Annotated in this window: 43 protein-coding genes; 35 read left to right on the top strand and 8 right to left on the bottom strand. The window is 57.6% G+C overall.

Annotated features, from left to right (window positions below; genetic code table 11):
- Nucleotides 1-132 (bottom strand): cation transporter (locus tag E6C55_RS34935; RefSeq protein ID WP_230986914.1); only part of this gene is annotated, 132 nt, incomplete at its 3' end.
- On the opposite strand from E6C55_RS34935, the gene E6C55_RS34940 reads away from it, so the two are divergent.
- The 9 genes from E6C55_RS34940 to E6C55_RS29285 are packed head-to-tail and all read left to right on the top strand — an operon-like array spanning nucleotide 131 to nucleotide 12,492.
- Complete coding sequence (locus E6C55_RS34940) at nucleotides 131-400, top strand: hypothetical protein (protein ID WP_168735935.1); 270 nt, start codon at nucleotides 131-133, stop codon at nucleotides 398-400. The two genes, E6C55_RS34935 and E6C55_RS34940, sit on opposite strands and share 2 nt — an antisense overlap.
- A gap of 23 nt (nucleotides 401-423) precedes the next feature.
- The gene (locus E6C55_RS29250; RefSeq protein ID WP_211093670.1) at nucleotides 424-1,053 is read left to right on the top strand and encodes a CIS tube protein; all 630 of its coding nucleotides are present in this window, start codon (nucleotides 424-426) and stop codon (nucleotides 1,051-1,053) included.
- Between the two features lie 17 nt (nucleotides 1,054-1,070).
- Complete coding sequence (locus E6C55_RS29255) at nucleotides 1,071-2,174, top strand: phage late control D family protein (protein WP_136373380.1); 1,104 nt, start codon at nucleotides 1,071-1,073, stop codon at nucleotides 2,172-2,174.
- Between the two features lie 2 nt (nucleotides 2,175-2,176).
- Nucleotides 2,177-2,902 carry a phage baseplate assembly protein V gene (locus E6C55_RS29260; protein ID WP_168735939.1) on the top strand — a complete coding sequence of 242 codons (726 nt, stop codon included), beginning with the start codon at nucleotides 2,177-2,179 and terminating at the stop codon, nucleotides 2,900-2,902.
- Nucleotides 2,903-2,922: 20 nt separating this feature from the next.
- Complete coding sequence (locus tag E6C55_RS29265) at nucleotides 2,923-3,324, top strand: GPW/gp25 family protein (protein ID WP_136373381.1); 402 nt, start codon at nucleotides 2,923-2,925, stop codon at nucleotides 3,322-3,324.
- 54 nt (nucleotides 3,325-3,378) lie between these two features.
- Nucleotides 3,379-6,507 (top strand): baseplate J/gp47 family protein, encoded by a 3,129-nt coding sequence (locus E6C55_RS29270; RefSeq protein ID WP_136373382.1) that lies wholly within the window; start codon nucleotides 3,379-3,381, stop codon nucleotides 6,505-6,507.
- A 13-nt stretch (nucleotides 6,508-6,520) separates the two neighbouring features.
- Nucleotides 6,521-8,698, top strand: coding sequence for a putative baseplate assembly protein (locus E6C55_RS29275; RefSeq protein WP_136373383.1), 2,178 nt, complete (start codon nucleotides 6,521-6,523; stop codon nucleotides 8,696-8,698).
- 16 nt (nucleotides 8,699-8,714) lie between these two features.
- Entirely contained in the window at nucleotides 8,715-10,769 is a 2,055-nt protein-coding gene (locus tag E6C55_RS29280; RefSeq protein ID WP_136373384.1) for a phage tail protein, read from the top strand.
- A 22-nt stretch (nucleotides 10,770-10,791) separates the two neighbouring features.
- Complete coding sequence (locus E6C55_RS29285; RefSeq protein WP_136373385.1) at nucleotides 10,792-12,492, top strand: hypothetical protein; 1,701 nt, start codon at nucleotides 10,792-10,794, stop codon at nucleotides 12,490-12,492.
- 400 nt (nucleotides 12,493-12,892) lie between these two features.
- Here the strand turns inward: E6C55_RS29285 and E6C55_RS29290 are convergent, their stop codons facing one another.
- The 3 genes from E6C55_RS29290 to E6C55_RS29300 form a co-directional block, all read right to left on the bottom strand.
- Nucleotides 12,893-13,777: a transposase gene (locus E6C55_RS29290; protein WP_136373386.1), complete on the bottom strand. Its 885-nt coding sequence runs from the start codon at nucleotides 13,775-13,777 to the stop codon at nucleotides 12,893-12,895.
- A gap of 289 nt (nucleotides 13,778-14,066) precedes the next feature.
- Complete coding sequence (locus E6C55_RS29295; RefSeq protein WP_136373387.1) at nucleotides 14,067-15,836, bottom strand: toxin-antitoxin system YwqK family antitoxin; 1,770 nt, start codon at nucleotides 15,834-15,836, stop codon at nucleotides 14,067-14,069.
- Between the two features lie 14 nt (nucleotides 15,837-15,850).
- Complete coding sequence (locus E6C55_RS29300) at nucleotides 15,851-16,237, bottom strand: DUF4280 domain-containing protein (protein ID WP_136373388.1); 387 nt, start codon at nucleotides 16,235-16,237, stop codon at nucleotides 15,851-15,853.
- 152 nt (nucleotides 16,238-16,389) lie between these two features.
- On the opposite strand from E6C55_RS29300, the gene E6C55_RS29305 reads away from it, so the two are divergent.
- The 3 genes from E6C55_RS29305 to E6C55_RS29315 are packed head-to-tail and all read left to right on the top strand — an operon-like array spanning nucleotide 16,390 to nucleotide 20,882.
- On the top strand, nucleotides 16,390-17,571 hold the full coding sequence (locus tag E6C55_RS29305) for a copper amine oxidase N-terminal domain-containing protein (protein ID WP_136373389.1): 1,182 nt from the start codon (nucleotides 16,390-16,392) through the stop codon (nucleotides 17,569-17,571).
- The gene (locus E6C55_RS29310; RefSeq protein WP_136373390.1) at nucleotides 17,568-20,324 is read left to right on the top strand and encodes an adenylate/guanylate cyclase domain-containing protein; all 2,757 of its coding nucleotides are present in this window, start codon (nucleotides 17,568-17,570) and stop codon (nucleotides 20,322-20,324) included. Before E6C55_RS29305 ends, E6C55_RS29310 begins: the two co-directional genes overlap by 4 nt.
- 18 nt (nucleotides 20,325-20,342) lie before the next feature.
- Nucleotides 20,343-20,882: a GNAT family N-acetyltransferase gene (locus E6C55_RS29315; protein ID WP_168735936.1), complete on the top strand. Its 540-nt coding sequence runs from the start codon at nucleotides 20,343-20,345 to the stop codon at nucleotides 20,880-20,882.
- Between the two features lie 542 nt (nucleotides 20,883-21,424).
- Here E6C55_RS29315 and E6C55_RS29320 read toward each other — a convergent pair.
- Both E6C55_RS29320 and E6C55_RS29325 read right to left on the bottom strand, forming a co-directional pair.
- Complete coding sequence (locus tag E6C55_RS29320; protein WP_136373392.1) at nucleotides 21,425-22,105, bottom strand: LrgB family protein; 681 nt, start codon at nucleotides 22,103-22,105, stop codon at nucleotides 21,425-21,427.
- Entirely contained in the window at nucleotides 22,102-22,485 is a 384-nt protein-coding gene (locus tag E6C55_RS29325) for a CidA/LrgA family protein (RefSeq protein WP_136373393.1), read from the bottom strand. The genes E6C55_RS29320 and E6C55_RS29325 overlap by 4 nt, the downstream gene beginning before the upstream one ends.
- A 116-nt stretch (nucleotides 22,486-22,601) precedes the next feature.
- Between E6C55_RS29325 and E6C55_RS29330 the strand changes: the two genes are divergently transcribed.
- The 15 genes from E6C55_RS29330 to E6C55_RS29400 all read left to right on the top strand — a co-directional run bounded on the left by E6C55_RS29330 (nucleotide 22,602) and on the right by E6C55_RS29400 (nucleotide 41,413).
- Nucleotides 22,602-23,495, top strand: a complete 894-nt coding sequence (locus E6C55_RS29330) for a LysR family transcriptional regulator (protein WP_136373394.1) — start codon at nucleotides 22,602-22,604, stop codon at nucleotides 23,493-23,495.
- Nucleotides 23,496-23,629: 134 nt separating this feature from the next.
- Nucleotides 23,630-25,585 carry a dihydroorotate dehydrogenase gene (locus E6C55_RS29335; RefSeq protein WP_136373395.1) on the top strand — a complete coding sequence of 652 codons (1,956 nt, stop codon included), beginning with the start codon at nucleotides 23,630-23,632 and terminating at the stop codon, nucleotides 25,583-25,585.
- A 304-nt stretch (nucleotides 25,586-25,889) separates the two neighbouring features.
- Entirely contained in the window at nucleotides 25,890-26,363 is a 474-nt protein-coding gene (locus tag E6C55_RS29340) for a DUF1572 family protein (protein WP_136373396.1), read from the top strand.
- 449 nt (nucleotides 26,364-26,812) lie between these two features.
- A complete protein-coding gene (locus E6C55_RS29345) occupies nucleotides 26,813-27,817 on the top strand; it encodes a LacI family DNA-binding transcriptional regulator (RefSeq protein ID WP_136373397.1) in 1,005 nt (334 codons plus the stop codon).
- Nucleotides 27,818-27,838: 21 nt separating this feature from the next.
- Nucleotides 27,839-30,073 (top strand): helix-turn-helix domain-containing protein, encoded by a 2,235-nt coding sequence (locus E6C55_RS29350; RefSeq protein WP_136373398.1) that lies wholly within the window; start codon nucleotides 27,839-27,841, stop codon nucleotides 30,071-30,073.
- 153 nt (nucleotides 30,074-30,226) lie between these two features.
- Nucleotides 30,227-31,123 carry an ABC transporter permease gene (locus tag E6C55_RS29355; protein ID WP_230986912.1) on the top strand — a complete coding sequence of 299 codons (897 nt, stop codon included), beginning with the start codon at nucleotides 30,227-30,229 and terminating at the stop codon, nucleotides 31,121-31,123.
- Between the two features lie 17 nt (nucleotides 31,124-31,140).
- Complete coding sequence (locus E6C55_RS29360; RefSeq protein WP_136373399.1) at nucleotides 31,141-32,019, top strand: carbohydrate ABC transporter permease; 879 nt, start codon at nucleotides 31,141-31,143, stop codon at nucleotides 32,017-32,019.
- Nucleotides 32,020-32,051: 32 nt separating this feature from the next.
- Nucleotides 32,052-33,677: an extracellular solute-binding protein gene (locus E6C55_RS29365; RefSeq protein WP_136373400.1), complete on the top strand. Its 1,626-nt coding sequence runs from the start codon at nucleotides 32,052-32,054 to the stop codon at nucleotides 33,675-33,677.
- 254 nt (nucleotides 33,678-33,931) lie between these two features.
- On the top strand, nucleotides 33,932-35,020 hold the full coding sequence (locus E6C55_RS29370) for a sialidase family protein (RefSeq protein ID WP_168735937.1): 1,089 nt from the start codon (nucleotides 33,932-33,934) through the stop codon (nucleotides 35,018-35,020).
- Nucleotides 35,008-35,961, top strand: a complete 954-nt coding sequence (locus E6C55_RS29375) for a dihydrodipicolinate synthase family protein (protein WP_168735938.1) — start codon at nucleotides 35,008-35,010, stop codon at nucleotides 35,959-35,961. The genes E6C55_RS29370 and E6C55_RS29375 overlap by 13 nt, the downstream gene beginning before the upstream one ends.
- A complete protein-coding gene (locus E6C55_RS29380) occupies nucleotides 35,954-37,303 on the top strand; it encodes a GNAT family N-acetyltransferase (protein WP_136373402.1) in 1,350 nt (449 codons plus the stop codon). Before E6C55_RS29375 ends, E6C55_RS29380 begins: the two co-directional genes overlap by 8 nt.
- 48 nt (nucleotides 37,304-37,351) lie before the next feature.
- A complete protein-coding gene (locus E6C55_RS29385) occupies nucleotides 37,352-38,377 on the top strand; it encodes a Gfo/Idh/MocA family protein (protein ID WP_136373403.1) in 1,026 nt (341 codons plus the stop codon).
- Entirely contained in the window at nucleotides 38,367-39,368 is a 1,002-nt protein-coding gene (locus E6C55_RS29390; protein ID WP_136373404.1) for a Gfo/Idh/MocA family protein, read from the top strand. The genes E6C55_RS29385 and E6C55_RS29390 overlap by 11 nt, the downstream gene beginning before the upstream one ends.
- A gap of 49 nt (nucleotides 39,369-39,417) precedes the next feature.
- On the top strand, nucleotides 39,418-40,269 hold the full coding sequence (locus tag E6C55_RS29395) for a glucosamine-6-phosphate deaminase (protein WP_136373405.1): 852 nt from the start codon (nucleotides 39,418-39,420) through the stop codon (nucleotides 40,267-40,269).
- Nucleotides 40,253-41,413 (top strand): N-acetylglucosamine-6-phosphate deacetylase, encoded by a 1,161-nt coding sequence (locus tag E6C55_RS29400; protein ID WP_136373406.1) that lies wholly within the window; start codon nucleotides 40,253-40,255, stop codon nucleotides 41,411-41,413. The genes E6C55_RS29395 and E6C55_RS29400 overlap by 17 nt, the downstream gene beginning before the upstream one ends.
- Before the next feature lie 128 nt (nucleotides 41,414-41,541).
- Here E6C55_RS29400 and E6C55_RS35500 read toward each other — a convergent pair whose 3' ends face one another.
- A complete protein-coding gene (locus tag E6C55_RS35500; protein WP_407923774.1) occupies nucleotides 41,542-41,802 on the bottom strand; it encodes a transposase in 261 nt (86 codons plus the stop codon).
- Between the two features lie 568 nt (nucleotides 41,803-42,370).
- Between E6C55_RS35500 and E6C55_RS29410 the strand changes: the two genes are divergently transcribed.
- The 8 genes from E6C55_RS29410 to E6C55_RS29445 all read left to right on the top strand — a co-directional run bounded on the left by E6C55_RS29410 (nucleotide 42,371) and on the right by E6C55_RS29445 (nucleotide 56,719).
- Nucleotides 42,371-46,321 (top strand): RCC1 domain-containing protein, encoded by a 3,951-nt coding sequence (locus E6C55_RS29410; protein WP_136373407.1) that lies wholly within the window; start codon nucleotides 42,371-42,373, stop codon nucleotides 46,319-46,321.
- A gap of 32 nt (nucleotides 46,322-46,353) precedes the next feature.
- Nucleotides 46,354-46,992, top strand: coding sequence for a hypothetical protein (locus E6C55_RS29415; RefSeq protein ID WP_136373408.1), 639 nt, complete (start codon nucleotides 46,354-46,356; stop codon nucleotides 46,990-46,992).
- Entirely contained in the window at nucleotides 46,989-51,995 is a 5,007-nt protein-coding gene (locus tag E6C55_RS29420; protein ID WP_136373409.1) for an RHS repeat domain-containing protein, read from the top strand. The genes E6C55_RS29415 and E6C55_RS29420 overlap by 4 nt, the downstream gene beginning before the upstream one ends.
- 627 nt (nucleotides 51,996-52,622) lie before the next feature.
- Nucleotides 52,623-53,144, top strand: coding sequence for a helix-turn-helix domain-containing protein (locus tag E6C55_RS29425; RefSeq protein WP_230986913.1), 522 nt, complete (start codon nucleotides 52,623-52,625; stop codon nucleotides 53,142-53,144).
- A gap of 34 nt (nucleotides 53,145-53,178) precedes the next feature.
- The gene (locus tag E6C55_RS29430) at nucleotides 53,179-53,901 is read left to right on the top strand and encodes a transposase (protein WP_211093671.1); all 723 of its coding nucleotides are present in this window, start codon (nucleotides 53,179-53,181) and stop codon (nucleotides 53,899-53,901) included.
- Between the two features lie 33 nt (nucleotides 53,902-53,934).
- Complete coding sequence (gene ltrA / locus E6C55_RS29435) at nucleotides 53,935-55,257, top strand: group II intron reverse transcriptase/maturase (protein ID WP_136373410.1); 1,323 nt, start codon at nucleotides 53,935-53,937, stop codon at nucleotides 55,255-55,257.
- Nucleotides 55,258-55,473: 216 nt separating this feature from the next.
- A complete protein-coding gene (locus E6C55_RS29440) occupies nucleotides 55,474-56,016 on the top strand; it encodes a helix-turn-helix domain-containing protein (protein ID WP_136373411.1) in 543 nt (180 codons plus the stop codon).
- A gap of 100 nt (nucleotides 56,017-56,116) precedes the next feature.
- Entirely contained in the window at nucleotides 56,117-56,719 is a 603-nt protein-coding gene (locus tag E6C55_RS29445; RefSeq protein ID WP_330999671.1) for a transposase, read from the top strand.
- A 64-nt stretch (nucleotides 56,720-56,783) separates the two neighbouring features.
- Here E6C55_RS29445 and E6C55_RS34320 read toward each other — a convergent pair.
- Nucleotides 56,784-56,984: hypothetical protein (locus tag E6C55_RS34320; RefSeq protein ID WP_211093673.1), on the bottom strand; the 201-nt coding region annotated here is incomplete at its 5' end.

A 56,984-nucleotide genomic window follows, 5' to 3' on the forward strand; every position in this document is an offset into this window, starting at 1 on the left:
GGCGATGCCATTGGTGTAGGCCACCAGCGTCTTGACCCGGCCGAAGCCATAGGTCAGGCGGCTGTTGGCCGGCCGCTCGCCGAGGTGAAAGGCATACCAGGCCAGCCCAAGCGCCAGGCTGTCGGTCAGCATGTGGCCGGCATCGGCAAGCAGCGCCAGCGAGCCGGTCAGCCAGCCGCTGCCGCGGCTGGACGTGCCCGCCCGGGCGGCGGAGAAGCCCGTCCGCGAGGAGCAGGCGATTCGCTCTCTGGAGGTCGCCGTGAAGACGATCGAGCAGGAGCTTACCCAAGCGAAGGAAGAGTGGGCGAAGCCGAAGGTGGACGTCGACCGGCTCGCCGACCGGATGGTTAAGGAATTCGCGAAGCGAATGAAGCAGGACAGACAACGAAGAGGCATCTGACTAAGCGAAGGAGGCGAAGCGGAGTGGCGCTTAAGAAGGCGATGATTCTTGTCCATCGCGGTCCGGTTACCGATCGCGTGGACGTTCTGTTTAACCCGAGCGAGTATTCGCTCGATTCCGCGAATCAATACTCGTGGAAAACAATTCCCGGCTTGTCCATGCCGATTCCCCACTTCGTAAGCGGGGAGGCATCGACGCTGACGATGGACCTGTTCTTCGATTCCTACGAAGCCCAGACCGACGTGCGCAAGCACACGATGAAGATCGTCGGGTTGCTCGATGTCGACAAGGACCTGCACGCGCCGCCGCTCTGCAAGTTCGTGTGGGGCTCGCTGCAATTCAAAGGCATCGTCGAGAAGGTTGTGCAGAAGTACACGATGTTCCTCGACTCGGGCCTTCCGGTCCGCGCGACGCTGACGGTCACCTTCCGCGAGGTGCAGAGCGTGAAGGAGCAGTACAAGAACATTCCCCGCCAATCGGCCGACCGCACGAAGCAGCGGACGATCAAGCAGGGGGACCAACTGTGGCAGATCGCGGCGGAGGAATACGAGGATCCGGGCCTGTGGCGGGAGATCGCGAGGGCGAACGGCATCTCGAACCCGAAGAAGCTCGAACCCGGCTCCGTTATCAAAATCCCGCGTCTATACGGGTGAAGATGGGGTGAACGCCGATGTCCAACGTTAAGCTCGGCACCGAGCAATATACGTTCGAGGATCTAGAGAATAAATATCGCGAATTCATCGCTCCGGCGTTCAAGATAGCCGTCGACGGCTCCGACCTGGGGCGCGAAGGAATGGCCATTACGGATTTATCCGTCGAGACGACGGTCGCGGACAAGTCGGACGTCGTCCGGTTCACGATCAACAACGCGTACGACCCGATCAAACGCGACTTCGAATGGTTTAACAAGAACGTGAAGCTCGGCAGCACGCTCGAGGTTCAGCTTGGCTACACGGATCAGCTCACCCCGGTGTTCTTCGGCTACGTGACGGCGATCGACGCGAGGTTCCCGCGGGAAGGCACTCCCCAACTGTTGGTGACGGCGATGGACCTCAGCTTCAAGATGATGAGAGGAAGAGGAGTCCGCAACTACGTCGACATCAAGATCTCGGACATTGTGAAGCAGATCGGCATGGAGTACGGAGCCGTCAGCTTCGTGATCGACGAGACCAAGGCCACGTGCCCGAGCTTCCTCAAGAAGCCGGACAACGACTACCAATTCCTGAACGAACTCGCACGGACGCTCAGCTACGACTTTTTTGTCGTCGGGAAGACGCTTTATTTTCGCCAGAAGAATAAGAACAAGACGCCGCTGATGACGCTCTCCTGGGGCAAGACGCTGATGGCGTTCAACGTCGAGATGAACCTGGCCGAACAGGTGTCCAAGGTCGTTGTCCGCAGTTGGGACCCGAAGGAGGCGAAGGTGACGGTCGGGCAAGCGACGACGATCACCAAGCTGGGCTCGAACTCGACGACGGGCGCGGATTTGCTCCAGAAGATGGGCAGCGGGTTCGAGGAGACGCTCTTCGTGAACGCGATCGACCAGCAGGACGCGAAGACCAAAGCGGAAGCGGCTCTCTCCGAGCGGGCGATGAAGCTTGTGTCGGGCGAAGGGGAATGCATCGGGCTGCCGGAGATCCGCGCGGGCCGCTACATCACTCTCGACGGGCTCGGCAGCCGGCTCAACCAGCCGTACTACATCGTCAGCGCGACGCATACGATCGACGGCGACGGCTACATCACTCAATTCCAGGTCGAAGGAAACGCGGTGTGAAGATGGACGACATGTACAGCTCTCTTAATCAGATGAACGACATGATGCTCGGGCTCGTGAACGGCGTCTACATCGGCATCGTGGCGGACAACAAGGACCCGGAGAATTACGGCAGGGTCAAGCTGACGATCCCCGTGTTCGACGAGCAGAAAACAACGGGTTGGGCGCGGGTGGCGACGCTGATGGCGGGCAAGGAGCGGGGGTCTCTGTTCGTTCCGGAGGTCGGCGATGAGGTCGTGGTCGCCTTCCAGATGGGCGATCTGCGCAATCCGATCGTGATCGGCAGCCTCTGGAGCAGCAAGAGCAAGCCGCCGGCCGGCAAGGACGAGAAGAACAACATCCGCAAGCTTCACTCCCGCGGGGGCCACGAGTTGAGCTTCGACGACACCGACGGCGACGGCAAGCTCACGGTCAAGACGAAGAAGGGGCACACGCTGGAGTTGCTCGACAAGTCCGACACGCTCACGATCAAGGAAGCGAACGGCCAGAATTCGATTGTTATCAAGGGCGGCTCCGCGAACGAGATTACGGTCAAGAGCGGCGAGACGAAGATCACGATCAACAACAAGGGCGACGTGGAGATCAGCAGCATGAAGAGCGTGAAGCTGAAGTCGACCCAGGTGACGCTGGAAGCGTCGGCGACGATGGACATCAAGGCGGGCGCCGCGCTGAACCTGAAGACCGACGGAATGCTGACGCTCAAGGGCTCCATGGTCAAAATCAACTGAGACGACGAGGAGGAAAGCAAGTGTCGAAGGAGTTTCTGGGGCGGGGATGGAAGTTCCCGATCGAGGTCGACGAGGCGACCGGCCGGATCAGGATGAGCGAGCACGAGGAAGACATCGCGGAAGCGATCCGAATCATTATCTGGACCGCCAAGGGAGAACGGCTCATGCGCCCGGACTTCGGCTGCGGAATCGACCGCTACTTGTTCGAGAGCAACGACGACACGACGCTGCGCCTGATCGAAGCCGAGGTGGAGGAAGCGGTCCGCATGTGGGAGCCTCGCGTGCACGAGATTGAGGTGCAGGCGGAGCGGGACTCCGGCGACGAGTCGAAGCTGCTTCTGCACGTGAAGTACGAAGTGCGGACGACCAACAATCTGTACAATCAGGTGTATCCGTTCTACTTATATGAAGGTTCCAACTAAGCCGAAGCGTTATTGCAAGTCGAAGAATCAAATCCAACCATCGGAGCGAGTCGTATGACCAAGTTAAGCTCGGGAAGGGGGCCGCTGGCCAGCCCCCCGACGATCGACGAACGCAAGAAGGAGCAACTGATCGAGCAGATCGCGAGGCTTGCTCCCCATTATACGCCGGAGTGGAGATTCAGGCCCGACGACCCGGACCCGGGATCGGCGCTGGCGCTCATGTTCGCGCACCTGCTCTCGGGCAATATCGAGCGGCTGAACCAGGTTCCGGCGAAGAGCTTCCTGGCCTTCTTGAACCGGTTCCACGTCGAGCTGGCGCAGGCGAAGCCCGCCTTCGCCCAGCTTGCCTTCCAACTGGCGGAAGGAACGCCGGAGCCGGTGTTCATCGAGCGCGGCGTTCAGGTGGCCGCCTCCGTTCCCGGCGAGCCGCGGCCGATTCTGTTCGAGACGGCGAGCGCGGCGCTGCTGACGCCGGCGCGGCTGACGGACGTGCTGTCGGTCAGCCCGCGCCTGGACCGGATCGTCCGTCTCGCAGCGGACGGGGAGATGAGCCTTCTGCCCGGTGCCGGCCGCGGAACGGCGGTATTCGGAACGGAAGGGGACAACCTTCAGGAGCACGCGATGTACCTGAAGCACGACTACCTGTTCCTGCTCCGCCACCCCGCTCTGCTGGAGCTGACCGTGCATCACGGGCAGAACGAGCAAGCCGCTCTGGAGTCGGTGCAGCTATTGACCGACCCGGCCAAGGTTCGCTGGGAATATTACAGCGGCGGCGAATGGGTCGAATTCCAACGCTCGTACGGGGCGGGAACGACGATCCGGCTGCTCAAGCTGGCGACGCAGCCGGTCGATTCCTTCGTCCACGACGAAGTCGCGGGGCGCTGGATTCGCTGCCGCGCCGTCTCGATGGAGGAGCGCAGCGGAGCGGCCGCCTTGGGCAAGGTGCAGCTCGACCGCCTGCTGCTCAAGAGCGAATACGCATCTCCGCGGGACGACGACGGCATCCGGCCCGACCGGCTCTACTTCAACGACGTTCAGCTCAGCGACGAGGAAGGGTGCATGCCGTTCGGGGACTTCTTCGCCTTGTTCGGACTGTTCTATGTGTCGAGCGAGGAAGTGCTGTCCAAGCGGGGCGCAACGGTTACGTTGAAGTTCGGCGCCGAGATTCGCCAGCATACGCTTATTCCGGAGCAGCCCCCGAATATCAACTGGAAGCTGATCATGAAGCGGCACGAGATCGAGAAGGCGGAGCAATTCGATCCGGTTACGGTCGCGACGATCCAATGGGAATATTGGAACGGCGCCGCCTGGGTCATGCTGCCGATCGGCGCGGAAGCCCAGAAGCTGTTCAGCGTTCCGTGGGAGGGCGAGGAGGAGCGGGAGATCTCGTTCGTCTGCCCGGAGGACATGGCTCCGATCTCCGTGAACGCGGAGGAGAACTATTGGATTCGGGGGCGGATCGTCCAGATTCTGAACGCCTACTCGCCGAAGGCGATCTATTATTCGCCGGTCGTCTCCAATCTGAGGATGAGGTTCGGGTACGAGCGGCCGGAACGTCCTCCTCAGAAGCTGATGCTTCAGAACAACATGGAATGGAAGGAACGGACGAAGGAGGCGCAGACGGGCCTCGGTGTGTTCCGGCCGTTCCTCGCGATGGAAGGACGCTACCCCGCGCTGTGGCTCGGCTTCGATCAGCCGCCGGAACGCGGCCCGATCCATCTGTACTTGCAGATGGTCGAGCGGCGGATCGCGGAGAGCGATGTCCCGTTCATCGAGTGGGAGTACCTGAAGGGCGGCGGGGCCGGCGCAAGCTGGGCGCCGCTGCCGGCGGCGGACGAGACGAACGGCTTCACGCGAAGCGGCGACGTGCAGTTCGTCGGGCCTCGGGATTACGCGGCCTCGGAGTTCTTCGGCATGCGGCGGTATTGGATTCGGGCGGTGAACCGCGACGGCCGCTACGACAAGCCGTCCGAAGCGGCGAACGTGCCGCGGCTGCTGAATGCGGCGCTGAACACGATTGTCGCCGTCCAGCAGGAGACGGTCCAGGACGAGCTGCCGCAGCGGATCGAGATTTACGACTCCGCAGAGGAGCAAGTGAGCGAACGTTACGTGCTGGCGGAGAAGCCGGTGCTGTCCGAAGAGGTGTGGGTCGACGAGACCGGAGAGATCTCGAAGGAAGAGCTGGAGGAATTGGAGCTGCTGGAGGACCGGATCGAGACGATTCGCGACTCGGAGAAGGAGCTGCTTCGCGTCTGGGTTCGCTATTATCCGGTCGAGCAATTCCTGCGCTCCGGACCGAAGGATCGCCATTATCGGATCGACCGCGCGACCGGAACGATTACGTTCGGCAACGGCAAGGAAGGGAAGAAGCCGCAGTTGCTCGGGGATGATACCGTGCGCGTCACGTACGCGGCCGGCGGGGGCAAGCGCGGCAACGTGCCGGCCGGAACGATAAGCACGATGCAGGACGCGATCGCCTACGTCGCGGGAGTGACGAATCCGTTCCCGGCATCGGGAGGCTGCGACCTGGGAACGGTTGAAGAAGCGACGATCCGGGGGCCGAAGCTGTTCGGCCATCGCAACCGGGCGGTGACGGCCGAGGACTTCGAATGGCTGACCCGCGAGGCGCATCCGAACGTCGCCAAGGTGAAGTGCCTGCCGAACGTGAACGCGAAGCTCGAGAAGGAGCCCGGCGCCGTCTCGATTGTCGTCTATCCGAAGTCCGGCATCGGCAGCGGCTCGCACTTCCAGGAGCTGAAGCGGGTCGTCGAGGCCAGCCTGCTGGACAAGGCGGCGTCCGGCGTCGCGTTCCCGGGCAATGTGCAGATTATCGCGCCGGCTTTGCTCGAGATCGGGGTGTACGCGACGGTCTGGGTCAAGAGCATGGACGATGTCGTGCCGGTCGAGCGGGAGATCGTGCGCAAGCTGAACGGCTTCCTCGATCCGATCTCCGGCAACGCGGACGGACAGGGCTGGGAGATCGGCCGCATGATCCATCACTCGATGTTCTACGCGCTGTTGAAGTCCATCGGCCCGGTCGTGCACATTCCGCAGCTTGCGCTTGAGGTGTACAAGACGGAGAACGGCGAGCGGACGGAATGGAACGCGGACAGAATCGTCGACGTGCCCCACGGCATCTTCGTGCCGGGCGACCATCGCATTACGGTAGAAGTGAAGAAGTAGAGGAGGAAGCCGCATGCTGCCATTGCCGAATCTGGACGATCGCACCTTCGAGGAGCTTATTCGCGAAGCGCGCGACCTTCTTCCCGGCATTCTGGAGTCCTGGACGGATCAGAACGAGCACGATCCCGGGATGACGCTGCTGGAGCTGCTCGCCTGGCATCTGGAGATGCAGCAGTTCCAGCTCGATCGGCTGACGGGAAGCCACGAACGCAAATTTCTGAAGCTGCTGGGGGAAGCGCCGAGAGACCGCTCGCCGGCGACGACCTCCGTCAGCTTCTCCAAGGCGCCCGCGCAGCTATTGCTCCCTTACGGCACGCTGCTTCGCGTCGGCGACCTTCCGTTCGAGACGGTTCGGCCCCTGACGATTCTGCCGGACACGGAGAGGCGGATCTTCATCCATACGGATGAAGGGATATCCGAGGTGACGGACGACTTCGAATCGGGAAGCGCTCCGTTCCATCCGTTCGGTCTCGAGTGCCGGGTCGGCTCGAGCTTGATCATTGAATTCCGGGAGTCGCTGCCGGAAGAGAAGCCGCTGTCGCTCTGGTTCCAACTGCACGATCAAGAGCCGGACCTGCGCATTCCCGCCCGCTACAAGCTGTTCACCCCTTCCGGCAAGGTGGAATGGCGGTATTGGCGAGAAGGCGGTCCGACGAACGAAGCGGACACTTCGACGAATGAAGCGGGAGCGGCGAACGGAAGCTGGGAGCTTATCGATCTCGAGCGGGACGAATCGTACGGCTTCCACCAGAGCGGACCGATTCTGTTCCAGATTCCGCGCGGCGCAGGCAACGTGCATCGCATTCGCGCGACGCTCGCGGACGGGGAATACAGCGATCCCCCCTACATAAGAAGATTGATGTGGAACGAGGTATTCGCGAAGCAGGGACGGACGATGGCGCTGTCGGAGCTGTTCGACGGGGCGCCGGACGGCAGCCGGACCGTTCGGCTGGGCCACGCCTTGTTCGGCACGGGGCTTGTCTCCGTGCAGCTTAAGACCGGAGGCGGAGCCTGGTTCGATGCGGACGAGGGTTCGTACGCGGTCGAGCGCTTGGAGGGCGAGACCGTCGTCCGATTCGCGGACGAGGCGGCTTGGCCGGCCGGCGAGCGGAGCGTTCGGATTATTGCCGTCGATCCGGAATTCGCGGACCGGATTGAGCTGGGAAGAGGCACCGGGCTGTCGGGCCAGACGTTCCCGCTGCCGATTGTGCCGCTGCTGCCGGACGAGTTCGGGCTTCAGGTCGGATGGCGTCTGGAGAGCGACGGCGAGATGGTGTGGCAGGATTGGGAGAGGGTGCTGGACTTCGACGAATCGTATTCCGGGAGCCTCCATTATGTGATCGACGAGGAAGAAGGCGTCGTCCGCTTCTCGGACGGAGTGCACGGGGCGGTTCCGCCCGCCTCTGCGGTGCCGAATATTCGCATCACGGGCTATCGGATCGGCGTCGGGGAGGAAGGCAATGTCAAAGCCGTCGCGCACAACGAGATCGACCTGATCTATCCGCTCCAGGTGACGAACCTGTTCCCCGCTTACGGCGGGGCGGAGCCGGAGACGCTGAAGGAAGCGATGCAGCGGGCAAAGCTGTCGGTGCTCGAGCCGAGCTGCGGCGTCACGGCCGAGGATCTGGAGCGGCGAGTCATGGAGATTCCGGGTCTGCGGATCGCGAGGGTGAAGGCCATTCCCGGCTACAAGCCCACATTGGAAAATTACCCGGCCCAGCGCTCCTACAGCGACACTTCGATCGTTATCGTTCCTTACAGCAGGCGTTCGTGGCCGCGTCCGGCCGCAGGCATGATGGCGACCGTGCATCGGCATCTGGAGCCCTATCGGCTGCTCACGACGAAGCTTCACGTCATTCCTCCGGAATACGTGAGGGTGACGGTTCGGGCGGTGATCGTCGTCGAGCCCCGGTACGAGGGCAGGGAGAACGAGGTGAAGGCGAAGCTGTCCGAATGGCTGCAGCCGTACGGTCAGGATTCGCTGAACGGCTGGGAATTCGGCAAGCCGATCTATAAGAGCGACGTGTACGACGTGATCCACCGGGTGCCCGGCATTCGCTATATCCAAGACGTATGGCTGATGGCGGACGGACGGGGCGTCCATCGCGAGGAAGGCGGGGACGTCCGCATTCCGCCGAACGGGCTTGTCGTCTCCGGCGATCACGAGATCGAGTTCGTGACGTCATTCTGAGGGAGGGGCGTTAGCGTTGATTGAACCGAAGTTTTTCTCCTTCCGGCAGCCTCCCGATTGGAGGCGCGGCGCGAGCAGCCAGCTCGCGATCGTCAAGGAAGGCGTCACGATCGAGAACGAGTTCGTCTATCGCCCCGATCGGCGGCATCCGCTCCTGTTCCCGGAGCTGGTCGCGCCGATCGGAGGGGCGGCGACGGACGGAGTCGGCCGCTGGTTCCTGCTGGGGGGCGATGGCGTTATCTGGCGGACCGACCTCGCCAGCAGGCATATCGAGCGGATCATCGGCACGGAGCGGACTCGCTCCGGGCGGCAGGCGCTGTTCGCGGCAACCCGGGATTCGGTCATCGTCCTGCTGCCCGAGACCGAGTCGACGCTGCAGTCGTTCTCGTTCGAGAACTCCCAGATTCGCTGGTCGGTGTCGAGCTGGAACGGCGAACCGTTCTACGGGGCGCTGATCGCGTCGGACGGAGCGGGAGGGTTCCTCGTGCTGGCGAACCTGAGCGGCAGAGGAGAAGTTCGGCTGCTCAGGTTCGACAGCTCGGGGGAGGCCGTTGGCTCGATGCCGATCCCGCTCGGGGACGGCCTGGACTTGTCGGCCGAGGAGCCCGCACGTTTCCAGCTCTCGATCGGCAGCGCCGGAATCGGCTGGTTGCTGGACAAGGGAGCGAACGAGCTGTATCGCCTCGACTTCGCGGCGAATTCGGCATCTGCGGTTGTCATTCCCGAGGATGCGGGCAGACTCGCCGCCGTCTGCGGGAGCGGGGACGAGCAGGTCTGGGCTCATCTCGGCCCCGATCGGCCGCCCGGCTCGCCTTCGCTGCTGCGCATAGGCGCAGGAGGCAAGGTAGTCGAGCGAGGCTACGCGGGCAATGAAGGCGGCGACCTGCTGTGGGCCGGCCAAGGCTGCCTCTATCTGCTGAATTCGGAGCGGCGAACGATTCAAGAGATTCGTCCCGTCTCGGAGACGGCGGTGTGGGGGCCGCTCGGCCGCAGGCTCGGCGTCTGGCTCAGCGACTCGCTGGACAGCGGCGCCGAGGAGACGGAGTGGCACAAGATCGTAATGAGCAGCCGGCAGAAGAGCGACACGCAGATCATCGTCCGCTGCTTCGCATCCGACAGCAAGGAAGTCATCATCGGGCAGGGGAAGGTGGACCTCGACCGCTATATCGCGGATTCGGCCGTCTCTATGGAAGACAAGCTGCGCACGCTTGCGGGGCTGTGGGCGAAGCCGCTGGCCGACCCGGAGGATGCGCTGCTGTTCAAGCTGAAGGGCCGCTACCTGTGGGTTTATCTCGAACTCATCGGTTCCGAGAGCCACGCTCCCGTCGTCCATAGTATGGAAGTCTATTTTCCGCGAATGTCTTATCTGGAGCATCTGCCTCCCATCTATCAGCGCCACGAGCCGAGCCGAGACTTCCTCTCCAGGTATCTCAGCATCTTCCAGACGATTATGGACGAGACGGATCGGCGGATCGGGCAGGTAACCCGGGTGTTCGACGCCGGAGGGGCGGACGGCCGCTCGCTGAGATGGCTGCTCGGCTGGCTCGGCATCGAGGGAGAGGATTACTGGACGGAGGAGCAGCTGCGGCAATTGCTGAAGCATGCCAACGTTCTGTACAATCTGCGCGGGACGAGAACGGCGATGGAACTGCTGATCTCGATCTATACGGGAGAGAAGCCGATCATTCTGGAGTACGAGCAGGTTCAGCCGCTGAAGGAGAACCCGGAGCTTGGGGAGGTGGCGGAGCGGCTGTACGCGGCCGACCCGCACGTGTTCAATGTGCTCGTCAAGTCCGAGCACGCCGACACGGAGACGAAGCGGGTATCGCTGCTGCATCTGATCGACGCGTTCAAGCCGGCGTTCGCCTCCTGCAAGCTGGTCGTGCTTCAGCCTTGGGTGTACATGGACTTGCACTCCTATCTCGGCATGAACACTGTCTTGTCCGAACCGACGCTCTTGACCTTGGACGGCCGATCCTCCATGCCGCATCATACCATTACGATCGACCTGGGCCAAGACAATCGAATGGACCAACACACGAGACTCGGATTGGATTCTCGTCTGGAATAATGAGTGGAGAGGGGATCTTCGGATGAACAAATCAAGGTATATCCCGTTCGAGCGCAACCGTTACTTCTACGGCAAGCTGCTGACGGTGCGGGACTTCATGACGGAGCAGACGTATTACTCGGACAAGCGCAGGCTGATCAATCGCTTGCTGCACGGAAGCGGGGTCGTCGCGGGGCTGCAAGTCGTCGCCGTGGACGACAAGTCGGTCTCGATCGAGACCGGCGCCGCACTGGATACGCTCGGCCGCGAGATCGTCGTTCCGTCTCCGGTGACGATCAAGCTGTCGCAGCTCGACGGCTTCACGAACAACGAGTACGCCAAGAACGTCTATCTGTGCATCGCCTACGACGAGAAAGGCAAGGAGCCGGTCCATACGGTCGCGGGAGCGGGAACGGCCGGACGGGAAGGCGACGTCAGCGAGCACAACCGCATTCTTGAGAGCTACCGCCTCTTCATTAGCGAACAGTCCCCATCGCCGGGCCTTCAGGAATACGATCATCTGATCGAGGACACGTCGGTCTGGTACGGCGATTCGCAGGTGCGAATTCTGCAGACGGCGCCGCGTTACCTCGAGCCCGGCCAAGTGTTCGACCTCCGGCTGACGGTTGAGAAGACGCTGCAGACGGCTCACGTCGAGTTCGAATATGTGCCCGACTGGACCGGCTTCGAGCTGGCCGATCCGCTGGCGGACGGCAAGATCCGGTTCGTCGAGCCGACCGACGGCGGCCAGACGGTGTACAAGCAGACGGTCCGCGTTCGCGCCGCCGAGCTCGAGCCCGGCGAAGTCCGGTCAATCCGCTCGATCGGGGCGAAGGCCGGAACCGCGCGCCTCGTCGTCGGCGACAAGCTCATCAACGAGCTGTCGCGCGTTCAGCATTCGGTCGAGGTCAGCGAGGAGCCTGCGGAGCGAAGAATTCTGCGCTCGTTCTACTCGCGCTCGCTCGATCGAGCGCTCGAGTCCACATCGGATTCGGCCGTCTGCCTGGCCAAGATCAACCTGCTGCAGATGGGCGCGACGTACGTCATCGACAGCATCGAGCCGATGCCGCTGCAGGATTACGTCATCAACGCGACGATGCTGTACAAGATTCTGTCCTCCCAGGGCAGCATCACCCGGGGAGAATCGGCAGCGGGCTCCGTTGGCTCGGAGCCGGGAGCCGCTCCTTCCGCGCCGCCGGAGTCGTTCCCGGACTTGAAGGACGAGTTCCGTCTGTTCGAGGGCGAGAATGAGGACCAGCCGAAGGAAGAGCAGGCAGCTTCCGGCATTGTGGAGATCTCGATCCTTCCTCCGCCGAAGAAGAAGTGGTACCACCGGCGCGTGAGGACGTTCTACTCCGACGAGATCCCCCACGGCCTGGGGGGCGGAGCGGCGTTCATCTCGGCGGGCGTATCGGACGAGAAGGAAGAGAGCGAAGTGATCGTCCCCGAGATGTGGAGCCGCAGCGACGCGGTCTACGTCGGCAACCAGTCGATCTTCAAGAAGAGCGAGTACGCTTCGGAGCTTCCCCAGGTGGAGATCGGGTATATTTTCTACCCGAAGAAGGGGACCTTCCGCATCGGCGTCAAGGTGAAGGGCAAGACCGAGCGCACCCGCCTGCGCCTCCGCTGGTGGGCCGTCAAGGCGGCCGCGGACGCCGCCGCGGATTCGGCCGGCGATGGGGCCGGCGCCCCGCTCGGCGAGCACAACCGCGGCCAGCACGAAGCGGCGGCCGGCCGCTCGTAAGGCGGGGCGAGCCGGGGCAGCGCATTGCGGCAGATAGAGGCACGGGGACTCCCGTGTCTCTTTTTACGTTGCAAGGCTGAAGCGCAATGGAGGGGGAAAAGTCGGCTCCTCTCCCAGCGTCATATCCTCTCTGTCGACATTATATCTCTTCTCCCATTCGTTCAGGATAGGGATGAGCCGAAGCGGGGACACAACGAATCCGATAGGAAAAGGTCGCGCCGCAAACGGCAACTCGAATGGCTATGAAGAAGAGGCACGCTTTGCCGGGCGCTGCGAAGGAGGGCTGCCTACGCAGTGCACAAGGGGAGGGAGTACAGGGAGTAACGAGCACGGCAAAGAGACACCGACGGCGTTAGGAAGCGGCGATGGGGTTGGGGCGGCTTCTGCGCTGCGTGCAAGGTTAACAGGCCGACCTGAGGCCGGCTGGAGAGCGCTGCACGTGTCGGAAAGCCTGGCAAGCTTGCACCATCAATTGCACACAGTCGCCTCCGTTCTGCCGGGCGTTCCACCGGAAGGAAGCCTCGGCCAGATACTTAGGCAGCGAGCTTGCTCTGATGCCGCGATAGGTTGTGCGAATCCGCTTGAACTCCGCACGAATAATCGGGGCCAGGTTCCGGCAATGGCGAATTGTCAAATACCAGGACCGCTGTACGTCGGCGGCCTGGCTGACGGGATCGGGAGCGAAGTGACGGCGCTTGAACACCTGGCGAGCTTCCGCATTGATGGTGCTGCCATTCATCTGTTCGCGGTCGAGCATCATCCAAGTCATGCGCACGGGACGATCGGCGTCATCGATCTCCATGGCCATAGCTACCGGATGCTCCTGCTCGTTAAGCTCGCCGATGGAAGGCAGGGAAGGGCAGAAGATCGCCAAGCCGGCTTCCACGCGCCCGCTCAGCCGCTCCGCTCCGTCAAGCTCAAGCAGAAGGCTCTCGCGAATCTTGTTCATCATGGCATAAGCCGTTTTGTAGGTGACGCCGATCTGCTTCGCGAGCTGCGCGGCGTTGATGCCGGAGGACGGATCGCTCATGCGCTCGATGGCGAACAGCCACTTAGAAAGCGCGGTCCGCGTTCCTTCCATGCAAGTGCCGGAAGTAACAGAAGCCTGGTGACGGCAGCGCACGCATTCAAACAGAGGCCGACGGCGAGTGGCGATCGTATACGCCTCCGGATGGCCGCAGAGCGGGCAGCGATACCCGTCAGGCCATCGGCAGCGGTAGAAATACTCTGCGCAAGCGTCTTCGCCGCCTTGCTTCGCCAGAAACTCCGCATAGCTCTCGAGCATAGTCGCACCTCCACGAAACAGAACGTTTGTTCTCTTTTATTGTAGCATTTTCTGGAATTAATGCAAGAGGTTCCGTAAAAAAAGTGTTGCCGCGCGAAGGCTGGAGTCCGGGAAGAGAAGTTCCTGATCGAAGGGGAGATGAGGCATAATGCGCAGAAAGGGGGATGACGCTCATGGGGATTCCACAATATGGTAGATTCATGGCGGCCGAGTACGGGACAGAGGCATAAAAATCGCCAAGCGACAACGGGAATGATCCCGTGCCGCTTGGCGGTTAGAGGCGCTAGCATCACGACGCCGAGAGAACAATCGTGCCGCCGGTTGGCGTGCCTTGCTTCTTGTCGATGTCGAAGCGATAGGTGCTGCCGTTCATGGTAAGCGTCGTGGACGAGGGCAGCTCGATCAGCACGACCGAGGCCGGGTCGGCTTCCGCTTCGGACTTGGCCAAGGCGGTCATCTCCTGGTACAGCCGCGCCAGCACAGGGCCGTTGCCGATCCGGACCTCTTGCACGGAGGCTTCGCCCGAGGAGCCGGAGTCGTCCATCGCGACGAGGAACGTCAGCTTCAGATCCTGGTAGCGGATCTGCAGGGAAGGACTGGCCGCCCCGCCGACAGCCGCGGTCGTGCCCGTCGTGCTCATGGCGGCGGCGGTCACGGTTGAGGAGTCAGATACGCCGCCGTCGCTTGTTCCCGCGCTGTCGGCCGCCTCGCCCGTATTCGCGCCGCTCGCATCCGCGGCGCTTGCATCCGTCCCGCCGGCAAGCGCCGCGTCGGAATCGTCGGACGATGCGTTCAGCACGTCGACGACGGTGGCTTCGCCCAGCAGCTCGGTCAGCCGCACTGCGGACAGCCCGAGGAAAGCGGAAGGGTCCAAGGCACCGCTGCGGAACGCTCCCTTGTACTGAATGGTGCCGTCTTCCCGGTACCAGGTGCCGATTCCGTTCAGCTTCCCTTCCACGAACGGGCCTTCATATTCGACCATACCCGCGGCGCTGAACAGCTTGCCCTGCCCATGGTACTTGCCGGCGGCGAACGAGCCTTGGTAGACGGATAGACCGGTCTCGTCGAAGAGCTGTCCGTCCCCTTGATAGCTGCCGTTCAGGAAGCCGCCGACGTACAGCGGCGTTCCCGCAGCGGAGTAGAGAGTGCCGGTGCCGCTGTACGCTCCGGCGAGGAAGCCGCCTTCGTACTTGACGCTGCCGCTCTCGAAGTATTCCGCTCCGGCCCCGGACGGCTTGCCGCTGACGAATTCGCCGTTGTAGCGCACGGTGCCGTCGGCATACAGCGTCTTGCCCGTTCCGTTGTACTTCCCGGCGAGGAAGCCGCCCTGGTAGACGATGGCGCCGCCTTCGCCGTATTCCGTGCCTTCGCCGTTGTAGACGCCGTTCGCATACCCGCCGGCATAGAGCAGAGCTCCCGCCTCGGAGTAGCCGCTGCCCGTTCCGTTCGGGCTTCCCGCCTTGAATTCGCCTTCGTACTGAACGTTCCCGCCTGGATAATAGAGCCGTCCCTGGCCTTCGTAGACGTTGTCGGCGAACGCTCCGGTGTAGAGCAGACGGCCTTCCTCGTCGTATCGGCTGCCTTGAACAATCAACCCCGCCGCATAGGTTCCTTGCTCCTTGATCGTGCCATTGGCCCAATAGAGCGTGCCTTCGCCTTCGTACACTCCGTTCGCCAGAGCGCCTTCGTACACGAGCGAGCCGCTCTCGTCCTTCAGCTTCGCTGCTCCGCTGTAGGCACTGGCTTGCCCGTCCGCTGCAACGGTAATGGACGGAGTGCGGTGGAACATCTTGTTGACGAACTTGGGAGGCCGAATAAAGAGGAAGAAGTAAAGCACAAGAAGGATAAGAATGACGATCACGATGAGCTTCTTGGAGACGTAGGTGTTGCCGAAGCGCACGTAGCTCGCCTTCGTGATCTCCTTCTGGCCGAGAATCGACTTGAAGAGTCCCTTCAGGAACTTGGCCAGAAGCTTCGGCCACTTCTTGAGCCTCCGAAGCGGCATCATGATCTTCTTGATGATAGGAGTTACATAAGGCTTAATGAGTTTCTCGATCAAGGGGTTCGACTCCTTCAGGGAACTTGAACGGTCACTTGACCGGGATTGACAATCTGTATGGTGCCACCCCAATTGCACATGCACTTGGATGAGTTGTTAAGCGCAGGAAACGTTCCGACCATCACGGTAGGAGACCCGGGAGCCCACGGAGCTGCGGTGACGGGAACGCAAGGCATCGGCGTCAGCACTCCGAGAGCGGCGGCCGTCGCAGAGGCGACCATTGGATTCGCCATCGACTGGCACATGCCGAACGGAAGAATGTTCACCAGCGGTTTGTTGTCCATAATGTTCGCGTAAGGCATCGCCTGAATGACCCGATTGGCCGGCAGCACCATCAGGACGCTCGGCGCCATCCCGAAGCTGCATTGTAGGCTCGCGCCTCCGCATACGAATTGGCCCATAGCATCTCCTTCTATGTAACATTTTTTAACTTTATTCTACTATTTCTATCAACATCCATCAATAAATACGAGGGGATAAACACAAATAGACGGATTTATAGTACTATAGAAACTAGAGGAAACTGGGAATTGTCCGGAGCGGGAGATTAACCATGGGAAAATATCGACTATTAGCCGCGTCGCTGCTGCTCGCCGCTACTCTCGGAGGAGCGGCGGCGCATGCGGACGAGCAGACGGATGTGCAAGCGGACGAGCAGACGGATGTGCAAGCGGATGTGCAGACGGACGTGCAGGCGGATGTGCAGACGGACGTGCAGGCGCAGGACCCCACAGCGCAGACTGACGAACCGTCTTCCGTGCAGCCTGTCCAGGCTGTCCAAGCCGGTACCGAGCTGTTCGTCGCCTATGTATACGCGTCGCAGAGGGCGGCTCCTTGGCTGAATTATGCGACGGCCGCCGCGAACGCGGGCCGCGACGCCCAGGCTCGAGCCAGCTTCGGCCTGGCGACCGCGGAAGAGGTGCAGACGTGGACGGATGCGGCCGTGCAGGCGCGGGAACAGCTCCAGCTCGCCAGGCAATCGGCCGGAGATGCGCTCTCGGCATGGAAGAGCGGCTACTCGTGGGGAGGAAGTCCCCCGTTGTCCGGGCAGGCGGCGGCCGTCGATCCGAGCCTGGCGGAATCGCTGCGGCTCGCGTTGGCGGCGGAGACGAAGGCGGCGGCGGGAGTCGAAGCGGCGACGCTGAAGCTGCGCGCCGGGATGATCAAGGCGCTGCAGACGCTGCCGGCCCTGGATGCGCTGAAGCAAGCGAAGCTAAGTACGATCGGCGCCAAGGAAGCTTACGTGAACGGCGTTCTGGCCGCTTACGCGAGCTCCGCCGGCTCCCCGATGAGTCTGTCCGCACTGCTCGAAGCGTTCCGGCAAGGGCCGATCCCGGTCTTATATAAGGAAGCGATAAGCGCGTTGTCCGCGAATGCGGCTCCGATTCTGCCGGCGGGCAGCAAGCCGGCTTCGCTTACCGTCCAAGGCGAGACATACGTGCCTCTGCGGCTGTACGCGGAGTCGCTGGGCTACCGGGTGCAAGCGGACAGCAAGACAGGCCTTATCACGTTGACGTCGGACGACGGCCGGATTGTCGTCGACCCGAACCGGCGAATACGAATCGAAGGCGATGAACAATCGCCGCTCGCCGCGAAGTTCGTGTTTGCTCAATATGCTGCTTATGTTACTTTGCCGTTTTTCCCCGAAGTGCTTGGCATGGAGGTCGCTTGGAGCGAAGCGGATCGGCAGGTCATTCGGATATTACCGATAGATGGGAAGGACGGTTCGCCGTGAAGGGTAAATTGATTGCATTGCTGCTGGCGGTAGTTGTCGGCGCACTCTCGCTCGTGACGCTTCGGGAGCATTGGACGGTCAACCCGTTCGCGAACGAGGCTGCCTATACGTACATCTCGCGCGTTGCGACGGATTCGGACGGGGCGATCTACGCGATAACGGACTCCAAGAAGGCGATTCGCAAGACGAACGCCTCGGGCAAGCTCATCTACTCCGTCTCGAGCGCGGACGATGCAGATCCGAATACGATCACTCTGTACAGCAGCATCTCGGCCGACGAGGCGGGCAACGCCTACGCGCTCGAGACGATTCTGGATTCGTACGGGCTGCGCGTATACGGGGATCGGATCGTGCGAATCTCTCCCGACGGCAGCAGAATCGAGCCCCTGTATTCCACCAACTACGAGGCTGCGGACAATCTGCTGCGGGTCGGCAACATTCAATCTCTCTCGGTGAAGGACGGGTTCCTGTATTTCTTCCGCAAGGATACGTCTTCCGCTTCGCTGCTTAAGCTTCCGACGGACATTGCGGGCGGCGCGCCGCAGCAGCCGGAGGTCGTGCGCACGACCGAGATGGCGAACAATCGCTACTTGAACGAGATGACCGGCAACGACGAGAACCAGTTCTTCTTCACGTCGAAGCGCGGCCGGCTGTTCAAGGCCGAGAACGGCGAGGTCGTTCAACTGTATCCCGCGAAGAATGCGGAGACGCAGCTCAACTTCCCGGTTGGCATCGTCGCCGAAGGAAGCTATGTGTACTTCATCGATTATCACGACGCGGCGGTCAAGAGACTGGACGCCGGCAAGCCGGAATCCGCGCCGGAGACGTTCCTGACCTTCGACCAGCTCACGGACATCGATCCGAAGGTCGAATGGTCCGACTTCACGAGCCTGACGGCGACGGGCGACCGAATTATCGTTGCGACGGGCGACCAGATCGTCGCGCTGTCGCCGGCGGGAGATGTGCTCTCCTACGAGACCGGTTACCATTATCCGCAATCGGACATGTGGCTGAAGCTCGGCTACTGGCTGCTTATCGTCGCGGAAGCCGTACTGGCGGTCACGTTCCTCCGGCTCGTCTACGTTCACCTCTTCCGTCGTCGGGTGTTCCTGCTGCTGAAGCAGCTCGCTCTCATTATCCCGGTCGTTCTTCTGTTTATGGCCGGCCTCTCGTATTCGGTATCCCATTCCGTCTCCGCGGAGATCAAGAAGAACACGGACAGCCAGCTTAAGCTGCTCGCCGGCAACGGCAGGTACCTGGTGAGCGGAGACAACCTCGAGAAGCTGAACTCCCCGAAGGACTTCCGCAACGAGGATTACCTGACGATCAAGCAGCGGCTGAACGGCGTGTTCTCCCAGAACGGAGAGAGCCGCGACGGCCTGTACAACACGATCTACCGCTACATGGACGGCAAGCTGTACATCATTATGGACGACGACGACAGCGTGACGATGTTCCAGCCGTTCCCGGTCAGCGAGGACAACATTCGCGTGCTGCAGGAGGGCGTAGTCGTCTCCGGCGAATGGGAGGACTCGACCGGTCAGTGGATGTACGCGCTCGGCCCGCTCTACAACTCCGAAGGCGACATCGTGGGCATCTACGAGACGGGCAAGGACATGACGGGAATCAGCAAGAGCACCTCCGAGATCGTCGTTAACATTCTGAACATTATTGCTATTATCGGCCTTGTGCTGCTCTTCGTCATTACGCTGATGACGGTGTATCTGCTCTCTTCCATCCGCAAGCTCAGACGCAGCGTCAACCTGATCGCCAGCGGCGAATGGGACGTGAAGGTGCAGATTCGAACGCGGGACGAAGTCGAGGAATTGGGCGAGCGCTTCAACATGATGGCCAGCTCGATCCGCCAGTACATCCAGGAGATGACGAAGCTCAGCAACTCGTACTTCCGCTTCGTGCCGCAGCCGTTCCTGAAGGTGCTCGGGAAGAAGAATATGACGCAGATCAGCCTGGGCGAACAGACGAATCGCCGGATGACGATGCTCGTGTGCAACATGCGGCAGTTCACGGAATTCTCCAAGACGCTGACGACGGACGAGAACTTCCGCTTCATCAACTCCTTCCTGAAGGAGTTCGGGCCGGCCGTGCGGGAGTACGGCGGCTTCACGAGCCGCTATCTCGGGCCGGGGATGCTGTCGATGTTCCCGGGCGAGCCGGGCGAGGCGCTGAAGGCGGCGATAAAGCTGAGGGAGACGCTCGAGACATACAACCGCAAGCGGGGGTATTCCGGGTACGAGCCGATCGAGATCGGCATCGCGGTTCATACCGCCGATGTCATGCTCGGCATTATCGGCGAAGAGCAGCGGCTGGAAGGAAGCGTCGTGTCGACGGCGGTGGAGCTGACGCTCGAGCTCGAGAAGCTGTCGGGCAAGCTGGGCGTGAACGTGCTGCTGACGGAGGATTCGCTGCGGTCCATGAAGAAGCTCCCGCCGGGTTCGTATCGGAAGCTCGGGTCCTTCCAGATGGGGGAGGAGCAGCAAACGATCGAACTGTTCGACGTGTTCGAGGGAGATTCGGAGCACATCCGCAAGCTGAAGCAGGAGACGAAGGAGCCGTTCGAGCGGGCGGTGGAGCTGTTCCGGAGCGGCCGGTTCTACGATGCGCGCGAGGTGTTCGTCGCCGTCGTGAAGAAGAACCGCTACGATCTGGCGGCCAAGCTGTACTTCTTCGAGTGCGACCGCTACTTCCAGGAAGGCGTCAGCGAGCAATGGAACAACGCGCTTAAGATATCATAACCGAAGGGGTGGATGGCGATGATGCCGAATTCATTGGAGCAAGGGACGTTGGGACTCCCGATTAAAAAAGTAAACAGCGGAACGGAAGCGGGCCGGGTGTCGGACTTTCTGCTCGGGGAGCATTGCTTCGATGATCAGAGGTTCACGCCGGGGGAGACGGAACAACTGCGCTGGCTGCCGATGCGCAGCTTGCAGGAGAGCCATGTGAACTGTTGGTACACGGAGGAGCACGGGGACGTCGTCTCCGCGATCATCTTCGTCGAGAACGAGCATCGCAGCGGCGGCTACCGGTTCGAATACTTCGGCGTTCATCGCGACTACCGCCACCGCAAGCTCGGTTGGCAACTGATCGAAGCGATGTTCGACTATTGCCGTTCGCAGAACGGTCGATATATCGAGACGTTCACCTGCGACTTGCCCGAATACGCCAGCGCCCGCAAAATGTTCGAGCGGAACGGCTTCGTGTTCCTGTGCCACATGCCCGATTATTATTACCCGGGCGAAGGCAAGCTGCTGTATGTCAAAAATCTTCTGCCGGCCGTTACGAGCGTTTCGTGATGTAGGGTAGGGCGCGGCGTGCTGGGCGATAGTGCCCTGTTCCTTTTCATAAAAGGGTGCCTTATCCCTTCTGATCAGTATCCTAATTATTGGGAATTGGGGCCTGAACAGTGGGGATAAGACACCCCCAAAACAGACCGTTCCCAACCAGGAGAACGGTCTGTTTGTCACTGCGCGAGGGCTCGGGTCCTGCTAAAGTCGATGAAGCCGCCGAAGCCGCCGAAGCCGCCGAGGCCGCCGAGGCCGTCGCCCATTCCACCACCCATTCGCTTATCCCGCGGCCTATTCCGATCCCCATACCGCCAGATACCAGGATTTTATGTGAAAATTCGCATTCGTGCAGCTCGATAATGGGCAGGTTGGACGATTCTATGTGAAAAATAGCATACATGGAGAAAATTCTGGTTCGAGTTGCCGTATGTATGCTAAAAATCGCATAAAATGCCCCGATTCCCGCTAATCCCAGCCGATGAATGCGAAAAACCGCATAAATCGCCAAAGCCGCCTGATCAGAGGGGACGAGGCATCATGAAGTTGCCGAGTTACTGGAACCACGAGGCGATCCAAGGGGCGAACGTAAGCGTGACGAACGCCGTAACCATCATGGCGACGGCGGCGATGGAGCCGGTGGAGGCGCCATACTCGAGCGCTTTGCTGACGCCGGACGAGTGGGAGCTTGTGCCGAACAGTACGCCTCGCGCCAGAGGGCTCCGGATGCGGAATGCCTTCACGACGAGAGGTCCCATGACCATGCTCATGACCCCCGTGACCAGCGTCGCGACGGCTGTGATCGTCGGAAGCCCGCCGATTCGCGAGGAGATGGACATGGCGATCGGCGTCGTCGCGGAACGTGGAGCGAGGCTGTCGACGATGGAAGCCTGAAGGCCGAACAAGCGGGACAAGGCGATTGTCGTGACGATCGCGGCAACGGCGCCGAGTCCGACGCTGATCACAATGGCGAAGGCATCCCGCTTCATCTCCGAGATGTGCTTATACAGCGTAACCGCGAGCGCGATCGTCGCCGGCGCGACGAGGTCGGACAAGAAGCCGGCTCCTCCCTCGTAGGTGTCGTACGGGACATCAAGAACGAGAATGGCAACGATCAGAATCGCGGGAGTGACGATAAGCGGCGTCAGGCAAATTCGCGGGAAGCGGCGGTAAAGCCGCTTAGACAGCAGATAGACGGCGACGGTGCAGGCGAGCCAGAAGACGGAAGCGATCATGAGCGGCCGCCGCCTTCGCCTTGCCTTGCGGACAGCCACTGGCCCGTCAGTCCGGCGCAGAGCATGACCGCCAGGGTGCTGAGCAGAATTACGAGGGCGATGGAGAGTCCCTGATGGACGACAAGGCTCTTGTAATTGATAATGCCGACCGTGGCCGGGATGAAGAACAGCAGCATCTCCGCAAGCAGCCACTTCGAGCCGAGCTCGATCCAATCGAGCCGGATCACCTTCAGCTCCAGCAGCGCGAACAGGACGAGAATGCCCAGAATTGTTCCCGGTATCGGCAGGTTCAGCCATCGGACGACCGCATCCGCTCCCTGCGACAGGAGAATGAAGAAGATGACCTGCGCGACCGTGGCGAACAACACTTTGACTCTCATCGTTGACGTGCCCCTTTCCTCGATATTCTCAGTATACAGACGGCTATTTCATAGGTAAAATGAATATATTGAATGGTTTACATTCCGGATATCTATGTTATGGCGGTGGGAAAAACGTGGAGATACGGCATCTGCAATACGTCGCGGAGATTGTTCGGCATGGGAGCTTCACGAAGGCGGCGGAGGCGTTTCATATTACGCAGCCGACGATCAGCAAGATGGTCCGCAACCTCGAGGACGAGCTTGGGGCGGACGTGTTCGCGAGGGATGGCAAGCAAGCGAAGCTGACAGCCGCCGGGGAAGCGATCGTTCGCTATGCGGAGCCGATCCTGCAACTGTTCGCACAACTCAAGACCGAGATCAACGACCTCACGTACCTGAACAGCGGCAGTATCCGAATCGGCATTCCTCCGATGGCGGGCTCGTTCTTTTTTCCCAGGGTGATTAAGAAGTTCCAGGAGCGATATCCCGGCATCACGCTGAACATGGTCGAAGATGGGGCAAGCCGGATCGAGCGGGCGGTGGCGGACGGAGAACTGGATGCAGGTGTCGTGCTCTGGCCGATCGAGGCGCCCGGTCTGGAATCGCATCCGATCGCTCGCGAGCGGCTTCAGGTGATTATGGGCAAGGACCACCGGCTCGCCGGGCGGGCTTCCGTCGAACTGGCCGAGCTGAAGGACGAGGGCTTTATTCTGTTCGTCAGCGGCTTCGCGCTTCACGATCGAATCATCGCGGAGTGCCGCTCCGCCGGCTTTGAGCCGCGAATTGTCCATGAGAGCTCGCAGTGGGATTTTATCGGGGAGATGGTTGCGGAAGGGCTCGGTCTTGCGATGCTGCCGGAGACGATCTGTCGTGCGCTCGACTCGCGGAAGGTGAGCGTTGTGCCGCTTGTTCGTCCGGCGATTCCATGGGAATTGGTCATGGCGTGGCGGCGGGACGGCTATCGGAGCATGGCCGCGAGGGAATGGATTCGCTTCACGAGAGAGCTGTTCGCCGAGGCTCGTCCTTGATGTGCCGGGATGTGCGGCCGGGCGTTGCAGGAAGCGGTGGGGTAAGAGGGATGCGGAGCAACGGGTTTTCTAGTATGATAGCACCATGCATAATCGGACGTAGTATGCATTCCTTCAGCGGAGGGTGAGAGTCGGTGCCGGACTGGTCGTATCGCACGTTGTTCCGCCCTCTATTGTTCAGGTTGCCGCCGCAGCGGGCGCGGGACTTGACTCTGCGGACGTTCGGCGGACTTGGGCGGTCGCCCTTGGGGGCGTTCGTCATCCGGACGTTCGGTCATATGGAGCTGCCGCCCTTGCTCGCCGGGCAGATCGGCGATGTCGCGATTCCGTATCCGGTCGGCCTGTCCGGCAATCTGGATCTGAACGGCCATGCGGAGCGGGCACTGGAGCAGATCGGCTTCGGCTACGTGGAGCTTGGTCCGGTGACGATCGAGGATCGCATGGGCGGGCTGACGATCGAACGGGACGAGGCGCGGGAGACGCTGATCTATTCCGATCCTGCCGCGAACGTCGGCGTGCGTCGTATCGAAGAGCGGCTTAAGCGCAGCCGTTCCAAGCGTCCGCGATTTATTCGCCTGCGCGCTTCCGACGGGGCCGGAGCGCTGAACGAGCTTGTGACGCTCACCGAGCGGCTGGCGCCGTATGCGTCGGGATGGTTCATCGAGCTGCCGATGGCGCGAGAAGTAGATGATGAGAGGCTAAAGCGCTGGCTGCAAGAGCTTCGGTCCCGGCTGGCGAACGTTCGCGAAGGAATTCCCATGCTGCTCTGCATCCCTCTTGAGATCGACGACGAAGCGCTTGATGCCGTTCTGGCCGCGCTTGCGCCGGACGGAGACAGCGAAGAGGCGCCGGGGTGGGATGGGATCGTTATCGACGACGGCATCCGCACGGAACGAGGCTTCGAGATCGGCCCGGCGGGCAAGAAGCCCGCGCTTCGCCTGCTCGGGAAGCTTCGCGGCCGACTTGCCCATGGGCAGCGAATCGTCTGCAAAGCCGGTGTGAATGAACCGCAGGATGCGCTCGAGCTGATGGAAGCAGGAGCGGACTTCGTCCAGCTTCACGCAGGGCTTGTCTACTCGGGACCGGGGCTTCCGAAGCGGGTGAACGAAGCGGTGCTGTACGAGCGAATGAAGTCGGCGCCCGCCGAGCCGCCCGGCTCGCTGTCTTCCTTCTGGAGCAGTTGGGGCTGGCTGTGCCTGCTCGGCGCGGGAATGATCGTCGGCGGTGCAATCGCCTGGCTGATCGCGATGACGTCGGTGCTGCTCCCCTATGACGAGAGCTTCCTGGGCATTCGGGGCAGCGACATCTCGGAGAGCTATCCCCGGCTGCTGCGCTTCATGTCCCATGATCGCGTCACGCTGGCGGGCACGATGATCTCAATTGGCCTTATCTATTATCTGCTGGGCAAGCACGGATTGTCGCGGGGACTGCATTGGGCGAAGACCGTTGCGGTCACCTCCTGTACGGTCGGCTTCGCGAGCTTCTTCCTCTACCTGGGCTACGGCTACTTCGATCCGGCTCATGCGGCGGCGGCCGTGCTGCTGTTCCCGATGTTTATTCTGTCGCTGAGAGCCAGGGGAGACCGAACGCTTGTCCATCCTCCCAATGTGAAGAACGACAGAGCTTGGCTGCTCGGCCAGTGGGGGCAGCTTATGATGGTCGTTCTCGGCTTCGCCTTCGCCGTCGGCGGGCTCGTCATCTCGGGAGTCGGAGTCACGGGCGTCTTCGTTCCGTCGGACCTTGTTTACCTGTGCATGGGAACGGAGGACATCCGCAGCTTCAACGACCGGCTTATCCCGACGATCGCTCACGACCGCGCCGGGTTCGGCGGAGCGCTCTTCTGCGATGCGGTCGCCATTCTCGGCACCGCCCTGTGGGGAATTCGCCAAGGGGAGAAGTGGATCTGGCGGCTGTTCCTGCTCGGAGGCATCCCCGGCTTCTGGGGCGCCTTCAGCGTTCACGCCGCGATCGGCTATACGGACTTTGTCCATCTGCTGCCGGCTTACTTCGCGCTGGCGATTTATGTCGCGGGGCTGGTGCTGCTGTATCCTTATTTAATGAGGAGAGGCTCTCTGTCGCAACGAATGTGAAATTTCACATTGGCACAGGTTGATAACGGACCGTTTGGGCGATTCTATGTGAAAAATAGCATCCATAGCGAAAATTCCGGGCCGAGTTTCCGTATGTATGCTAAAAACCACATAAAATGGCTGGATTACCCCCAATTCAAGCCGACGAATGTGAAAATTCATATAAATCGCGCAAACGACATCGTGCCCGAGGTGGAGGAGCGAGGGGCGCGAGGGATGCAAGGGAAGCGAGGAATGCGTCAACGAGAGAATTCAAGCATGATGGCTGGCTACAATTCGGACGTATTATGGAGGAGGAGACGCAATGACCTACGACTTCCACCGGAAATGGCTTGCGAAGAAGTTCGAGGAGATCAAGACCCGCACACTCAAGGCGATCCGCCAGTTGGACGACGAGCGGCTGAACCGGTCTCTCGACGATGTCAGTCACACGATTCCGACGCTGCTGAGGCATATCGAAGGGAACATCGACGAACGAATTCGGCGAGGAATGTTCGGAGAAGACATCACCCGGGACCGCGAGAGGGAATTCCGGCGCGAGTTCATGCCTTTGGCGGATGCGGAGAGTCTTGTTCTGCGGAACATGGACTATGTGATCGGGCAAATTCGGAGCTTGCCGGACGCGGTGTTCGAGGAGACGCAGCTTGTTCGGGGGAAGGAGCGCAGCAACCTCGACATGCTGCACCAATGCGCCGCCCACTTCTCGGAGCATATGGGCCAGATTCTGTACGTGTCGAAGCACCTTCTGCAGAAGGAGTATCGGTCGACGTCGATCTGAGACGGAGAACTGCGGGGCGCAGCAGAAGGGTCGGACGCCCGGCCCTTCGGGCGCTTAACGAATCCAATCGAATTCCCATTGACAAGACGGGGAATGTCGGCTTATGATCTTCATGTAATCGATTACGTAATCGATAACATATTGGCATAGTGGCACATCGGCAGGACTGCCAACCGGAAACTCCTGAGCGCGGCCAGGCACCGAGCGAATAAGTCCGAAATTTTGCCTACATTCCGTCTCTGCAGCCAAAGCCGGTCTGCGGCCGGCCGGACAAGCCCGAAGCCAGAACGGCCAGCGGCCGGCTTCCAGCTTCGCCCCAATAGCGCCTCATGCCATGCGTGAAGCATCGACACTAGCGTGCTCGTTATCATCTTTAATCTCTCTCTGGTTCAACGTACATCCCCTAATTATATCCCCTCCGGCTTCCGGAAGGTTCGAGGTGAGTCTGGTTGTCCAAAGCAACGATCAAACAAGTGGCGCGCGAGGCGGGAATCTCGACGGCTACCGTGTCCAGGGTTCTGAACGACAGCGGCTATGTCAGCGACGAGATCAAGAAGCGCGTGCTGGAAGCCGTCGCGAAGCTGAATTATCGACCAAGCGCCGTCGCGCGCAGCCTGAAGCAAGACAAAACCTATATGATCGGCATTATTGTTCCCGATATCTCGAATCCTTACTTCATGGGAATCTCCAGAGGAATCGAGGACGTCGTCGGACCGGAGGGCTTCCAGCTTCTGTTCTGCAGCTCGGAAGAGAATCCGGCCAAGGAGAGCAAGCAGCTTCGGCTGCTGCTCGAGAAGAGGGTCGACGCCATCGTGCTGGCGACGTCCGGCGGCAACGAGTCGGTCGTCAGAGGCGTGTGGGAAGCGGGCGTCCCGATTGTTCTGATCGATCGGAAGCTTGAGCTCGACAACGGCGTGCGGTTGGATCTGGTCGCCGAGGATAATGTAGACGGCGCGTACCAATTGACGAGAAAACTGCTGCAAGACGGCTACCGGCGAATCGGAGTCGTCAACGGCCCGATTCGGGTCAGCACGGGGAAGGAGCGGTACGAGGGGGTGCTGAAGGCGATGAGGGAATTCGCGCTTCCGTGGGAACCGCTCGTATTCAATGGAGAATTCACGGCCGAAGGCGGCAGCCGGGCGGTCGCGGAGTTCCTCGCTTCCGATCATCCCCCCGCGGCCATCGTCTCCTTAAACAATCGCATGAGCCTGGGCGTTCTGCTTGAGATTGTGCGCCACGGCCTGCGCATTCCGGACGACCTGGCGGTCGCCTCCTTCGGCGAGGTCGAGGCGGGGTCGCTGCTGAAGCGCCCGGCGCTTTATTATACGGAGCAGAATCCGAACGCAATGGGACGGAAGACGGGGGAGATTCTGCTTGCCCGAATTCGCAGGGAGTTGCCTTCTGCGGAAGCGGCAATCGAGATCTATCCCGGCGAAGTGAAGCAGATTCAATGAAGCGATGGGAGGCAGCGGGATATGGCCAACTCGAGAATGTGGAAGCTCCCTGTCCAGACGAATAAATTGTATTTTCGCATCTTGAGCTATTTCTTGTTGTTGTTGATTCCGATGTGCGCCGTAGGCGCTATCGTGTACTTCTCCAATATCTCCACCTATCGGGAGCGGGCCATCGAGAAGTTATCGTCAAGCCTGGCTTCCTCCTCCCGCGTCATCGACATCTACCTGCGAACGACGGAGCAGACGGCGATGAACTTCTTCATCAACGAGACGGTTCAACAATCGATGGCTCCGTACGCTCTCCAGGGCGATGCCGAACGGGAGCAAGCGACGAGCATCGTGAAGGTAATCTCGTCCAGCCGGAATATTCTGAGTCCGTACATCGACGACTTGTTCGTCTTCGCGGATAACGAGTGGATCTACAAGAGCGAAGGGATGGAGAACTTCCATTCCTTTTTCGTCGACTTCAATTCGTTCGCCCGCTACGACGACTCCTTCTGGGAAGGGCTGCTGCAGAGCGATCAGTCGTTCCAGGTGCTGGAGCCGACCGTCGTGACGAAGCATTATACGTCGAAGAGCGGAACGGTTATCCCGATTGTCATCTCCGAATACATTCGAGGGAATCAGGTGGTCATGGTGGCCACGATCTCGGCTTCGAAGATTGTGGATACGCTGGTCGGAGGCGCCATAGCGGATTCGACCTCGTTCTTCGTGATGGACAACAAGGATAACATTATCGTCGCCAATTCGCGGCTTGGAGAGGACCGTGACGTTCAATCGCTGAAGAGCGCCTTCGACAACGGCGCGAGCTCCGCATCCATCCGCCTGGGCGGCGTGGACTACGTCTCGACGATGACGACGTCGGATTTCGGCTGGAGCTACTATTCCTTGACGCCCGCGAGGTTCTACAAGGAGCAGGCGACCGGCATTCTGTCGGTAACGCTATGGTCATCCGCGCTGATGCTGCTGATCGGAATCGGCCTGTCCTTCTTCTTCAGCACAAGGCTCTACAACCCGATCCGCAATCTGCTCGGCGCCTATCATGAACGCGAGCAATTCTCGAGCGAACTGCTGGACCATACGTGGCTGCATCTTCTTAATGGAGAGAGCCTGGACAAGCAGGACAGATTCATGCAAGAGATCGGCTTCACGGGAGGCGAATACCAGGTCGTCTGCATCAAGTTCCACTTCAAGCCGACGTTCGAGGAGATTCAGGACATCGAACGGGTCGTCATTCTGGAGAAGCTTAAGAAGATCATTGCCGGCGTCATCGGTCCGCAGGAATCCACTCATATTCTGGAGCTGCCGAATCAACTGTTCGTCGCGATCGTCAACTTGAGAAGCCGCGATGACCGGGATGCCCTCGAAGGCGGCCTCAAGTCGCTGCTTCAGACGTTCCAGTACGATACGCGATATTGCAGGCTTACGGTCGGGGTGGGCCGAACGTATCCGACCTCGGGCAGCCTGGCCAAGTCGTTCGGCGAAGCCCGGATTGCGCTGGCGAAGGCGAACCCCAAGACGGACTTCCAGATCGTCCATTCCGCAGACCTTCCCGTCGAGGAAGGCTTCCACTTCAGCTTCGGGGACGAGAGCAAGGTCGTCAACGGCTTAAGGGCCGGAGACCCGGTCTTGCTGGAAGGAATCGTCCGGGCGATCGTCCGGAGGAACCTGGAGAAGGACACCTCGAACACCTACATGAACTTGCTGCTGATCGAGCTGTACAACATCGGCATTCAATATGCGGCGGAGAAGGGCGTGGCGCCGGCCCGCCTGCTTCAGGAGGAGGAGCATCTCGTCCTCAGCGGCAAACGCCATTACCGCATGGAGATCGAAGAGCAACTGGCTCTTCTTCTTCGTTTCTACGGCGGGATCATGGAGCGCACGGCGACTCCGGAGGACAACAAGACGGGGCAGCTCGTGTCCCGGATGATCGCGTATATCGACGACAACTTCCGCAGCGACCTGTACCTGGAGAGGATCGCGGAGGAGATGAAGATGTCCGCCAAGTACGTCTCGAAGGCATTCAAGGAAATTACCGGAACCAATCTGACGGATTACATCGCCATGAAGAGAATCGAGGAAGCGAAGAAACTCTTGGCCGCCACCGTATGGAAGAACGACGAGATTGCGGAGCGGGTCGGCATCGTCAGCCGCGCCACTTTTTTCCGACTATTCAAGAAGTACGAAGGCATCACCCCGCAGGAATACCGGTCCATGCTGCAAGCGGGCCGCAGTAAGAACGGAGACGACAATTGAGACCGTGAAGGATAAATGAGACTGCAGGCGCAAAGCGGAAATTTAAGAGTCGAATCGCCTTGATTGAGCGTAGGCGACCGCCCCGGCCCCCCCTTATGATGAGAGCGTGGAAGATGGACACACACGATAAGGGCAGAGTGAGGGGGTGACACGGTGATCTTAAGAAAGTTAGCTCGCAACAAGTATTTGTACATGATGTTTGCGCTGCCGTTCCTGTACTTCGCAATCTTCCACTACGTACCGATGTTCGGCAATATCATCGCGTTCCAGAATTACAATGTGGTGATCGGGTTCGTCCACAGTCCGTTTGTAGGGTTCGAGCACTTCAAGGAGTTCCTCTACGATCCTTACTTCTGGAAGCTGGTCCGCAACACGCTTATGCTCAATGTGTACGGGATCGTCTTCGCGTTCCCCGCGCCGATTGTGCTGGCCTTGCTGCTTAACGAGCTGAGAAGCAAGAGATTCAAGCGGCTTGTGCAGTCCGTCGCCTACTTGCCGCACTTCCTGTCTACGGTCGTCATCTCGGGGATGATCGTCAACTACCTGGCTTACGACGGCATGCTCAACCGATTCATCGAATCCATGGGCGGAGAGCAGGTTCAATTCCTGAGCGATGCTTCCTGGTTCCGAACGATCTACATCGTCTCCGATATCTGGCAGCAGATCGGCTGGGGAACGATTATTTACCTGGCTGCGCTTACGGGAGTCGATCCTCAATTGTACGAGGCGGCGCGGATGGACGGGGCGAATCGGTTAAAGCAAGTGCTGCATATCGCGATTCCTTGCATTCTTCCGGTTATCACGATTATGCTGCTGCTGAACATCGGGAACTTCATGACGGTCGGCTATGAGAAAATACTGCTGTTGTACAACGGATCGACATACGAGACGGCGGATGTCATTCAGACGTTCGTGTACAGGAGAGGGTTGCTCGGGAGCGATTTAAGCTTCGCGTCGGCAGTCGGCTTGTTCCAGTCGGTCGTCGCCTTCGTTCTGGTAGTTGGAGCCAACCGTCTGACGAAGCGGCTGGGAGGAGCGACTCTGTGGTAGGATAGGAGAGCATCCATATGAAGCTTGGCAAGCGCAAGTATTCGGCATTCGATCTGGTCAATGCCCTGATCATGCTGGTCCTGATCTTTATTATGCTGTACCCGATTTACTACATGGCGATCGTGTCGATCAGCAACGGATCTTCCGTGGCGAGAGGCGAGATCCACTTCTATCCCGTCCGCATAACTTGGAAAGCTTACGAGGTTATTTTCTCGGACGCCCCCATTGTAAGCGCATACAGAAATACGCTCATTTACACCTCCCTGGGAGTCGCGATCAATCTGTTCATGACCTCTCTGTGCGCTTATCCGTTATCGAGACGGGAGTTCTACGGTCGCAATCTCTTCTCGCTGTTTATCGTGTTCACCATGTTCTTCGACGGAGGCATCATTCCCCGTTATCTGGTCGTCAACGGACTGGGCATGCTGGATACGATCTGGGCGATCGTCGTACCGACGGCGATCAACGTCTTCTATATGGTGATGATGCGGACGTTTTTCCAAGCGTTGCCGGAGGCGCTTCACGAATCGGCCCATATGGACGGGGCCAACGATCTGACGGTGTTCTGGCGAGTGGTGCTTCCGCTCTCGGCTCCGGTCATGGCAACGATGACGTTGTTCTACGCGGTCAGCCACTGGAACAGCTACTTCCCTGCCCTGATCTATCTGAACGACAGTCATCTGTACCCGATTCAGATCATTCTTCGCAATATCGTCATTCAAGGAGATGTCGCATCGCAATCGACGGAAGCAAGCGGGGTCATGGGGACGCTGGTCGTCGATCAGAATATCAAGTACGCCGTCGTCCTTATCGCGATTCTTCCTATTCTTCTCTTATATCCATTCTTGCAGAAGTACTTCGTCAAGGGATCGATGGTCGGCTCGCTTAAAGGGTAGATAATAGAATTCAATCCAATGGGGGATTACGAATGAACGGAACCAAGAACGCATCATGGAAGAAAATAGCGGCGAGCACGATGGCTCTGACACTGTCGGCTGCTGCGCTATTGTCGGCTTGCTCCGGCAACAACACCGCGAACAATACCGGGAACAACAGCTCCTCTTCGGCTCCGGCCTCGAACGCTGCGACAAGCTCGGCATCCTCGTCGGCGGCCGCGCCGGCAAGGGAAGTCACGGTCATGAGAAGCGATACCGTCATTCAGCCATGGCTGGCGGATTCGCCGGCGCTGCAGGAGATCATGAAGAACACGAATACGAAGATCACTACGCAAGCCGTGCCGGAGAGCGACTACGACGCGAAGAAGAACACCTTGATTGCGACCAACAATCTTCCGGACGTCCTGTTCGTCAAGAAGGCGGATATCATTACGTACGCCAATACGGGCGTATTCCTGAATCTGACTCCTTACCTTGACGAGTACGCGCCGAACCTGAAGAAGCGGATGGAGTCCGACCCCGAAGTGAACAAGCTGAAGGTGGACGGGGACCTGTACGGCTTCCCCATCATGGCGAACAAGGAGAACGCCGCCAACGTCGGCAACTTCCCGATGATCCGCACGGATGTTCTGGAAGAGCTGAATCTGGCCGCGCCGACAACCTTCGATGAGCTGTACGAGGTGCTCAAGGCGTTTAAGCAGGCGTACCCGGATTCGTATCCGTGGTCGTTCCGCAACGGCTCCGAGTACAACCTGAAGTTCCTCGCCTACGCTTTCGGCGGCGGCTTCCCGATCTACTACGAGCCGAAGGAAGACAAGTTCGTCTACGGCGTCTCGAGCGACGGCTTCAAGGAAGCGGTCACCTTCCTGAACAAGCTGTACAAGGAGAAGCTGCTCGATCCGAACTTCGCGGCTCTGACGGTTCAACAGTGGCAGCAGAATCTCAGCTCGGGCAAGTCGCTGTTCTTCTACGACAACTATACGTTCGCGACCAACTTCAACGCGGCGCTGCAGGAGACCGATCCGGACGCGAAGTTCGACATGCTTCCCGTCCTGGCGGATGCGAACGGGAACAAGCGCAACTACATGGACAATCCGTCGAGCTTCAATTCCTACGTGATCAGCAGCAAGGTTCAGAATCCGGAAGAGATCATCAAGATGTTCGATTGGATGTACAGCGACGAAGGCTTGAAGAGCACCAACTTCGGCGTGAGCGGCGAGCACTACACCGAAGACAACGGCACCATCACGATTGCCCAGAGCCTGCTTGATCAGTTCAAGGATAAGCAGGACCCGTATCGCGCGATGCAATCCTTCCTGGGCACGGGACTGCTCTCGTTCGCCGTCATGACGGACGATACGCCGATGTTCGCCAGCTCCCCCGAGCAGCTCAAGGTGTGGTCGGACGCCGTCAAGAGTCAGAAGGAAGCGGGCATCGTCGTCGAGAAGCCGCTGGACCCTCCGTTCACGGAAGAAGAGCGCGATCAGTTGAAGCAGCTTAATTCCAAGGTCGGCACGCTCGTGACCCAGAACGTGGATAAGTTCATTATGGGCAACCGGCCGCTGAGCGAGCTGGATCAATTCGCGCAGGAGCTTGCAAGCAGCGGAGCGGCGGACATCGAGAAGATCTATAACGACGCATGGGCTCGCATGAAGTAGAGGCAGCGGAGAGAGCTGTTCGGACGAATAAAGCAGCGAAGAACGATTGTGCAGCGAATGAAGCAGCGAAGAACGTTGTGAAGACGAATGAAGCAGCGAAGAACGTTGTGCAGACGAATGAAGTAACGAAGAACGTTGTGAAGACGAATGAAGTAACGAAGAGCGAAGAATACGACGAATAAGCGGCCGCGCATTCGCGGCGATCCCGCGGGTGTGCGGTTCTCGGCTGAGGAACGGACACGGGAGGAATGGACTTGAAGCATGTAACGATATACAGGGAGCCGGGCCGCTATGCGGCCTGGCCGGCGAATTACGGAATCTGGTCCTGGGGCGACGAGATCGTGGTCGGGTTTACTTCCGGTTACCATCTGACGGAAGGCGGCTTCCATGCGCGGGACCGTTCCCGTCCCTTCACGACGATGCAGGCTCGCAGCCTGGACGGAGGATTGACCTGGCAGTCGGAAGCGATGCCGCTGCGCACGCCCGGCAACCGCGGCTTGTCGACCGGAGAGCATCGCGACGGCGATTCCGATGCTGCGGAAGAGGAGAACGCGCCCGTTCCCTATCCGGGAGAGGTGCGCTTCGACGATCCGAACTTCGCGCTGCTATTCGCCCGAGGGGACATCACCGGCGAATCCAAGTCTTGGTTCTATACGTCGACGGATCGCTGCCATTCCTGGCAAGGCCCTTATATTCTCCCTGCGATGGGGCTGACGGGGATCGCGGCAAGAACGGATTATCAGGTGTATGGCCCGTCCGAATGCATGCTGTTCCTGACCGCTCCGACGGCCTTGGGAACGGAGACGGGCAGCCGGGTGTTCAACGCTCGCACGACGGATGGAGGCAAGAGCTTCGAATTCGTCTCCTGGATCGGGCCGGAGGCGCCGAACGGCTTCTTGATCATGCCGGCCAGCGTACGTCTTCCGGACGGCGGCTTGCTTGCCGCCATTCGCGGACGGGAGGAGAAGAAGGAGGGCCGGCTTGTCAATTGGATCGACCTGTACGGGTCGTCGGATGACGGCAGGACATGGCAATTCGTAAGCTGCCCCGTCCCGGATACCGGCAACGGAGGCAATCCTCCGACCCTGACGCGGTTGCCGGACGGAAGGCTCTGCATCACCTACGGGTACCGCAACCCCAAGTACGGCATCCGCGCGAAGCTGAGCGGAGATAACGGCCTTACGTGGGGAGACGAGATTATTCTGCGCGAGGACGCGGGAAGCCATGACATCGGCTACACCCGAACCGTGCTGCGCCCGGACGGCACGTTGGTTGTCGTCTACTATTACAACGACGAGATGGGCGGCTCGTGTTATATCGGAGCGACGTTATGGAAGCCGTGAGAGGGGGCGGGGAAGAGATGAAGGCTGTCGTGCCTCAAGGCGTATGGCCCACGATGATCACGCCCTTCCGCGACAATCTGGAGATTGATTACGGAGCGCTTGCGGCGCTGATCGAATGGTATAAGGCGGCCAAGGTTGACGGTCTGTTCGCCGTGTGCCAATCGAGCGAGATGTTCTTCCTCTCGCTGGAAGAGAGAGTGCTGCTGGCGAGCTTCGTCGTGAGCCAAGCGAACGGAGAGCTGCCGGTCATCGCCTCGGGACACGTCTCCGAACGGCTGGAGGATCAGATCGCGGAGATCGAAGCGATCTCGGCGACCGGGATCGACGTCTTCGTCCTGCTGACCAATCGATTGGCGAAGGCGGAAGAGAGCGACGAGGTATGGAGGAGCAACGCGGAGCGAATTCTGGCCGCCTTCCCGGACCAACAATTCGGGTTGTACGAGTGTCCGTATCCGTACAAGCGGCTGCTCTCGACCTCTCTGCTGGAGTGGTGCGCCTCCACGGGGCGATTCCTGTTCATCAAGGATACCTGCTGCAATGTCGGCATTCTGGAGGAGCGGCTTCGGGCGCTCAAGGGCACACCGCTGCAGCTGTTCAATGCCAATTCGGCGACGCTGCTCGATTCGCTGCGGCTCGGAGCAGCCGGCTTCAGCGGAGTGATGGCGAACTTCCACCCCGACCTCTACGTGTGGCTGACCCGCAACTGGCAGGTGCAGGGCGAACGGGCGGAACGGCTGCAGGCTTTTCTCGGGACGGCTTCGCTTATCGAACTGCAGATGTACCCGATCAACGCGAAGCACAGCTTGCAGCTCGAAGGCTTGCCGCTGAAGCTGTTCAGCCGCACGAAGGATTATACGGCCTTCGATCCGCATGCCCGCTTGATCGTCAGTCAGCTTGGGGATACGGCTGCCCAGTATCGCGGGAGCTTGCTCGATGAGTAGCGACGGGGCGGTTCTGCGGCTGCTGAAGGCGGAGGAGATGGAGGATGCGGTCCGCCTGGCGGATTCGATCTTCCGGCAAGGAGACAAGGTGTCGATGGGCCGCTCCCTGCCCAAGGTGTTCTCCAAGAGCCTGCGGCAATCGATCGGCTGCTTCGTCGAAGGGCGGCTCGTCTCGTTCGCGGGGATGGTTCCTTCCCGTATCCGGATCGGGGCGGCCACGGTGAACGTATATTCATACGGAGCGGTGTGCACGCATCCCGACTTCCGCGGCCAAGGCCACGCAGGGAGGATTCTTCAATTCGCGAAGGAGCACGCCGGGCGGTCGGGAGCTTCCCTGCTGCTCGTCTCGGGGGATCGCTCCTTGTATATGGAGGCGGGCTGCAGCCGCTTCGGGCGTGTTGCTCGCTACAGGCTTGTTCCGGGGCAATCGCCGGTTCGCGCTCCGGAGACGGAATCGGGAACGGCATCCGGGTCAGAGCCGGAGAACGCGCCGCCATCCGGCGCGGAGGCGAATTCGTCGCTGCGCTGCCGTCCGGCCGACGAGACCGATTGGTTCCGCTTGCACGAGGTCGCTTCCGCGCAGCCGGTCGGCTTCGAGCGAAGCCTCTGGGATCTGGCGGAGCTGCTTCGCGCCGAAGCGGTCGCTTCCATCCGGCAGCTTCGTCACCGCATCTGGCTGGCGGAGCGGGACGGCGTGCCCGTCGCTTATTGCGTCGCGGCTGTGAAGGAGGCGCGGGAAGAGGAAGCGCGGGGCGAGACGGAAGCGAAGGGCGAGACGGAATCGAGGGATAAGACGGAAGCGCGGGGCGAGACGGAACCAAGGGATAAGACGGAAGAGGCGGACAAGGCGAGCAAAACGTCAGAGGCCGGAGAACGCGCGGGCTTGGTCGTCGATTGGGCGGGCGAACCGGCGGCCGTCGTCTCTCTGCTCGATCGCATGGGCGGCGGTCTGGGGCTTGAGTCGCTCGAGATAACGATCGGCCGGCACGAGTGCGAGCTTGCGGAGCTCCTGCGACCGGTTCTCGAGGAGAGCGGCTGCAACCAGGGAACGCTCCTCATCGTCGACGAGCTTCGGCTGTTCCGACAGCTCGCTCCTTATTGGGCAGCTGCCGGTTATCGGGAGGAGGACATTCCGAAGCTGGCGGAGGCCGACGCCGGCAAGGTGTCGATCGTCTTCGGAGACGGAGAGCCGCCGTTGACGCTTCGCAGAGAAGAGCTCGCAGGCTGGCTGTTCGGGGCAGGGGACTCGAGCCCACTACAGGAGGATTCGCGGGAAACTGCGAGAGGTTGCCGAGGGCTTCCGATCCCGCTGCCTTACACCAAAGGGTTGAATTTTGTCTAGCCGCGTCTTGATGGACCGGATGGATTGGATAGGGAAGGGAGCACGGAAATGAACAGGAAGTTCGGCATTCTGGGATGCGAGCACGGCCATATTGCGATATTTATCGAAGAGATGCTCGCCATAGGCCACGAATGCGTCGGGCTCTATGAGCCTGGCAACGAGAAGCTGGCCGCTTCCATCGCCGGCAAATATCGAATTCCCGTTCTCGACGATAGTGCCCGGTTATTGGAGCCGGATGTCGAGATCATCGGGAGCTCTTCCATCAACAACGAGAAAATCGATGTCATCGAGCTATGCGAATCCCATGGCAAACACATTATGGTCGACAAGCCCGCCGTGACGAATCGAAGCGGCTTGGAGCGGCTTCAGGCTGTCGTTCGCAGAGGGAACGTGCAAGTCGGGATGCTGCTTACCGAGCGGTTCCACCCGGCGATTCATACGTTGAAGAAGCTTATCGAGAGAGGAGAGCTTGGCCGATTGGTCACGATCGGCATGCGCAAGCCGCATCGGCTTGGGGCCGCGAACCGGCCGTCATGGTTTTTCTCGCGGGAACAGAGCGGGGGCATTCTCGTCGATCTGCTCGTTCACGACTTCGATCTGCTGCGCTGGCTGACCGGTGCGGAGATCGCGGAGACGAACGGATATATGGGCAAGCACATTCTGCCCGAGCATCCGGAGTTCTACGACGAGGTGAGCCTGCAGGTTCGAATGACGAAGGGGGTGGGCGCGCAGCTATATGCGGATTGGCATACTCCGGGCAGGAGCTGGACGTGGGGAGACGGCCGGATCTTCGCGACGGGAACGGAGGGCTTCGCCGAGCTGCGGCTGTCGGGCGACCCTCTGGTCGGGCTGGAGCCGATCGTTGTGAGCGCTTCGTTCGAGAAGGAGACGGCAAGAATCGCGGCGCTGGCGCCGGAATGGTCGATCAGCGAGGACTTCCTGCGCCGCATCGATGGACGGCCGTCGATTATCGGTCATTCCGATATCGTGGCCGCGTCGCTGGCCTGCGTCATGGCCGATGAGCAAGTTCGCATCGTGCGTGCGGAGCCGGGAGGCGGCAACAATGAACAGTAGAAAAATCAACTTCGCGGTCGTCGGCTGCGGAGCGATATCGGAAGCCCACCTGGCGGGCATTGCGAGCATCGACGAAGCGGTGCTTGCAGCGGTATGCGACCTGAACGAGGAACGCGCCCGGCAGAAGTCGGATAGGTATGGCGGAACCGTTTATACGAATTACGAGGACTTGCTGCGGTACAGTGACATCGATGTCGTCTGCCTGTGCACGCCGAGCGGGCTGCATCCGGAACAGACGATTCTGGCAGCCCAGGCGGGCAAGCATGTGATCTGCGAGAAGCCGATTGCCCTGCAACTGGACGATGTCGACCGAATGATCGATGCTTGCCGCCGAAGCGGGGTTAAGCTGTCGACTGTTTTTCCCCGCAGAATGTCTCCCACTTCCCGATACGTGAAGGCTCTCTTGGAGGAGGGCAGGCTCGGCAAGCTCAGCTTGTGCTCGGGGCATGTGAAGTTCTATCGCGGCCAGGCGTATTACGACAGCGCCGGTTGGCGAGGAACCTGGGAGATGGACGGCGGCGGGGCGATGATGAACCAAGGAATCCATACGGTGGACTTGCTGCAGTGGCTTGCCGGCCCCGTTCAGTCGCTGTCCGGCTACGCGCGCAATGTGCTTCGGAGCATCGAGGTTGAGGACACCGCCGTCGCCGCACTGCAGTTCCGCAGCGGAGCGCTTGGCATCCTTGAAGCGACGACGACGGCGTACAAGCAGCCGGATCATCAGATTGTCATCCAAGGGGATCGGGGAACGGTTGTGCTGGAGGGCGACGCCATTCGCAAGCTGGAGATCATGGGCGAGGACGTGCAGCTCCCCGAATTCGAGGCTTTCGAGGTCATACCGGACGGGCACCGCTTGTTGATTCGGGATATGGCGCTTGCCGTTCTGGAAGACCGGGAACCGCTGATCGACGGAGAGGCGGGCCGCCATGCGCTCGAGATCATTCTCGGTACGTATCGGTCGGAACGTACCCGTCAGGAGGTTGCGCTGTGACGTTGGACGGGGCGGCCAAGAAAGGACGACCAAGAAAGGGGGCGGATCGATGAACCGGGATGTCATCAAGGAGCAGACGGTCGACCGGCTTCAGGTGCGGGTGTTCCGCACCCGGCAGGAGATGGGCGAGAATGCGGGGGAGGATGCGGCGAATCGGATGCGGGAGCTGCTGCGGATCAAGCCGACGATTCGCATGGTGTTCGCGGCGGCGCCTTCGCAGCATGAATTCCTGCAAGTTCTCGCGGACAGCGAAGGAATCGATTGGTCGCGGGTGGAGGTTTTCCACATGGATGAGTACTTGGGTCTTCCCGAGCATTCGACGGAGCGCTTCGGGCACTTCCTGACGAAACATCTGTTCGAGAAGGTGCGCCCCGGCAAGGTGCATCTGATCGACGGCTCCGCATCCTCCGTTCGTGAGGAGTGCGAGAGATATGCGGGCTTGTTATCGGCAGCGGAGATCGATATCGTCTGCCTTGGCATCGGCGAGAACGGGCATCTGGCCTTTAATGATCCGCCGGCCGACTTCGACGAGTCCGCGCTCATCAAGCGGGTGGAGCTTGACGAGGCTTGCCGCCGCCAGCAGGTGAACGACGGCTGCTTCCCGAGTCTGGACGAGGTGCCCACCCATGCGCTGAGCCTGACGATTCCGGCGCTGATGAGCGGAGCCAGTCTGCTGTGCATCGTTCCGGGACCGAGGAAGCGGGCCGCGGTGGCCCGGACCTTAACCGGCGAGATCGCGGAGGATTGCCCGGCGACGGCGCTGCGGCGTCATCCGAGCTGTATCCTCTATGTTGACGAGGATTCGTATGGCGTTGGCGATGGCAATGGCGAGTACACTAATGGTGACGGCGAGGATTCGTATGGCGTTGGCGAGGAGCAGTCGCATGGCGTCATCGAGTAGCGGGATTGTGCTGGAAGGGCGGCTTGTCTGCAGCGGCGTTCCTCATCGCATTCGTGTGCGAGATGGGCGCGTCGCGGAGCTGGAGCCGATCAAGACGGAAGCGCTCGCCGGGCTGCCTTGGATCGGTCCCGGGCTTGTCGATCTCCAGATCAACGGCTATGCCGGGATCGACTTCAACTCGCTCGCATTGACGGCGGACGAGGTCGAGGAAGCCGCCCGCCGCCTCAGCAGGCAAGGGATAACGACCTTCCTGCCGACGGTCATTACGAATAGCGACGAGAATATCGCCCGTCTGGTGTCCATTATCGCCGAGGCTTGCGAATCGGACCCGGATACGGCGCGAAGCATTCCCGGGATTCATCTGGAAGGGCCGTTCCTGTCGCCGGAGGACGGCCCGCGCGGCGCTCACGACAAGCGATACATCCGCGAGCCGGATTGGGACTTGATGTCGCGCTGGCAGCATGCGGCGAACGGGAGAATTCGTGTCCTTACTTTGTCTCCCGAATGGGAGGGCTCGGCCGCCTTCATCCGCCGCTGCCGGGAGCACGGCATTCGGGTGTCGATCGGGCATACCGGAGCGTCGCCGGAGGCGATTCGCGGGGCGATTGAAGCGGGGGCGACGATGAGCACGCATCTCGGCAACGGGGCTCATCTGATGCTGCCCCGGCATCCGAACTACATCTGGGAGCAGCTTGCGGCGGACGAAGTGACGGCCGCCTTCATTGCCGACGGCTTCCATCTTCCCGACTCCGTCTTGAAGGTCTTCCTCCGGTGCAAGGGGCAGCAGGCGATTCTCGTCAGCGACGCGGTCTATCTGGCGGGAATGCCGCCCGGAACCTACGACACCCACATCGGCGGCCGCGTCGTGCTGACCGAGGAAGGGAGGCTGCACCTCGCGGACCAGCCTCGGCTTCTCGCCGGTTCGGCGCAACTGCTGCCCGCGGCAATTGACCGCTTGCTGAAGCGGCGTCTCGTCTCCGTCGGCGAGGCGTGGGAGCTGGCCTCTTCGCGGCCCGCATCGCTCTTGGGGCTGGAAGACGCCGGCCGGATACGCGTCGGCGCAAGGGCGGATCTCGTCGTATTCGATGCCGGCGACGACGGACTGACCATTCGGCAAGTCTATCGCGAGGGTCGGTTGCTCTGAGTGGGACGGAACGGGCTGCAACTCATCATGATACGATGCAAGCCTGAAGAAGAGGCTGTCCCAAAAGCTAACTCTGGAACAACGCCTTCAGCAGCAAAATAGGATGGCATTCGGAATAAACCAAGGAGCTAAGCAGCCTGTTCTCGCTTAGCTCCTTGGTTTGTGGCGTCCATCTCTGCTTTATTGAGCAGACTGTGGGCAAGCAAAAGCAACCCGACCTCCAGACTTACTTCGGGTAAGCCTCGAAGCAAGAATCGTTTAAAGCCTCGGTTGTTCTTCATAGCGCCAAACACAGGCTCCGATTCGATCATTCGCCTTACGGCCGGAGTATCTTCTTTTTCACTGCGGAACGTTCCCCTGACCTGGTTCCTTAGCAGCCAATACTTCATGCTCGCTTTGATCTCACGATCCCCTTGGGCTTTGGTCCACTTCGGCCTAGCGGACAGGCCTCACAACCGTCGCTTCAGTAATATCGGTATTCGATTTCATCCCCGCTTTCCGTTCTCTCCGTAATCCCTCTCCGAAAGTGAAGCGTTTGTCCGGCCATACATGTCCATGTATCTTGTTCGCTGTTATAGGTCCAGTTATCGGTCTTGCTGATAGGGCAAACTGCGCCTAGAGGGGTTCCGGTAAAAGTCGTATTTTCCATTTTTTAGGATTTCCGCCGAGTCCACAAGGAAGGAGGGCAAGGAATAGAATCAGCCGGGACGGTCAAGCCAATGATTTCCCCATGCGGAATTGGGCGCTGTCTGCCAGCATTCCCGCATGAGAGGTTTGCTATGCCGTCGTGCCGCCATCGGTGAATCAAGCTACAGTTTTACTACAGATATCGACATAGAGGGAGTAGAAATTCGACAACAATAGATTTTATTCGTCAAAATCTCTTATCGATAAACAAGAATAAACAACCTATCATTAGCTATGGTTGAATTTATTGGATAAGAGGGAGTCGATAAAATGTCGTTAGGTCGGTATTATCCTGTCAAGGTATTGTCCCTGTGGTTAAGTTTAGCGCTTCTTATGTCGACGGCACTGTCCGGATCGCATGCCTTCTCGGCTGCTGAATCCGGCCCGCTTGTATTGAGTACCGCGCCGGCCGACCAGGAGTCGAATGTCGCTATCGATCGTCCAATCGTCGTGACGTTTGACGAGACAGTTCAACAAGGGAACAACTTCTCCCTCATCACGTTATACGACCAGAACAAACTTGCGCAAGTTCCAGTCGCAACCTCCATTGACGGTCATCAACTGACCCTTTCTCCCGAAATTTCGCTATCGTACGGCACTGCCTACAAGGCTTATGTTCCATCCGGTTCCGTCCAGAGTGCGAATGGAATTATTCTACAGAACAGCTATGTCATTGAGTTTGTCACGCTGGCGGAGCCGCTCTCCGTTGCTTCTATGGAACCGTCACCGGAAGCAGAGGGAGTGGTTCTGGATCGCCCGATTACGATGGCGTTTAATCTCCCTCTCGATTCCATCTATGAATCCAGACTTAACTTGACAGCGGGCCTGATTGCAGTACCATTCTTCGTCGAGATTCAGGACAATCTGCTTATTCTTCAACCTCTCCATGACCTTGAAGCTGCAACGTCGTATACGGTGAGTCTGGGCATCGGAAGCGTTACGGCAAGCAACGGCCAAACTCTTCAGGGCGCCTATGCGTCTACGTTCACGACCGGGACCGTCTCCGAATCGGCAATGGATGTCCCCGCTCTCCAGGTAATCCGCACAACGCCGTCCGATCGGGAAGAGGATGTAGAACTTGGCGTACCAATCACTGTTGATTTTAACACGACGGTTCAAGAAGGCCCCTCCATCTCGGGAATCCGTCTGAAGAAGCAAGAAGAAGAGATTCCTTATTCCATTACGATCAACGGAACACGGTTAACCATCATTCCGGACCAGGGACTTGAAGAGCAGACCTACTATACCGTCATATTGCCGACGGATGCCGTATTGTCCGAAGAAGGATCGGCCCTTGAAGCTGCTTACCGCTTCGGCTTCCGCACAGAAGGAAGTATGGAGGTGGTGCTTAAGCAGCGGTTGTCCGCCGGTGACGATCACACGTTGTATCTCGATGCGGACGGAACGGTCTGGGCATGGGGAGTCAACCGGTCCGGGCAATTAGGAGACGGCACGACAACCAGCAGCCGCTTGCCGATACAGGTGTTGCAGGCTGCTGACGGCGAGGGACGGGCGGCTCCGCTGGATGGTGTCATCTCCGTGAGCGGCGGGGGCAACTATTCAGCCGTTCTGAGAGCGGACGGCACGGTCTGGACCTGGGGAGGCAACCGTTCGGGCCAACTGGGGGATGGAACGACAAATGACCGTTCGGTTCCAGTGCAGGTCGTGATCGGGGACGGAGTCGGAGGCTTGTCCGCGATCTCGTCGCTTAGCGGCGGAATGGAGCATATAGTGGCGCTCGCCTCCGACGGCACCGTCTGGAGTTGGGGCGCCAACGAGTATGGGCAACTGGGGAATGCGACATTCTCGTCGTCTGGAGTTCCCGTGCAAGTGTTGGATGCATCCGACCATGGCGCGCTGTCCGGTATTGTCGCCATTGCTGCTGGCGCGTATCATTCCCTGGCCTTGAAGGCGGACGGCACGGTGTGGAGCTGGGGGCTCAACAGCCATGGGCAACTGGGCGACGGTTCGACCGTGAATCGCAGCTTGCCCGTTCAGGCGGTGAGCGGGAACGAAGCGGAGATGCTGGCGAACGCGATCGCCGTAGACGGAGGTTCAGGGCACTCCATCGCGTTGTTGGAGGATGGAACGGTATGGGCGTGGGGGGCCAATGACCAGGGCCAACTGGGCGACGGCTCGAAGGAGGACCGCTTATATCCCGTTCAGGTGAAGTCGGCGAATGAAGAAGACCCTCTCTCGAGTATCGTCGCGGTAGGAAGCGGCGCTACGTTCAGCACGGCGCTGACGGCAGAAGGCACGGTCTGGACCTGGGGCGATAACGCCTTCGGACAATTGGGAGATGGAACTTCTCTTGACAGAGATATTCCCGTACAGGTAACCGGAGATCAAGGCGCGGGTCAGCTCACCGGTGTCACCCGAACCAGCGCTGGAGGTTCCCACGTCGCAGTCATGCGTGACGATCATTCCATCTGGAGCTGGGGTCTTAACGAATTCGGGCAGCTTGGCAACGACACCGATTCGAATTACGCCTATCCGGTAGAGTTGGTTTGGTCCCCGCAATTGACGGTTGAGAGCAGCTATCCCGAGCAGAACGGAACCGTCTCGACGCTGACCCCTACGCTGACCGTGACCTTTAACTACGATATTCAACAAGGGAACGACTTTGATCGCGTGGTTCTTCAGTACGGGGATGAGCAAGTCGCGCTTGAACAGACAATCGAAGGCAACCAGCTTCAACTGACACCCGTGGAGCCGCTGTTGCCGGGCGCCGTATACGAACTGCTGATTCCCGAAGAGGCGGTCTATTCGGAGGAGATCGACACGACTGACGAGACCTATACTTCCCTCAACCTGGCAATGTTCATGGCCAGCCTCGGCAACGAGGTTCAGATGCTGTCGGCCACCACGAGCAGCACCTTGTACACGTTGACGTTCACGACGGTCGCAGGCACAACGGAATCCAGGCAACTGTTGGATGCAGGCTATGATCATACGTTGCTCGTGAAGTTGGATGGTTCCGTATGGGCAACTGGCTCTAATACGTACGGGCAACTGGGAGATGGAACGACAACGAACCAAAGCGAGCTTGTTAGAGTAAGAAACTCGGATGGGACGGGCTACTTGAGCGACGTGTATTCCGTGAGTACGGGATTATATCGATCTCTAGCGGTAAAGACGGACGGAACCGTGTGGAGTTGGGGATATAATTCTTCGTATGGCGCTCTTGGGAATGGGAGCACGACCAATTCTCCTCTACCTGTTCAGGTTGTTGGAAGCGGAGGGACTGGCGCATTAAATAATGTTATCGCTGTAAGCGCGGGATATAGTCACAGTCTTGCGTTGAAGGCCGATGGGACGGTGTGGAGCTGGGGCAACAACGTAGTCGGGATGCTAGGGAATGCCACTCTAGTAACGAGTAAAACTCCTGTGCAAGTCGTTAACTCTACCAATACAGGTGGATTAACCAATGTGATTGCTATTAGCGCAGGCTACGATCATTCTCTTACGCTGCTTGCAGATGGCACGGTATGGAGTTGGGGGAACAACGATTACGGGCAATTAGGAACCAACTCAATAGTAATGTCTACAAAGCCAGTGCAAGTGAAGGGGACAGGAGGAACGGGAGTCTTATCCAATATTATTGCTATTGAAGCTGGCAACCAAAGTTCATTCGCGCTAGCGTCCGATGGGACGGTTTGGAGTTGGGGGAACAATTATTACGGGAAACTGGGAGATGGTACGATGACGACCCGTAAAGCTCCGGTTCAAGTACTTGGAATTGGAGGAACAGGCGTATTGTCTGGTGTAATTGCGATTTCCACTGGTTACCAACATTCTGTGGCTTTAAAGTCAGACGGAACGATCTATGCATGGGGGTTTAATAACAATGGCCAACTTGGGAACAACACGAAGGTGGCGAACAAGAGCCCTGTTCAAGTAGTGGGGATCAACGGCACTGGCATAATGACTGGTGTATGTGCTATAAGCGCGGGACAATATTTTGTCGTTGCTATAACTAACGACGGCGTGCCTTGGGGATGGGGGAACAATGATTCAGGACAACTGGGCGACGGAACAACAACAGCGTCCTTATACCCGGTTTCATTCATTAATCAAGAAAAATACCATTACTTTTACAGCCCGGCTAATCAAGTTACCGAATTCAGCTATTATAAGGGAATCAATGTGTATCGTCGGTTATATACCTATGATCTTAACGGCAACTTAATCAACACAACAACGGCCCAGTTCACGTTTTGATTTGTTTCATAGACGAGAGGATGGATAATAGGATGCGTATCAAGTTCTATATCTGGAAGAAGGCGCTGATGGGAGTACTGCTTTTGGGTGCGGCGGCAATTAGTTTGGTGGGATTGGCTTGGGCCCAAGATAACGAGGGGAAAGACGATCCGTTGTCCCACCTGGAGCGAAGAAGCATAGAAATAAGCGATCCGACTGCCGGCAAGAAGGACCCGATTATTGAAGAGATCAAAGCCAAAGCGGAAGCCAATCGCAAGAGTAGGCTGCATCAAAAGGACCAATTTAACTACACCAAGGAGGATCTGGAGGAACTGTTCGAAGCTGGGGCTTCCATCGAAGACATTTATCGCTCGGACCAACTGGGGAACGAGTGGTTGACCGATCCAAAGTCGCTTATTGAAGAGAAGCGAAGCCAGAATAAGTCCTGGGCATCGGTCGAAGGCGATATCAAGAAACAAAAAGAAACCGAGTTGGCCGTGCTAGGCAAAAAGCACAGCAAGGCCCAGGCCGCATTCAAAAACCAAAAAATAAGCACGGCAGAAAAAATAGAAATTCTTCAAACCCTTGAGGAGCAAGGTGACACTTCGTTGGATCAAGCCTTAAGCACATATCAAACGAAAGGGCTGAAGGGGCTGGAAAGCATGAAGCGGCAAGGAGGAGAACGTCAATGAGAAATTGGCTTCTGACACTCGGAATGGGATTCGCTTTGGTATGGGGCGTTCTCCTGGTCGGTTCCTCCTACGTGAACGCGGCCGTATCCGATGATGACGTATATAGCGCGTTTAATGCGGTTACCGTGCAGGAGCAGATTAATCAAACGAACAAACCACAATATGCGGACAGGGCTGGCAATAGTGAAATCATCGACCCAGCCTCCGGTAATTTAATCTGGCAGTCCACACAGATTCAGCTTCCAGGACGGGAAGGACTGGATTTAAACATCGGGGTGATGTACGATCTGAAAAATTCATTCTTCTACATGCGGCATAAAAAGACTGACGGAAATTTAAAAAAGTATAATTATTTAAGTTCTCGATATGACCTGGGAGCAGGTTGGGCCTTCCAATTCCCATCTATACAGAAACTGGACGATTACCTTTATTATCACGGGGGAGACGGCGCCGTTTATAAAGCGAATACAAAATCGTTAACTTCTTCGTTGATTTTTTTCAGCTTAATAGGCTATCCAGGAACAGACAAACAGCTAGTGGAAGAGATTGGAGTGGGCTCCTTTTCCAATGGGGTTGATTCCTCCAAATATTATTTGGAATACGATGATGATAGAAGAGAGTACTTCTCGGCAGATGGCCGCCTTCTCGGCTTGACCGATCGATTTGGCAATAAAATCACCTTCCAGTATGTCGAGCGAACGGCGTATGACGATGAAACATATAAATACATCTCATCGATTACCGACACCGTCGGTCGAGTTGTGACGTTTACGTATAATGACAGTACGACAACTAATTATTATAGCAATATTACGTTGTCTGTTGCTGATCCTAATGGCAATGTTGTGCAGAAGGTTACTTATGGAAAATGGTTCTGGAATCTGCTCTTTAACGGAGAAGAGGACGGAACCGCTCCGGTCCTGGGTTATATCATCGATGAAAATAGTGAATATACTTATTTTGACTACGGTGTATCTACTAACTACTTCCATTTTAGCGAGAAAACAGTGACCGCTAATTCCGGTTGGAACAGCTATCACCCTCTGCTATATGTCCAGAATAAGAACTCCAAAACGTATTATGAATACGATAAAGCGGCGCGGAATTTGGGGGCAGGCGGATTTGGTGAGGAAAATCGAGTGAACTTGAAAAAGGATATTCTGTATAAAAATACATCTACAACGCAAGGAACTTATAATGCAGTAGCGTATACGTATATAAACGATTACACGGGCTATCCAACCTATAAAAGCGCAAGCGCAATGGATAAAGGTTACTCCTTTTCATCGACAGCAACATTGAGTTCTTCAACTGCTACGAACGGGCTTGCAACGACGACCGAGTTTAACGGGAATCAGCAAGAACATATCATCACAACGAAGGCACCCAATGGGGAGAAGCAGGTCATTACGAATCTTACGTTTTCGGCAGCTTACCCGTCCAAGCCGACGAAAATAGAAGTTAAAGTATACAGTTCCGATTCGGATACCGCCCCCGTTACCCTTTATTTAAGTAGGAATTATACTTCGTGGGGAACCAACGCTGCGGATTCGAAACTGCTAACTTTAAGTCAGTACACTTCTACTAAATATTTAACTTCGTATACGTATGAATCTAATCGTCATTTTCTATCAAGCAAGTCCTGGTATCAGGAGAAGACAGGGAGCCAACTCTCCGAATCGTACACGTATTACAGTGACGGCCGATTAAAAACGTATACGGATGCCAACGGCGTGACGACGACCTACTGCTATGAAGCGATCAGCACCAGTGGCGCGGTCACGAGTAATTGCAGCAATTCGTCTACGGTCGTCTCCGGAATGCTTCAGAAGGTGAAAGCAACCAAGAGTCTCGGTAATGGACAATCGTCCATTTCGGAGGTCTACTACAGCGCAGACACGAGTTATGCGTATCCAAGCAAAACAGTAAGCTACTTCACGACCACCAATAGCACAGGTACGGCCATTACGCAAGCCATTCAGAAGACAATGACGTATGATATGGGCACGGGTCTCTTGAAGACGGAGACAGACTCAGCCGGCAACACGACCTCGTATGCCTATGATATTCTGGGACGCGTGACCTCGGTGACCTATCCGTCCTTTACGAACCTGAATGGGACGGAATACAATGTAACGGATTCATACACGTATACCAATACGAACATCCCGAGCACAGCCGACTCGGCGAATGCCGGGTTAAATGCGCTGAAGGTGATCTCGCAGCGGAAATATGTCCGGACCTCGGATAGTTCAAGCACCATCGTATCCAATCAGGTTGCTTACTATGACGGATTCGGTTCATTGCGCTATGCGACAGAGACGAATAGCGGCACAACCCAGATTACTCAGTATCGCATGGACGATTTGAATCGGGCCGTGTACGCGATCGACCCAATGGGCAACACGACCACGGTGACGTATGACGCCTGGGGCAATGCGAAGGAAACTGCCGACGTTTATGGAAATTTGTATGTGACAGAGAACGATCCCAAGGCGCGCAAAGTCACGCAATATCTGGTTGCCGCTATGGATGTCACGGCGTATCGCGCGGATAGCACCGTGGCAAGCTTGAAGTCCAACTATATCGAGCATGATTATGATCAATGGGGCAACCTGAGCTCGAATAAGGTATACAAGGATTGGCCTGCGCAAAGCCAACCGCTTATGGAGACGTACACATACGATCTCGTCGGCAATTTAAAAACGTATGCCGATCCCAATGGCAACACGAACAGTAATGGTGTCACGACGAGCTATAGTTATGATGGGCTTAATCAGCTCACGTCCGTAACGGATGCGATAGATCAAATGACGACGTACACGTACGATGCGAACGGGCTGATGACAGGCGCCACCATACAAGCAGGGGCGAGCGGGACGCCGCAATCCTTGAAGACCAAAACGTACAATGAAGCAGGGCTCATGACCTCCAAGCTGGATACGTCTTCGAATGTGGAGACGTATGCCTATAACAACCTGGGGCTGCTTCAACAAGCGGTAGACCGAAAGTCGACGGTATTCACGTATGCTTATGATGAGCAGCAGCACAACACGATCGTTACGGCTACGGGATCTTCTGGAGGCACGCAGCAGAACAAGACCATTATTGGCAGCAATGGAATCCTGTATACTACCAATGAGACCTACCAGAATGGGAGCAAGACAGGTACGCTGACCGCCGGTATGGACTATTTAAACCGGGTAACCTCCCTCTCGTTGCAAAATGCAAACAGCACCTATACGTCCTACTTGGGGCTCACCTATGATAGCAACGGTCGGATTACCGTAACCAATGCGGGGGCCACGTCCAGCGGCGGATTCTACGTACGCTACAAATATGCGCAGAAGAGGCTCGATAAGGTTCAGGTCAATGGATCGTCTATTACCAATGATACCGCCGCCTCGAACGTGACGTATGCTTATTATGCGAACGGCCAAGTGAAGAGTGTGACGTATCCAACATTAACGAGTGGAAGTACGCTCGTAACGACCTACGTCTACGATGCCTTGGGCCGCGTCTCGACGGTTACCAATGCCAAGGGGACAACCACGCTATCCAAGTATACCTATACGTACGACAACAATGGTAATGTGGTGGCTCTCGTTGAAGTCGTCACGGGTCAAACGGCTAAGTCCAGCACATATTCGTATGACAAGCTCAATCGGTTAACCGGGATTGTTCGTTCGGGTCGCACAATTACGTATGTTTACGATCTGCAGGGGAATCGGCAGACGGTATTCGATTCGAATCCGGGCGAGTTCGATATGAATGAGACGAGCTACACGTACGACTTGTTTAACGTGCTGACGAGCGCCACGTATGGGACGAACTCGGCGAGCTTCGACTACACGCCGGATGGAATGCGGTACAAGAAGACGTCGGGAAGCGCGGTTACCCAGTATCGCTACAACCCGAACGGCGAAGTGATCGCCGAAGTAAACAGCAGCAATGCGACGGTGGCGAATTACGTGCGCGGCGATCGTCTGCTCGTCAAGAAAGACGTCTCGACAAGCAAGGATTACTATTACCTGTACAACGGTCATGGTGATGTGGTGCAGATTGTCGATACGGCCGGCGCCATCGTCAATAGCTACAGCTACGACGAGTGGGGCAATCTGGCCAGCCAGTCCGAGCAGATCTCCAATATGTTCAAGTACGCTGGTGAAGTCTACGATAGCGAGACGGGGCTTTACTACCTTCGCGCCCGCTACTACGACCCGAGCATGGGCAGGTTCATTAATGAGGATACGTATGAGGGGCAGATTGATAATCCTTTGACGCTGAATTTGTATACGTACGTTGGGAACAATCCATTGCGGTATACTGACCCATCAGGTCATTGCTTTACGGACTGGTTAGGGAAAAGTTACTGTAAAAAAGCATGGAATGCTACTAAGGGGTTTGCGGTGGATACTTACAATAAAGCAGTTAATGCAGATTGGTCAGAGATTGCGCTTGGACTTACGCAGTTAGTTGGGGGAGCAACAGAAGCATGGGCGGGCAGTTCTATTGCTATTGCAGGCTCAGAAACGGGAGTCTTGATTGCTGTTGGGGGATATATTGCAGTTGACGGAGTAAGTAACATGTCAGGCGGTGCATCAAGAATAAAGAATGGATGGAGTGGCTCAAAAGCTGGCGATGAATGGAACTTCATGAAAAATGCATATAAAGATTTACTTGGTGACGGGTTGGGGAGTAACTTTTATAATGCTACTCAAATAGGGATAGGTATATTCACTATAGGTAGCGGAATAAGTTCACTTCCTGCTGAAGCTGCCTCAGTAACCAAGTTTGGTTACGGCATCAAACTTGTTTCAGATGGAGCAAAAACATACACTAAGGTTAGTCAGAGTGGTTCATTAGTTACAATAAGTACGTATACTGAGGGCAACGTTTTAGTAACCCAAACGGTCATAAACACAACAAAGATAACTTCGGGTACTTTGCTAATTGGTGTTGATGGGATAAATGTTTACGGTGCAGAGGATTCTTTGCATTAGAGAGGAGAACGTTATTCAATGTCCTATTTGCAAAACCTTCTATATTTCAGTATTCCATTAATGATTTTTTCTTATATCTTGAATAGAATGAAAAATAACAAGGTGCTGTTGGTGATTTGGATATTATTAGTAATAGTTACAATAATTTGTGGTATATCAATGTTTATGTTGAGTCTATTTTAAAATTATTTTGGAGGCCACATGCGAGCGTAACAACTCCATGTGGTTTTCGTGCGCCTAGCAAAGCTAGGTACAACTCGTCGGTGAAAGTCCGGCCAAGGTAAGAGCCAAGTCGCCTTGTAGCTGACAGGCAACTGGTGGAGAAATCCTAAGGTTGAAGCCCTGTGACAAAGCATTCCATACGGATTGCGAGCAAAAGTTCAGACCGTAACATCAAGTGAATCCTGCCGCATCGTCACATGGGCCCGAAAGGGACAAGAGAGAGTCGAGCCTTGAGAAACCAGGCGAAGACCATGGAACGTGCAAAGAGCTTGGAATGCAGCACGGAAGAACTCTCCGGTGTAAGGGGAACGGTATGTTCTGAAAGTTGTATCTGGAACTAGTGCTTAATTTCTCAAATGATCCAACGGTATGAGGTTAATCTTACCAGGGAGTATGTTACACTTAATGAACAGAGCAATGTTCATAGAGGTGATCCCGATGGCAAGAGGACCAAAGGCTGCTGAAATCCTGGTAAGTGAAAAACAACGCGAAATACTGGAACAACTGATTCGGCGACGCAATACACCGCAAGCTTTGGCAAAACGGGCGCGCGTCTTTTTGGAGTCGGTCAAAGGCGTCAACAACACTGCTATTAGCGAGCTCTTGTCATTCGATCGACCGCAAGTGGTCCTTTGGCGCGGGCGTTGGATTGCGCATTATCCGGAGTTTTGCCGAATCGAACAAGAGCATCCTGAAGAATTGGAAGATGCCATTGTTCAATTGCTTCAGGATCAGTCTCGTCCAGGAGCACCGGCGACTTTTACCGAACAACAAGTGCTGCAAATCATGGCGATTGCGTGCGAAGATCCGACGCTCAGCGGACGGCCGATCAGCCATTGGACGCCACGCGAAGTGCGTGATGAAGCGATCAAACGCGGCATTGTCACTTCCATTTCGCTCACACAAGTATGGCGCTTTTTAAAATGAGGCGGATTTACAACCCCACCGGTCGAAAGGTTGGATGAACGCCAAACCGCAGGACCCTATCGAATTTGCCGAGAAAACGCGGGAAATCAGTCGGCACTATCGGTTGGCTCCGCTCTTGCATACACTTGGCGTGCACGTCGTGTCGATCGACGAAATGACGGGCATACAAGCATTGGAGCGACTTCATGCCCTACTACCGATGAAACCGGGATTGGTGGAACGGCGAGAATTTGAATATATCCGTCATGGCACGCTCAGTCTCATTTCCGGCTTGGCGGTAGCCTTGGGCAAAATCGTTTCTTCCACAATGGCGCCGACACGTGACGAAAACGATTTTGCCGCTTATATCGAGCAGTTGATTGAAACCGATCCGCATGCTGAATGGGTATTTATCGTCGATGGACTGAACACCCATCAGTCGGAGAGTCTAGTTCGACTGGTTGCGCGACATTGTGAATTGGACGATACGCTGGGTCAGAAAGGCAAGTCGGGTGTGCTGGCTAGACAAGCCAGCCGAACTGCATTTTTATCCGATCCGTCACATCGTATTCGATTCGTTTACACGCCCAAGCACTGTTCATGGCTGAACATGATCGAATTATGGTTCAGCATTCTGGTTCGTCGTTTGCTCAAGCGTGGAACCTTCACCAGCACTTTGAACTTACAGAAACAAATCTTTCAGTTTATCGATTATTTCAATGCAACGATGGCAAAACCGTTCAAATGGGCATACAAGGGTAAAGCCCTGTGCGTTTAACTGTTGGTATATTTGCGGAAAACAGCACTAGCCATGACAACGGGATTGGAAAGAATAGCAGCAAAAGCACGAGAAGATGCGAAGCTTCCGTTTACTTCTCTCACCCACCACATCACAAAGGAACGGCTGCGGGAGTGTTTGCAGCATATTCCCAAACGTACGGCACCCGGCGTAGACGGGATCACCCGGGATGAAGCGATGAAAACCTTCGAGGTTTGGGCAGATGAAATGCTCACATCGATTCACCGGAAGGGATACCATCCGCCAGCCGTAAGAAGAGTCTGGATACCGAAGCCTGGAAAGAAGGAGAAACGTCCGTTAGGCGTCCCTGCCGTGGCAGATCGCGCCTTACAGCGGTGCACAGCGGAGATACTGACCGCTATCTACGAGCAAGACTTTCTAAATTGCTCGTTTGGGGGCAGGCCGGGAAGAGGTCAGCACAATGCCTTGGCGACATTGAACGAGATCATAGCTGGAGAAAAGGTCGGCTGGGTGCTAGAGGCAGACTTGAAGAATTTCTTCGGCAGTCTGGACCACGAGTGGATGATGAAGTTTGTGGAACACCGCATCGGTGATCCACGAATCCTTCGACTTATTGGGCGTTGGTTAAAGGTTGGTGTGCTGGAAGACGGCAAAATCCACGTCAGCGAAGAAGGTACACCGCAGGGTGGCTCAATCAGTGTTTTGCTAAGCAATCTGTATTTACACTATGTGCTGGATCTGTGGTTTGAGAAAGCGATTAAGCCACGGCTGAGGGGCGAGGCCTACCTCATTCGGTATATTGACGATTTCATCGTCTGTTTCCAGTACCGTAGTGACGCTATCCGATTTCAGGAGGCGCTCCGGAATAGACTCCACAAGTTTAAACTGGAGTTAGAGCCGAGCAAAACCAGATTAATCGAATTTGGGCGATTTGCTAGCAAGCACAGCCAAACCAAAGGCAAGCGCAAGCCGGATACCCTCTACTTTCTGGGATTTACGCATTACTGCACGCGAAACCGACAAGGGAATTTCATGGTGGGCAGGAAGACGGAGAAGAAACGACTGAAGCGAAGCATTGGAAACGTGCAGGAAACAATGAGAAGAATGCAGCATGAAGCGGTAGAGAAGCAGGCGATAAAGATCAATCAGATACTACAAGGCCATTATGCCTATTACGGAATGGCAGGAAATATGAGGTGTCTGAACAAAGTCTATGCCGCCGCTGTTACCTACTGGCGGAAAGTGCTGAGCAGGCGAAGTCAGAAAAGCGATGTAACTTGGGAAGAATACCGCCAAATTCGCTCATTATTTCCCCTTAAGCGACCGAAACTCTTCATTCCCTACAATCGATTGAAGACCTACGCTATGCTGTAAAACCAGTTCTGAAGAGCCCGATGCGGGAAATCCGCACGTCGGGTTCTGTGGGGGTTCGGGCCACCAGTTGGGTGGCCCTTCTACCCGGAGGGACTGGGATACCAGTCCCCCACTCTACTAGTACAGCAAAGCTTAATTAAGCTATCCATAGCAAGAACGAATCCGTAAATAGATTAATTCATGGTAAGAACCCAAACGAAGAAGGGGGAGCTTACCATGGTAAAAGGACCTAAGCTTCAAGCCGTTGAAATAAGCGAAGCACAGGCGGAGGTGTTAGAACAATTCGAGCGTCGTCACCAAACCCCTCAGCAAATGGCCAAGCGCGTTCGCGTTGTCCTCCTTGCCGTTCAAGGACTGGGGAACCGGGATATTTCTCGAATCATTGGACTCGATCGCATGCAGGTCGGTACGTGGCGAAAACGCTGGATTACCGAATATGATCGTCTTTGCCGAATCGAAACGGAACATCCCAAGCAATTGGAAGACGCCATCAAGAACCTCTTTTCGGATGTGCCACGCTCAGGCGCGCCCGCCACATTCACGGCCGAGCAAGTGGTTCAAATCATCGCTCTCGCTTGCGAAAACCCGGAAGATTCACAGCGACCGATCTCGCACTGGACCACCCGCGAGTTGGCCGACGAGGCCATGAAACGAGGGATTGTTCGCACGATTTCCGAGCGTCAGGTCGGGCGTTTTTTAAAATCAGGCGGATCTGAAGCCCCATCGGAGTCGTTACTGGCTAAACGCCACTCCGAATGACGAGGCGGCCTTTCAACAGAATGTCCGAGACGTTTGTAAAACTTATGCGGATGCGCCGCTCCTGCATCAATTGGGCGTTCATATCCACAGCATCGATGAAATGACGGGGATTCAAGCGTTGGAACGTGCACATCCTACGTTGCCGATGAAGCCAGGTCTGGAAGAGCGCTGTGAATTTGAATATATTCGTCACGGTACCCAATGCCTCATCGCCAACCTCGAAGTCGCAACCGGTGAGGTGACTTCACCGTCGGTAGGCGATACGCGGACAGAGGTCGATTTTGCCGCGTACCTTGACACGTTGATCAGCCAAGATCCTCAAGGAGAATGGATTTTCATTACCGATCAACTCAACACGCATCAATCCGAAGCGGTCGTCCGTCTGGTGGCGCGATACGGCGAGTTCAAAGAGGAGCTTGGTGTAAAAGGAAAGTCGGGCATTCTGGCCACAATGGCCTCTCGGGCTGAATTTTTGACGGACCGGACACATCGCATTCGTTTTATCTACACGCCGAAGCATTCCTCATGGCTCAATCAAATCGAAATTTGGTTCAGCATTTTAATGCGACGTCTGCTCAAACGCGGCAGCTTCCTCTCGAAGGAAGATCTGAAATCCAAGATCCTCAAATTTATCGACTACTTTAACCAAACGATGGCCAAACCGTTCCAATGGACTTATCGCGGTAAACCGCTTCATGTCTAATGGATTAAGGATTTATGCTTTGCTGTACTAGTTGTGTTTCAAGTCGGAAGCTCTAATTTAGAAATTAGCGATGCATTAGGTTTTGAATATAAAGGTAGCACTGATTTAATGAGTGGGTTAATATTTGTTTTAAACAATAGCCCAGCGGTGCAATGTCAAGTAGGTGAAACTGTGAAATTGGAAAAAAGTCAGGACGAAACGCCATCGGTGCCGAAAAAAGCGAACACCAAGCGAGACCCACCATGTTGTCGAAATTTTCAGACGA

Origin of the sequence: Cohnella fermenti (assembly GCF_004801405.1) — a bacterium.
In the GTDB taxonomy this organism is placed as follows: Bacteria; Bacillota; Bacilli; order Paenibacillales; family Paenibacillaceae; genus Cohnella; species Cohnella fermenti.

What these genes read in the sequence shown, in the direction of transcription:
- E6C55_RS34940 (WP_168735935.1), top strand. Translation starts at nt 131, where the DNA reads ATGTGGCCGGCATCGGCAAGCAGCGCCAGCGAGCCGGTCAGCCAGCCG.
- E6C55_RS29255 (WP_136373380.1), top strand. Translation starts at nt 1,071, where the DNA reads ATGTCCAACGTTAAGCTCGGCACCGAGCAATATACGTTCGAGGATCTA.
- E6C55_RS29260 (WP_168735939.1), top strand. Translation starts at nt 2,177, where the DNA reads ATGGACGACATGTACAGCTCTCTTAATCAGATGAACGACATGATGCTC.
- E6C55_RS29270 (WP_136373382.1), top strand. Translation starts at nt 3,379, where the DNA reads ATGACCAAGTTAAGCTCGGGAAGGGGGCCGCTGGCCAGCCCCCCGACG.
- E6C55_RS29275 (WP_136373383.1), top strand. Translation starts at nt 6,521, where the DNA reads ATGCTGCCATTGCCGAATCTGGACGATCGCACCTTCGAGGAGCTTATT.
- E6C55_RS29285 (WP_136373385.1), top strand. Translation starts at nt 10,792, where the DNA reads ATGAACAAATCAAGGTATATCCCGTTCGAGCGCAACCGTTACTTCTAC.
- E6C55_RS29290 (WP_136373386.1), bottom strand. Translation starts at nt 13,777, where the DNA reads ATGCTCGAGAGCTATGCGGAGTTTCTGGCGAAGCAAGGCGGCGAAGAC.
- E6C55_RS29300 (WP_136373388.1), bottom strand. Translation starts at nt 16,237, where the DNA reads ATGGGCCAATTCGTATGCGGAGGCGCGAGCCTACAATGCAGCTTCGGG.
- E6C55_RS29305 (WP_136373389.1), top strand. Translation starts at nt 16,390, where the DNA reads ATGGGAAAATATCGACTATTAGCCGCGTCGCTGCTGCTCGCCGCTACT.
- E6C55_RS29315 (WP_168735936.1), top strand. Translation starts at nt 20,343, where the DNA reads ATGATGCCGAATTCATTGGAGCAAGGGACGTTGGGACTCCCGATTAAA.
- E6C55_RS29320 (WP_136373392.1), bottom strand. Translation starts at nt 22,105, where the DNA reads ATGATCGCTTCCGTCTTCTGGCTCGCCTGCACCGTCGCCGTCTATCTG.
- E6C55_RS29325 (WP_136373393.1), bottom strand. Translation starts at nt 22,485, where the DNA reads ATGAGAGTCAAAGTGTTGTTCGCCACGGTCGCGCAGGTCATCTTCTTC.
- E6C55_RS29340 (WP_136373396.1), top strand. Translation starts at nt 25,890, where the DNA reads ATGACCTACGACTTCCACCGGAAATGGCTTGCGAAGAAGTTCGAGGAG.
- E6C55_RS29350 (WP_136373398.1), top strand. Translation starts at nt 27,839, where the DNA reads ATGGCCAACTCGAGAATGTGGAAGCTCCCTGTCCAGACGAATAAATTG.
- E6C55_RS29360 (WP_136373399.1), top strand. Translation starts at nt 31,141, where the DNA reads ATGAAGCTTGGCAAGCGCAAGTATTCGGCATTCGATCTGGTCAATGCC.
- E6C55_RS29365 (WP_136373400.1), top strand. Translation starts at nt 32,052, where the DNA reads ATGAACGGAACCAAGAACGCATCATGGAAGAAAATAGCGGCGAGCACG.
- E6C55_RS29375 (WP_168735938.1), top strand. Translation starts at nt 35,008, where the DNA reads ATGGAAGCCGTGAGAGGGGGCGGGGAAGAGATGAAGGCTGTCGTGCCT.
- E6C55_RS29380 (WP_136373402.1), top strand. Translation starts at nt 35,954, where the DNA reads ATGAGTAGCGACGGGGCGGTTCTGCGGCTGCTGAAGGCGGAGGAGATG.
- E6C55_RS29385 (WP_136373403.1), top strand. Translation starts at nt 37,352, where the DNA reads ATGAACAGGAAGTTCGGCATTCTGGGATGCGAGCACGGCCATATTGCG.
- E6C55_RS29390 (WP_136373404.1), top strand. Translation starts at nt 38,367, where the DNA reads ATGAACAGTAGAAAAATCAACTTCGCGGTCGTCGGCTGCGGAGCGATA.
- E6C55_RS29395 (WP_136373405.1), top strand. Translation starts at nt 39,418, where the DNA reads ATGAACCGGGATGTCATCAAGGAGCAGACGGTCGACCGGCTTCAGGTG.
- E6C55_RS29400 (WP_136373406.1), top strand. Translation starts at nt 40,253, where the DNA reads ATGGCGTCATCGAGTAGCGGGATTGTGCTGGAAGGGCGGCTTGTCTGC.
- E6C55_RS35500 (WP_407923774.1), bottom strand. Translation starts at nt 41,802, where the DNA reads ATGAAGTATTGGCTGCTAAGGAACCAGGTCAGGGGAACGTTCCGCAGT.
- E6C55_RS29410 (WP_136373407.1), top strand. Translation starts at nt 42,371, where the DNA reads ATGTCGTTAGGTCGGTATTATCCTGTCAAGGTATTGTCCCTGTGGTTA.
- E6C55_RS29415 (WP_136373408.1), top strand. Translation starts at nt 46,354, where the DNA reads ATGCGTATCAAGTTCTATATCTGGAAGAAGGCGCTGATGGGAGTACTG.
- E6C55_RS29420 (WP_136373409.1), top strand. Translation starts at nt 46,989, where the DNA reads ATGAGAAATTGGCTTCTGACACTCGGAATGGGATTCGCTTTGGTATGG.
- E6C55_RS29425 (WP_230986913.1), top strand. Translation starts at nt 52,623, where the DNA reads ATGAACAGAGCAATGTTCATAGAGGTGATCCCGATGGCAAGAGGACCA.
- E6C55_RS29430 (WP_211093671.1), top strand. Translation starts at nt 53,179, where the DNA reads ATGAACGCCAAACCGCAGGACCCTATCGAATTTGCCGAGAAAACGCGG.
- ltrA (WP_136373410.1), top strand. Translation starts at nt 53,935, where the DNA reads ATGACAACGGGATTGGAAAGAATAGCAGCAAAAGCACGAGAAGATGCG.
- E6C55_RS29440 (WP_136373411.1), top strand. Translation starts at nt 55,474, where the DNA reads ATGGTAAAAGGACCTAAGCTTCAAGCCGTTGAAATAAGCGAAGCACAG.
- E6C55_RS29445 (WP_330999671.1), top strand. Translation starts at nt 56,117, where the DNA reads ATGACGGGGATTCAAGCGTTGGAACGTGCACATCCTACGTTGCCGATG.